This is a genomic window from Schleiferilactobacillus perolens DSM 12744, from assembly GCF_001435585.1.
Taxonomy (GTDB): Bacteria; Bacillota; Bacilli; order Lactobacillales; family Lactobacillaceae; genus Schleiferilactobacillus; species Schleiferilactobacillus perolens.
Window position 1 is genome coordinate 57672 of sequence record NZ_AZEC01000011.1, and the last position, 42976, is coordinate 100647.

Consider the following 42976-nt stretch of genomic DNA (forward strand, 5'->3'; position numbering starts at 1 on the left):
CTCATCTTAGCGTTGCCATCGATACCCGGCAGCCGGCCTTGACCTTTAGGCGGAAACACGCCCTTGGGCTCCACCAGAACATCTTTATGGTAGGTATGGTTGAAAGTCCGCACGATTTCCCGGGTTTGTTCCAGCATCGGTTCCTGGTCGTCACCCACGGGCACCGCATCGGCTTTGAAGGCAGTGATGTCGGCGGCTTGGCTGACCGGATAGATCAAGAAGCCCGCCGGGACACTGTCGCCAAAGTTTTTCTGTTTAATTTCAGTTTTGACTGTCGGATTACGTTCCAAACGACCCAGGTTGACCAAGTCCAGATAATACATGGTTAATTCGGACAGCGCCGGGACTTGGGACTGGACAAAAATCGTGGTTTTTTCGGGGTCCAAACCCACCGCCAAATAATCCAAGGCCACTTGCAACAGTGAGTCGTGGATTTTTTGCGGATCGTTGGCATTATCGGTCAGCGCCTGCATATCCGCAATCATGACGAATGAATCGTAGTCGCCGGAGTTCTGCATAATCACCCGGTTCTTTAATGATCCTAAATAATGGCCAATGTGTAATTTCCCGGTGGGCCGGTCGCCGGTTAATAATGTATGTTTTGCCATAAAAAAGCTCCTTCATTTCCCGCGAATAGGCGAAAATAGTCTCATGGTTTAGTTTGGAGAACGGCCGGAGGGTTGTCAAGCGTATCTTTGCGTTTCTACATATTAGGAATCGGGACGAAGACTAGAAAGAGAATCAATAAGACTTCCAGTGCGAATAGAACGCCAGCGACAATGCGCATCACTGTATTTTGTTGGCGCCAGGCTAGCCAACCGATGATGAGCGTCATGACCATCACGCCAAATAAAAAAGTTGTCATCCATTTCACCCCACTTAAATAATCACGATACCTGACTATCTCAATTCGGCGAACTGCGCCCGTAAAAGTTAACAGATTATTACCCTTTTGTGCATGATGAGCAAGGTGCTTGCAGGCACTGCGCAAACCGGCTACAATGTTTGGCAAGCTAATTTTGATCGTCACCCACAGCCGACTAGAAAAGGTGGGATTTTATTGCAAGAGACAGAACGCCAAGAGGAACAGGCCCGGGTCGACCGGGTCACTCGGATCATCGCCAACCAGCTCACTGCCGCGCAGGCGGAACTGGCCAAGGCCAAGGCCGAAACGCGGCGCTTGGATGAAAACTACGGTGAAAACACCAAGGTCAACACGTTTGAAGTGGATGACCGAATGGAAACCAACGCTGCCGTGCAGCAGCAAAAGAACATGATCGCCGGCCAGATGGAAAGTGAACGAATTTTACAAGACACTGAGCGGCGGTTGCACACTTTGGCCGATTCGCCCTATTTTGGCCGCATCGACATCGATGAAGATGGCGACCAGGAGACGTTGTACATCGGCACCGCCACGTTAATGGACGGCAACGACCATTTCCTCGTCTACGACTGGCGCGCCCCGATCAGTGCCATCTATTATAATGGCACGCTGGGTAACGTGACCTACGACACCCCCGTGGGGCCGCAACAGGTCGCGTTGATTCGCAAGCGCCAATTTCAGATTGAAAACGGCCAGATTGAAAACATGTTTGATACCAACGAAACCGTTGGCGATTCCGTGTTGCAGCATGTGCTGGGTCAGCAAACCGACGAATACATGCGTAACATCGTCTCCACAATTCAACAGGCCCAAAACGACATTATCCGCAATACTGATGCAGATCTGTTGATCGTCCAAGGGGTCGCCGGCTCTGGTAAAACCAGTGCCATTCTCCAGCGGGTGGCGTACTTGCTTTACCATTCCCGCAGTCAATTAGATGCCGACCAAATGATTCTTTTCTCCCCCAACCGCTTATTTTCCGGATATATTTCCAAGGTCTTACCCAGCTTGGGCGAAAAGAACATGCGGCAAGTGACGCTGGCAGAATTTTTGGGTCAGCGCTTTGAAGGACTGCATGTGCAATCCCTCTTTGAACGGTTCGAAAATGATATGGCGAATTTCCCAGAAACTGCCCAAGTGGTCCGCCGCTATAAAGAAAGCCCAGAATTCATGGACCGGATTCATGATTATATCCGGACGACACCACCGCATATGCTGCAATTTACGGCGATTGATTTCGATGGGGAAACTTTCTTTTCCCAAGGAGAAATTCAACGGATATTTGCCCGGTTGCCGGAAAATATGCAACTGGCGGACAAGTTCTTACGGACTAAAAATGTGCTGATTACCCGCCTGAAGAAACGTTTGCGGCGCATGGCGCGGGAAGAATGGGTGGAAGACGAGGTATCGCTGTTACCGGAGGCCACCATTGAAGCGTGGACTCGGGACAAAGCCTTCGACAGTCCCGATCAGGAAATGCACTACTTGGCCCGAAAACTGGTTTTCCGGCGGTATGAACCGGTTTACGATGCGATTTATAACAACTATTTTCTAGACGTGTATCAACAATATGCTCAATTCTTAAGCACGGCGCGGCCAAACGAGATACCGGCCAAAGTTTGGGTCGAAATGATTGCGGAGTTCCGGCAAAACCTAGAGACCCATTATCTCAACTTGAGCGACGCAGCCCCGTTGTTGTATCTCCGAGATTTATTGACCGGGGGCGGACAAAATCACAGCATCCGCTTCTTGTTTATCGACGAGATGCAGGACTACTCGTTAGCCCAAATTGCATACTTGCGCCATGCTTTCCCGAAGGCCCATTTCACTTTACTGGGCGATCGGGCTCAGGATGTGTTCTCCGCCCATTATGAGGAAACAGATCGGTTGGCGGCCGTCCGCCAGATGTTCCGCGGCGGCCGAATCAGTGCCCATACTTTGAATAAGAGTTATCGTTCCACAGAAGAAATCACCAATCTGGCGAAAGAATTACTGCCAGCCGGTGCCGATATCACCGCTTTTGCCCGGTCTGGGGAAAAACCAGCATATCTCATTTGTCCCCACACGGAGGCCATCGCCACGGTTTCCCGGGAAGCGACCACGATGCTGCGGACCAACAAGACGGTGGCTATTTTGACCAAGACGGCTAAGGAAGCGGAGTCGTTGTATGCGCGCCTATCCAGCGAAGTGCCGGTTAAATTGATGACTGAACATGATCGCTCCTTAGCCGCCGGGATTTTGATCCTGCCGATTTACTTGGCAAAGGGATTGGAATTCGATGCGGTCATCGCCTATGATGTGTCCGCCTATAACTTTGGCGACACCCGGTCGGCAGATGTGCTGTATACCATCTGTTCTCGGGCCATGCACAACCTGGTGCTGATCGGGATCGATCGACCATCCCCGTTGTTACGGAAACTGCCGAGTACGCTTTATGATTATCAAGATTTGCGGCCGACCTCAGCAGCCACGATTACTCTCCACTAGCGACTACCATATTTCGTTTAATGACACTCACTTTTTGGTGGGTGTCTTCTTTTTGCCCAGATTTTCCAATGGATGTCCCCATTCTAGACAAAAACCACGCGCTATCGGCAATTAGACCATTTTCCATCAACTTTTTTGTCTTTTTTCAACCAAGGTTGACTTCAATCCCACTACAAGCGATGGGCGCCACTGCTTTTTTCAGCCCCACCACTGTTTTTTTATCGAGACGAATAGCGTGGTACATCGCGGTTTCCTGGTTATACTAACCGTAATAAAATGAAAGGAGATGTTTCGCGATGCGTTTCAATCATGCGGAACAACTTACTGCCGCTCTAGTGGGCGGCGCGGCCTTGTTGGCTGCCGGACCAATTAGTAATACCTACGCTGCTGCCACGGCTGGCGGTGTGGGCCCTGGTGACTCTGGTTATAACTTAAGTGTGAACACCACAGCGACTTCCACCACGGCCTTCTTTGCGGCGACAACGACCACTGGGGCCACAGCCAATACGACTGCTGAATTCACCATCTTGGGCGGCGCGTTGGAACTGGACGCAGTACCTGATTTCAATTTCGGCCAAGTCGCAATGGCGACGATTTATGACGGTGGCGACCAAGGTCTCGTGAACAATACGGTGAGCACTGATGCCATTGTCGCCACCAGTAAGAACAATTCTGCGCGGGATGGCAACACTACCGGTTTGTTGGCAGTCAACGACCTGCGCGGGACCGGATCGGGTTGGACTTTGAAAGCCCAATTGGGACCCGCCTTCACCACGACGGACAAAAATGCGGCGAGTTTATCCGGGATCACTTTAAGTCTGAGCGGATCGGCCACTGCGCAAATTGGTAACGCTGACGTTGTGGACTTGCTCCCTCAGGCACCGATCACAACGACAGCGACCACCATTGCCACGGCCCCCGCTGGTCATGGACTGGGCAAAACGGCTTGGTCCTTGACCACGACAAAATCCGCGACACTCCACTTCTCTGGAGAGACGAACCCCGTGGTACCTAATGCCGTTTATCAATCGGATATTACTTGGACGCTGGGAACCGGTGCCTAAGCACGCACAACGCCGCCACCACGGGGCGTTGTTTACACAGCATTTGTTTTTATGAGGAGGCAGATTGCCATGCGCAAGTATCGTTGGTGGATCATTCTTGTCGGCGGGTTGTGGCTGCTCTACGTCTTGGGGTCTTTGCCCCGGGGATCTGTCCAGGCAGCCACAGCGGGGAATGGTGCAGATTTTTATATCGCCCCGGTGTATCCGCCGAATCAGCTAAATACCAAACTTGGCTACTTTGCGTTAAAAGTGGCTCCCGGCAAACAATATTCATTGAGTGTCCAGGTGCAAAATATCAGCCAAACCAGCACGCGGACGATTCGGCTGACGCCTACCCCGGCGACGACCACTGATAGTGCAGATATCAACTACACACCGGTGAAAACGGCCAAGGATCCAACCGCGCAGTATACGTTAAACCAATTTTTCTCCAAACCCATTGCGATTACTCTGAAACCGGGTGAAGCCAAAGTCGTCACTTTTCAATACGTCATTCCAGCGAGTGGGTTCCGGGGGCAGATCCTCGGCAGCATTTACGCCTTGGACGAAACAAAAAGTGCCACGACCAAGGCTCAATTTGCCTTGCAAAACCGTTTTGCCATGACCCTGGGAATCTTGATGGGGACAAACCCGTTGGCCAGTCAGCCGATCACCCTGATTTTGCGTACCGTTAAACCGGATATGGTGAATCATAGTCCCGTCATTTTAGCCAATATTGAGAATCAAACACCCCAGTATTTCCGTCATTTTACGGTGACCGCACAAATTTCTCGCGTGGGCCGCAGCACAGTTCTTTTCACGAAGAAAATTACCAACGGCGGGATGGCACCCAATTCCAGTTTTAATTTGACCATTCCCACTGACAAGCGGCTGACGGCAGGCAATTACACTCTCACGACCACCGCCAGTGCCCAGGGCCAAGTGTTTCATTTTACCCGCCGCTTCACAGTCTCCACTGCGGCGGCACAACATCTGCAGACCCCGCAAAGTATCCGCGGCAATTCTCGGTTAGCGTGGCTGATTGCCATTGCCGCAGGTTTTGCGGCCATCATTCTGATTTGGATCGGCGTGCTCGTGGCCAAGAGAAAGGGGTTGGTCAATTATGCGCCGAAGCATAGTTAGTCTTTCATTAGGGATGGCGCTGCTCGTCATCGGCGGCCTGCTGCCCAGCCAACGCGTAACGGCCGAACGCAGTACGACCCAGTTCACGGTGGTTGCGGGCAATGGGTCGACCAGTGGCCCAACGCCCCCGGCTGTCACCGGCCGGTTCCCGCAAACCGGTGAACAGGAGAATTATTGGTTGTTGGTGATTGGCAGTGAGTTGATTATTTTGGCCGGCTTGGGTGTGCATACCCTACGGAGGCGGGGTGGGCGTCATGCGTAAACGATTCATTGCGCTGGTTGCTGTTATCCTCTTGCTGATGGTAGCTGCACCGACAAATACTGTCAGTGCAGCGGATGCAACGCCACCGGCCCCTCAGTTCACTCCCAGTCAAAATGGGGTAGCCTATAACCTTTTTCAAAGCAATTATTATTTTATCGGTACCGGCCTTTCCAATCAGCCGGCTAACCAGAACCTAATTCAAGGCAGTCCGCTCAAAATCACAATGGGCGCCGCCGCTTTTAACGGTTGGCCAATCTGGTTATCATGGTTCAATCAGCAAGTTACTAGTGTGGCAGTGGCAGGCTATTTAGGTGGTGGATTGTGGGTCAATTATCCAGGCGCTAAGGTCACGATTACTCAAAAAGATGCCGTCGCCAGTATTGCGGTGGATTTAAGTACCGCAAAGGTAGTAGGAACACAATATTTTCAATTTACAATCACGTATTCTAGTGGCGCTCAGATATACAGTCGCTTAGTAGCCATCACAACGGTGCCTGCGCCAATTGCGGCCATTTCCCTGACGCCGCGGGTGACTAAACCCACCATCTTTTGGGGTCAAGTCGTCGGTCTTAGCGCCGGCATGACCCCTGGCAATAGTACCGCCGCCGTCACCTGGACCCCACCGGCATCCAATAATGGCGCACTGACGACTACGAGTGGAATGGCCACGCAATTCAATTCCGCCTTGGTTGATGCAACTGATTCATTGATCGTCAATAACGTCACTGGTTTTCCAATAGATATCGGCGTGAAGGCCACCAACCCTGACGGTAGCACGATTCAAAGTGCCGCGACGGTGACTGTGGGCGGTTTAACGCCCCAAGCCGTGGTCGCCAGAGAAAATTTCTCATATCGGCCAGAGGCCCTTGACCCAACCACTTTTCCAACTGGCATGACACCTAAATATCAGTGGGTAATCACAGACAGTAGTCATCAGCCAATCACTCCCGCTAACACCGTGACTAACGATGCAACTTTCAGCTGGTCAAAGGTGCCCAACACGCCGGCCACTTACTACTATTTACAACTGAATATCACCTTTTCTGACAAAAACGGCAATTCCGTGGTCTGGCGGTCCAATTACACGCCGCTGCAAGTCGTCGATCCGCCGCCGTATTTACAGGCTGTCCCCAACATGCAGTTTCAGTTATTTCAAAACAATGCCTATCGCCCAGCCACAGCTGGTGATCTGAATTCCCCAACAGGTACCACGCTGCGTTACCAGGCCTATCAAAGCCAGCCGACCACCACGTTTGACGGTAACAACCAGGGCGTCATTCATATTACCGGGGCGCACTGGACACTGTCTTTAGCGGCCAATCCGTTTACCAATACGACCACTGGTGATGTTTTAAATGTCACCCCCATCCTTAATTTAGCCATTGACCAAAAAAATATTCCAGTGCCCGTAAACGGTACCAACACTGTGGTTTTGGCCGCTCAGAAAGACGACCTGGTAACCACTTTGAATGATCAAACAATGCTATTCATTCCGCAAACCGCTCAAGTCCCGGGCGGCACGTATCGATCGCTACTCACTTGGACAGTGAACATTTCCCCATGACTGACCGCAATCAAAAAGACTGAAACCAAAAATTTTGGCTTCAGTCTCTTTTTATGCACTTTTAGAAAATAAAGACTAATAAAAAATTGCTCAACGCCTGGGCCACCACCGCCGCCCAGTAATTCTGCGTGATGCCGCCGAGAAACGCGATGAAACAGCCAATGCCCACGGCGATCCCGGTGGTAATGGCAATTTCTGGTGCGTACAGCAGGCCCTGAATCACCCCGCTGATCAAGATTGCAACCGTCAACATCGCGTAATGGCGATTCGTCCACAGGCCATTGAACCACAGCCGCGTAAAGAGTGTCTGTTCAATTAGCGGCAGCACCAAAGCCGCCACACCAGTCACCGTTAACCGCGCGGCCACAGGTAAATCGTGCGTAGCTTGCTGAATAGGCATTACTGGGAAGCTTGCCGAAAAATGCAGGTAGGCCATCCCAAAACGGGCGGCGGTAATCACCAACATGACACCAATTAACGGCCAGTATACCTTCGCAGCAAAAAATGAGTCGGCCCCCGCCGCTGGAGTGGGATTGGTCCAAACCAGTGCCACAATTGCGAGAATCACTGCGGCGCCGACATAAATGGCTAATGCTGGCATGGGCGGATTTTTAACCAGTACAAAAGTAAATTGATACCACATCAAACCACCATAAAGAATGGCGAGAATCAAGAATTGCGTCCATAAATAACCTTGGGTCCGTGCCTTTATCATGCGTATTCCTCCGGTATTGTGATCAATGCTTTTATTATAACGGAAAATGGCAACTGTACAATATGCTAAAAAAATGAATATCTGTTAGATTCATTTCACCATCATTGCACAATGTTAAAATGCAGTGCATCTTAAGAGTTTTTTTAAGAGGCTGTTTTTATTCTTGGTTGCAATGTTCATGCAATTTTTTGGGAGGAATTATCATGATTAAGATTTGTCCGAATTGTGGGCATCATAATACCGTCGATGCCAAGTTCTGTGTGAAATGTGGGTTCAATCTCACGGATGTCGCGGCCATTGATCCCAATGCGGCTGCTGCACCAGCTTCAGCCGCCAGTACTGCAGCACCGTCAGAAACCAGCGTTGGCGCCACCGGCAACTCTGCTGCACCCTCAAGTGCGACCAGTCAGCCGGTCCAACCGACACCATCAGCTGCCGCTAATCAACCAGTCCAACCAGCGGCACAGCAAGCTTATCAACAACCCCAACCGACACAGACTGCACCGGCTCAGCCAAACCCAACTTTGGATATGGCTAAACAGTACAGCAGCAATTATTTTTCCACCTTACTGCTGTCCTGGCAGCATCCTTCTGATGCCGAACGAATCACTGGCAGTGAACGTAAATATTTTGGTTATGTCACTTTAGCGTTGGTCGTTCTATTGAGTACCCTCAACATCTGGGCAGCCATTCAAAAAACCGGTGATTTAGTCAACAGTTTATTGGCACAATACAGCAGCGACATTACTCCGGTCTTCCGCTACCTGTTTGGTGGTGATCTCAATGCCCAAACCATCAGCAATTACATTGCCACCAAAACGAGTGGGATTTACCTGCAATTCTTTGTGTATGCGTTGATCATGATCGCTATTTTCGCAGTCGTCGGTTTTGTGACTCGCCGTTTTCTAATCGGTGATGCGATTGGTTTCACGGATTACACCAACCGCTTCGCTTTCCGGGCGAGCGCCACCATTCCAACGCTGCTGCTCACCTTAATTATCATCTGGTTTGGCGGCGGCTCTTTCAGTTTGCTCTTAATCACGCTGCTGTTGACGATTTACCAAGTCCAACTGAACGTGGCCTTGTTCGTGACCAGCAATGAAGCTCGGCAAAATGGCAAAATGGATCGGGTGTTCAGCTTGGTCATCATGCAGGTGGTGGCCAACGCCGCGGCTTCCTATTTGATGCTTTCTTGGTTTAGCGGGGTCATCAGCCGCTTTACCACCGATCTGCGCTAATGCGCCGCTTCAATCGTTTCCTTGTCATCCTCTCGCTATTGTTGGTCACTGTTGGCACGCTCGCGGCTTGTCAAAAGCCAGTGTCAAAAAGTGGCCAATCAGTGGCGAGCACGACAAAAACACGTAAAAGGCCAAGCAAAAAATCCAGTACCAGTAAAAAGGAAACTGCCACCAAGCCAGTGGCGCCGACACTGCTCGATCAACTCGAAAAAAAGTCCGGCCAAACCTTGGCGTATTCACCATTTGGTGATTCTGTTTCGGTTGGTCTATTTGCGGATAGCAAACAATCCCGCTTCACGACTCTATTTGCCCACCAATTAGCCCGAGCCACGGGCAAACAGGTCACCGAGCAAGGGGTCGCCGTAGTGGGTAAAACAGCCGCCAATCTCGGTGTGCCCCAGGTCCAAACCATCGTGAATCAGCATCCCGACATTGTCACCATCGAATTCGGTACCAATGATGCTGTCGGTGGGAAAGCGCCCGCCACCCTGGCCGCTTTCAAATCTCAACTCACCCAAATCGTGACCACTCTGCAGCAGCAAACCCAGGCTGAGTTGATTTTGATGACGACCTGGACACCGGCCAGCGGTATGTATGACGTTAATGATGCGGCATACGACGCTGAAATTAAAGCGGTGGGGCAAGAAACAAAGACGCCGGTGCTGGATCTGACACCGATCTGGCAAAACCATCCAGAAGTGGTGGGACCACCAGGTCAAAATATTCCGGATTTTGCCACGTGGGGCGGCCGGGACCAATACCACCCCAATCAGGTCGGCCACGATCGGATTGCGGCGGCTTTGATGAATTTGATTCAACAGGGGGAGAAATAAATCATGGATCTTAAGTTTTGTCCGAATTGTGGGGCACCCATTGCTGCCAATGATGATTTCTGCCAAAACTGCGGCTTTAATCTGAAGCAGTACCGAACAGACCATGCGGCCAGTGCGACGCCGCCCACAGGAAACAATATATCCGAGCAGGCCACTAAGGAACCCGTCCATTCTGCTGAAACACCAGTCAATCGTGACGCGGTACAGGCACCACCATCCGTTAAAAAGCCAGTCGTGCGTAAGAAACGTCACCATCGGCGGTGGCCATGGATCGTGTTGGCCGCAATCGTGGTGCTGGTCGCTGGCGGGTATTTTGCCGGCAGTATGTATTACAGTCGCGGCCGCCAGCTGCCGCAGCTAGCCAAAGATATGACGAGCACTGACCCCAAGACCATGCGCAAGGCGGCCGTGGACACTGACGGAACGCCATTGGCTGCCAGTGATCTAGCCCCGCTCGCCGCATTGTACAAAGCCGACCTCGCTACGCAACGGACAATGAAAACCACCGTGGCGGATGGCCGCACCAATGGCGCAATTAAAGTCACTCAAAGCGGTCGCATCCTGGGCTTATTCCCGCGCTATAAGGTGATATTAAAAACCATTAAAGTCCCGTTAACCACCAATCTAAGCGACACGCAAATCACTTGGAACGGTAACAGCGTGAGCAGCAGCAAACAAGGAAAAACCCAACAGTTCATTGTTTATCCCGGGCAATATAAAGTATTGGTCATTGGTCAGCTAAGCGGTGAGCGCAACCGCTTGAGTAAAACAGTGGCACTCTCCCCTTTCAAAACCGCTGAAACATTGGCTTTCACGGGGAAAGCAGCCAAGACCGACGATACGTTGGGTTCTTTGCTGGCCAAAGCCAACAGTGACAGCGGCAAGCAGGCTAAGAAAGATGCCGATGAAGCCGCTAGTGAAAGCAAGAAAAAGGCCGCTGAGTCCAGCAGTGCAGACAGCGATGACGACGATTCAAGCGACATCGACATGGACGACTTACCCAACGATCCGTCTGCCCGTAACGACAACGCCGATACCAATGGCCTGATTGGTCAATGGAAACAATCAGACGGTTCTGCCTTTACCTTCAACAGTGACGGCACTTATACCGGCACGGCCAATGGGAAAACAGATGGTGGGACGTACAAGGTGGTATATCGCGCAGGCGATTCCTTGAATATCCAGTTCACCAAAAACGGTGACTCCGTGGTTGAGCCCTTTGCTTTCGTGTACGGTCATTTAATCGAAACAAACTTGAAGCTCGATTGGCACCGGGTCAATTAAGCAGTGGAAAAGGAGTGGAATCAAATGGATAACATGACACACTGCCCCAACTGCGGGGCGGCAATTAAACCAGATGACGAGTTTTGTGCCAATTGCGGATTCAATTTAACCCAGTACCGGGCACAAGCGACCCAGCAAAGTCAGCCGGCCACACCCCCGCCCGCATCGGTCACCCCGACCCAACCAGCCTCCACAGCCGCACCACAACCGCCCAAAGCACCGTGGTCCAAGAAAAAGAAGTTCACTGTGTGGGGCATCATCGCCCTCATCGTGGTATTGGTAGGCGGTTACCAATTTGGCAATCATTACTGGAGTCCCCAGAACCAAGCGCAGACTGCCTTGGCAGCACTTAAGCGTGGTAATGCGGTCAGCGCTGCCCGCTATCTGACCAGCACAGATGATAAGGTTAAGGTGAATGCGACGAGTGTGAAGCCTTTCCTAGCCTATATCAAAGATCATCCCATCTACCTCAATCAGTTGAAAAACATGAGCGTAACGCCGGCTACCAATGATCATGGCAGTTCCGTGGCCTTTATCCAAAGCGGCCGCCGGTGGTTGATTTTTCCTGCCTATAAGTTTTCTTTACCGGCAGTTCATTGTGCGATCACCACGAATGCCCCGTCATCCACAGTCACGATTAAGGGCATCTCCGGCAAAGTGCTGACCGGAGAGAAGAAGAATTTCGCCGCGGGGCCTTTTTTACCCGGTAATTACACTGTGACCACAACCGCCACGATTCAAGGTAAAACCGTCAAGAGCACCAGTGAACGGGTCTTGAATCCGTATAATGATCGTGATGCGTGGGATCTGTCCTTCAAGACGGTCACCTTCACCGCCACTGGCTATCCCGGTGCCGCGGTACTGATCAATGGCGACCAGGTAGGCAAGATCGGGGACGACGGATATTTGAGCATCAAGAAATATCCCGTCACCAGCAATAATGCGAAAATGACTCAAGTTTTCAATGCCAACGGTAAGGATGTCACTTCCAATGCCTCGACAGTCTCCGGAGATGATGAATCGGACGTCATCGGGGTCTCCTATCCGGGGGTCATCAACCGTGACGATGCGTCTTCTTTCTTGTCGCAATTATTTGAAACTGGGCTGGATGCTGGACACGCGGATAATACTGACGCACAAGAGCAGTTGGCGACTTATTACACCGATGGTAAGAGTAATAAATACTATTCGGGGATGATTCAGGCGATGTCTGGGGCGTTGAAGAGTGACGGTGTGGATAGTGTACGTTTGGATACAACACTGAAGCATGTTTACCCGCTGGCTAAAAACAAGGCGTATGTGTTGTTTGATGTGAAGTGGACGTTCAGTCATGACGAGGGGGATCACATCCAGGTGTTTGAGTATAAGGGTGAGATCGATCGGATTGGTTATCACAATAACGGCTACAATGGCAACAATGCGCCTTATCGGATGAATAATTTTGATTTGTCGAAGAAGATTAGTGATACACACGAGGATAATTAGTCTGGAAATGGGCTTGGTTGTTTACCAGCCGTGCTAATGCTGCGCAATCTCCGGTGAAATGGGGCTGGAACGTGGTGACGGCGCTTTGAGCCCGCTGAGGAGCGCGGTCTCAAAGTCGCCTAACCGCATATAAACTTGCCCAGGACCGGGGCAAGTTTATTGCGGTTTCCACCACTGAGCCCCATTTCACCTCCGATTGCTCCGCATTGGCACTATATCCATTTTAATTCAGAGCCTTCTCTGAATTATTAAAAAAAGCTTTACGACCAAAGACGGCTATTATACGCCATTGGTCGTAAAGCTTTTTTTCGTTATTTAGTTACGTAGGCATATTTGTAATCAAAGTGATAGCTCGTCGGGAAGTAGACGATACCTTTGACCTGGGGGTTGTTTAAATGCAATACGTAGCGTTGGAACAGAGGGATAACGGGCTTTTCGGCTAATAGATAGGCGTGCGCGTCGCGTAAATCCTTGGTGCGTTTCGAAGCGTTGTCTGCGTCTGCCCCTTCGGCATTGGCCAAGAGGTTGTCGTATTTAGCGTCGTGCCAGTTAGTGTAATTGAAGCTGGAACTAGATTTGAACAGATCCAGGAAGGTCGTGGGGTCTGGGTAATCCGCGCCCCAGTTCTTCAGGTACAGATCGAAGTCACCCCGCTCTGCTGCGGCATCTGCTGCTTTTTGTGGCATGGTTTGGATGGATACCGAAATACCGTTCAAATTGTTTTCAATTTGGCCCTGGACATATTCTGCAATGGCTTTAGAGTCATCGTCATCCGGCGTGAGCAACCGCAAGCTCAGCTTGCCGCCGACTTTGCTCTTGGTGTCAGCCCAATTTGCTTTGGCTTTCTTCACATTGGATGGCGCTAAATTGCCGGCTTCCTGGGCAAAGTCCTTGCCACTCACTGGATCTTTGTACATCCCCTGGGGAATCATGCCCAGCGGTGGGATCGAGCCGTCACCCAGGACGGTTTTAGCGAGACTCTTGCGGTCAATCACTTGAGAAATGATATTGCGCACCGCTGTGTTGTCCAACCCCTTAGTTTTCGTGTTCACCTGCAGATAACGAATAGATGAACCGCGTCGAGGCGTGGCCTTTTCATTTTTTACATTATTCTGAGCATATTCACCCGTCAACGTCACATCGTCCAGCTTGCCGGTTTGGAATAGGTTAAATGCCGTCGCGGTTTCCTTCACGACTTGGAAATTCAGCCGAGTCAGTTTCACTGTTTTGGCGTCCCAGTAGTTCTTGTTTTTCACAAAATGCCAGCTTTGACCGGTACCATTCCAATCCTTCAAGACAAAGGGGCCGTTGGCAATGATGGTCTCTGCGCTAGTCCCAAACTTGCCATTCTGCGCCTTGACAAACTTCTCATTAGCCGGGAAGAAAGTGGGGAAGGCAAATAGGATACGCAGATACGGGACGGCGACAGACATGTTGATCTGCAAGGTGTACTTATCGATGGCTTTGACACCCAGGGTACTGGGCGCGGCCTTGCCGTTGCGGATGGCTGCTGCGTTCTCAATGCCATCCAGTAAGTAGGCATATGACGCCTTAGTGCTGGGTGTCACAACCCGCTGCCAAGCATAAACGAAATCTTCTGCCGTGACGGGATCACCGTTTGCCCATTTAGCATCGTGACGCAGCGGAATGACATATTTCTTGCCTTCATCCGTGGGCGTCACGACTTTGGTCGCAATCCCGGGAATCGGATTACTATTTTTGTCCAGCCGATACAACCCCTCGTTGTTACTGGAAATTGCGATGAGACTATTCCCGTCTGTCGCCTGGGCTGGATCTAATGTTTGAATTTCTGAACTGGTTTGAATTGTCGCCGTTTGAGTGGCGCCGCCGGTACTGCTCTTTGCGGCCGACTGCTTATTTTGCCCGCACGCCGCCAACAATACCGCAACCAGACCGACGCCGATGATGCCAATGATTTTTGTGTGTTTCATATTTTCCTCCGTTGAATTGTTCTTCAATTGCGTTGTGCGATTACCGTTTTTCGCCAACAGGCCCAACAGCGCATAGGCTCAGCTCCCTTTCTCCCAAGATGCAAAAAGGTCCATGACCACCGCAGTCAGCGGCAGTCATGGACCTTCTTAAGACATTGTCGTATTAACAAATCAACACGAAAATGCCCGCCGAGTCCATAGACTGTCGCCAGGAAAGACACATCATACATGTTGTTTGGTGGGTGAATACAGCCATGGGACTCAGCTCCTCTCGTTCGTTAATTGATACACATATGTTACTTGTTGAAAGTAAGGACGTCAAGTTTTAAATCTTCATTCAAATACGCTTTTCTCCCGATCGACTAACAGGCCACAATACGTTTGAATACCAGCAATCACCAATAAGAAAATCATCACAGGTACCCAGCTGTTCCAGATGCCGTGAAGAAGACCTGCCAGCATGGGGCCGCCAGCAGCCACAAGATATCCAATCGCTTGGGCCATTCCTGAGACCGCCGCAGTTTCTTGGGGTGTTCTGGTTTTTAAAGAGAATAATGCCATGGCCATCGTGAACGCAGCATTGGTGGCGAAACCGAGGATCACGCAAACCAGTAATGCCAACACCAGCGGCAATTTGGGCAGCATCAGGCCGCCCAATCCAAGTAAGAAGAAAATACCAATGGACCAGATTAGTGGGGCTTGGCGGGTGCGCCGACCAGCAAGATTGGGGAATATGTAAGCCATGGGGACAGCGGCGAGTTGGAGCAGGCCTAACATCAGACTCGCATTGCTCTGCGAGTAACCGTGACTCATTAGAATGGTAGGCAGCCAAGTGAGTATCGTATAGAACAGGAGGGATTGCAATCCCATGAATCCGGTTAGTGCCCAGGCTAAGGGTTGCCGCCAGACAGGTTGCTGCGGTTTTTTCGCTGTGGTTTGTTTTACCGGCTTTTTCAATGTTTCACTCTGATTCGGTAATAACTGCACGGCTATCGCGACAATTAAAGTCACGATAGGAAAAACGGTGAGGACCTGTAAGGTCAGGGGCCAGCCCAATACATTAGCAATTGGTGCACTGAATCCAGCCGAGGCAGCGGAAAAGATGGTTGACGACAGTAAATAGGCACTGGACATCGCGCCAATTTTATTCGGATAAAGAGCCGCAACCAAGACTGGCGAGAGGACGTTCAAAACGGCAATAGCACAGCCAATTAACAACGTGCCAAACAATAAGAGCGGGAATGAATACACGCGAAATAACGAACTGACCGATAAAATGATTAATGCGGTCGTCACCACCGGCATGATGCCGAATTTGCGCGTCAGTCCGTTAACTAATGGAGAGACCAACGCAAAACAGATTAATGGAATGGTGGTCAAGCTGCCGAGGAACCAGTTCGGCATTTGGAATGAATGTTGAATATTCGTCAGGATTGGCGGGACAGCCGTCAGTACAGTACGTAAATTGGCGCCGATCAAAATAATGAGCAAGAAGAATAATGTACTACCAGTACGTTTTGAAATGGAGCGATTAGTCATGACTGGGCCTCCAATTTACCTTGTTGACTCACTGTACGAAGCAATAACAATGCTTCATCGATCGTCTGGGGTGTTAATTGTAACCGTACCGTCAAGGCAGCCAGATACGTCTCATAAATCCCAGTCGTCAACTGTTCACCAGTGGCGGTAAGCATGAGTTGATACCGACTCAAATTATCGGGATCGGTCTGTTTATTGATGAGACGACGTTCAATAAGACTATCCACTACCGTTGACACGGTACTTTTGTTCAGTTGGAGAATACCTGCCAAATGACTAAGCGAAATGATTGGATAATCAGTGAGCGTATCCATCACGAGCAACTCATTAGGCGTTAGACCATGCTGGCGGGCGTGATCACGTAGCATAGCCCGTTCAAACCGACGTAGTTTACGCGTCAATCGGGTAATTTCCTTAAGTTTTACGATATCAGCCAATGCTAACGACCTTTCGAATCGAGATAGTGTTCGTTTTCGAACAGAATAAGTATAACGATTTTTGGAAAGGTGTTCAACCAGTGCATCAAAAAAGCCGCCAAACTTCGGCGGCAATTCAGGTCTTACTTATCTTTCTTGATCTTGTCCTTAACATCATCCACTGCATCTTTAACCGAGTCCTTGGCATCGCCCAACTTCTCTTTTGCTTTGCCAAGCAAGCCCTCGGCTTTACCTTGCGCTTCACGTGCTTTGTCACCTGTGACCTTACCTTCAACTTCTTTGGCCTTGCCGGCCGCTTGATCCTTCTTGCTGTTGATCTTGTCTTCGAGACTCATTCAAATCCCACCTTTCATAATTCCCATTATCCATTGATAACACGTGTTGTGCAAGCAAATTGTGGACAATTGATGACTTGTTGGATTATTTTTTTATTAAATTCTAGTCACTGTTTCTTTTCTTCCCAGAATCGAATCATAACGCATGTAATTTATTCGTCATCCAGCCTTATAGCCATTTGGCGTGATACAATTAAACAACAAATCAAAAGTGGAGGTTGTCACATGTCAAAAGAAGAAATCGATCTCAATCAAGAGTCAGGCGGCCAGGCCCCCGTCGATACCATCGGCCAAGCTGAACAATTGCTCAAAGAGGCTACTGTGATGCAATTTTCGACGATCGACAAGCGCGGTTTCCCAAATATTGTCGCGTTAACACCCTTGAAACTGGAACGGTCACTGAAACAAGTGCTTTTTTACACAGACCGGGATACGACCACTGTACATAATATCGTTGAGTCTTCCAAGGTAAGCATTTACTGTTTTAATGAACGCCATCATTGTTCTGTCGGCTTGCAAGGTTATGCCGGTTTGGTGAGTCGCAGTGAGATTCAAAAGAGCTATGTGAATGATTTGACAAAATACCAAAAAAGCTTAAATTATAAGCATCCGGTCTTTCTGCGTTTTACCACCATTTTCGTCAAAGTCCGCTATCAGGATAATGTGACTTTTCAAAAGTTATTGAACTAAGCAAACTCTCGTTTTGGAAGGTGCCCATGATGAGTAAAAAATCTGCCGACAAACGACCACGACATATCTCCAGCTCCGCTTTATTGAAATCGATCAAGGTCAAAAAAATTCATGACTTGTCGTAGTTTGTATATCTTGCCGCGTTCATTGGTTTGGCAATTGCGGGATGGCTTTTTCGGATTCACGATATGAGCGATCCGACTGTGGCAAATGGGTCCAGGACTGAGGTGCGGGGGAAAATTAGTCGCTCAAGTTCAGCGAGCGCAAAATCAGAAACCGCTACGTCCTCATCTGCATCGTCTGTAACCGAGACTGTTGAATCATCAACTAGTCATAATGAATCGACAGCTGTCACTTCATCTGTGGAGATTAGCGCCGCTTTTAATAATTATGACCGCATCACACTGAATCCCGAAACAGCAGAAAGACAATCCGGTACCACTTTGGATGCAGCGCAAAGCTTTTTTGGAAAACCAGCCAGCTCGACACAGTCGCACGATGGGGGTGGTGACTATCGTGATCTCACCTGGCGAATTACAACTCCGGGAGGATTTGCAGTTGTTTCGGTTTCGTTTGCCGGACAACATGCGTATCAAAAGAGTATCAGTTTATTCGACTCGGCTGTACTCGCCAACATCTCTAAGATTAACGAACAGTCTGTCTGGAAACTGAAGGACGGCGACGATCGCTCACAAGTTATGACGGCTCTCGGCCTTCCAAATTCAGTTCTGGATACTTTACGTGATGATGCAACTCCTCAAACCTTTTTGAATTATACCGGGGTCAATCTCGAAAATGGACACGATCTCACCGTCACTCTTTTGGACAATCAGATCTCAAAAATGACAACAAAATAGTTTCGATGCTTTTCAGGGGATTGTTGAACCTGGTAAAATGTAATAAATAACACCGGTGACTTAATATTCGTCGGGTTGAATATTCTTGGCTAAATGAACATAATGGTTTTGAAGAAGACGCCGCTTCCTCGTTTTTTCCAAATCGCTTGATGCGTCTTTTCTGCAGAACCCAATTATCTCACCATCGGTTCCCAAACCGATGGTTTTTATTTCCAAACCATCATCACCATAATTGACTGTTTTCAAAAACATCGTTTAATTCCAGACGAGGAGATGAAGGAATGAGTATCAGCAGTAAACGATATAAAATGATTGTGTGCATGAATGGCCATCAACTGTGCGTGAACGAGGAACCTGATAAAAATGTGTGCGGTGTGTGTCCAAAATGCGGGGCCGCATTAATTGATGAATGCCCCGTTTGTCACGAACCAATCCCGGGCATTATTTCAGTTTCAACATGGGCGGTAAATCCCACCATAGCAACGCCCCATTATTGTCCTGCCTGCCAAAACCCATATCCGTGGACAGCAGATACAATCAACCGGGCATTGCAATTGTTGAACCGGTCTAGTAAATTCAGCGACCAAGACCAGGCAGAATTTGCGCAAATCATTCCACATTTGATTATTGAGACAGAATACACAAAATCAGCAAAAAACAAATACCAGTGTCTCATCCGTAAAGCAGGGCCAGCGACGACCAACGGTTTAAAAGAAATTCTCGCTAAAGTGTGCAGTGCTGACGTCAGGAAGTCACTGTGGCAAATTTAACCGCCAGCAATTACATAATAATGGCAGACTACTGCTTCGACAAAGAAGCCACGACATAACAAGTGTCAAATTGAAGATATAACAGGGCCCCCAGAATACTGAAATGTCAGCGTTCTGGGGGCCCTGTTATATCTTCAAATATTTAGGAGAGCCGTTTACCGGATTTGCAAAAGACACTGAAATCCTATACATAAAGGGATAACGGTGCCCTTTGTGTAGTATCTGTGTAGTAAAAATATTTAGTAACAAAAAGATCCGAGGCTCAAAACCCCATGGATGCATTACTACATATATGAAAATCCCCCGACAATTGCCGAGGGACTGATCGTCACATCATGGGGGAAGGATGATCACGTCAGGTAAACCTGACTACCAAAATATATCATTGATTGGCTTTTAAATCCACATCTTTTTCTAAAACGTTTTCTTTTTTCAAAATAACAGATTCTTTATGGCCGCTGACTGTGTCATGCAACACAATTAGTATACCAATATTGCCGCATGGGGTTGAACATTCTAAGAGATAATTCGGATCGGGCTCTTTTCAATTTATAACATCTGTTGTATAATTAGCTTACAATTGTAGAGGGGGATACAGTATGACGGTAACAAAAATGAGTCCGGCCAGTTGGGGAGAATTGAAAATGTCTATTTCAACTATGTCTTTTAAGACAATTGATTTAGGCTCAACGGAAGTTGTGTTTCATCTTTTCCCTCCCGAGGAAGATTTCTTGATCACGCTCACGTACTATCCCTATGGGGGAATGTGTGCTATTCATCTTTGGCATAGCAAACGCCATAGGATCCTTGGTGCCTCAGCAATATGGGACAAAAATAGCATGAGCTGTTATGCCTACACGATCCCTGATGCAATTGAAAGAATTAAGTCCCACTTGAAACTAGCAAAACGTTTAATTCATTCCGGTGAATCCAAGTGAATCATTTTGTTGCACCACCTAATTATGGAACGTCAAATTTTTGCCATAAAAAAAAGCCCGGGGCCGAAGCCTCGGGTTTTCTATTACAGTTCAACTTTGACTTTATTGGCATCGATCCAGCCGCCGATTTTGACGAACCCGCCATCACTGGATACAGTGCTCACTTGCCATCGACTGCCAACTGGTAGGTATTTAATGCCTGCCTGCTTTGGCTTAGGTACTGCCTGTGTGTATGCATCATTGGTGACAACCTGTACATTTTGCCCAGTCCAATCGCCGGCTACGATGCCTTTGTTGATCTTGACAATAGCATCATCTGGATTGATCAGGCCGCCAACTTTCAGCCAGCCTTTGTCGAGACCGGTGACAACCCAACTTGTACCGTAAGACAATTTGCGGCCGGTTGCCTTGTGATTGTAATCGTATAGGACCGCTCCGTTTGGATTAGTGATCCAGGCTAAGCCATAAGCAGTAACTGGGATCAGCCCGGTTAATTTGCTCAAATTCATATCGTTATCTCCTTGATGTGCTTCTTGCGTACTGGCATACCGATATGCATAAAAATAGGGGCACCCATCGGCGGCCCAGTATGCGTCATGATTATTAATACTCACACCGTTGTGTGCGTAGTTGCAGTGGATAATGTTGTCGTGATCAATGAAGATACCCGTGTGGCCACCAGCACCTGCACTATCACCAATCTTGCCCCAGATGAACACGTCGCCACGTTGGGCATTCCAGTTGCTGTTATCTGCTATCCGTTGCCAGCCGTTAGCTAACAGCCAATTATGCATGGACTCGGTGTTGAGCACATAGCCAGCAGACGGCATGCCGCCAGCACGAAGTGCCGCATAAACAGCGCCTGAGCAATCTGCTGTGCCATCAGTACCAGTGCGACTGCCATCCATGCTGTAAGTGACACCATTCTTCTGCAACTGGTACATGTAAGCAATTGCGGCATCAATGCTGAACGACATTAATGTCAGCTCCATTCGCATCTGTACCTGCATCTGGTAAAGTATCCTTGACTGACGTACCTTGCCCATTGGCTGGCAGCGGATCGGCCGGCACCGGGTCAGGCACGGTATCCTTGGCCGGTTTACTGTACGTGAGTGCCTGGGCACTATCAGTAACACCGGCTGTCGTAGGGTCCGTTACTACCCCAAGAACAGCCAGTACAGCAAACACTGCATTGACCACACCCGTCAGTTCCTTGCCCAAACTGGCAAAGTCACAGTTATAGCCGAATACCGCAGCGACTGATTGTCCGACTAATAAAATAGCCGGCACCAAGGCCAGCCAAAACTTTACGGACAAAAAACGAACTTTCCAATTAATCTTCATTGTCACTATCTCCTTTATCTTCTCTGATACCTACGTGGTCCTCTAAACGAGTAATCCGCACTGAATGGCTGCCCAGCTCAATGTCATGGTCCTTAATGCGCCCATTGATTGACGCAAGCGTCTGTTCATGTGCTTTAAGTTGCTGGCCAATCTGCTCAGACAACCGCTGAATATCAGCTCGTAGCGGGTCCAAAGCAATCTTTTTGAACAGCCAGCTGCCAGCACTCACGAGCACACCAATTGCTGTTAGGGACTCGGCCCATTCAGCAATACTTAATCCTAGAATAATGTGCATTGCCTAGCTTCTTTCTTATGCTGCGGGTGCAGTTGCCGGTGCTACATAGTCCTCACCTGTGGCTTGCTTGTATTGGTCACTCGAAATGAAGCCAACCTGAACGAATTCTTGCATGTCTTGCTTGGTGAAAAGACCCAATTTGAAATAATCAATGATGAATGTCATGTGCAATTTCCTTTCTACTTTGCTGCTGTTGTGGTTGTTGTGGTGGTTGATGCTGAATCAGCTGCTAACTGTTTGGTGAGTTGTGCAACGGCTAAGTTTGCTGTTGTTGCGGCTTGATTAGCATTGTTTGCTGCCAGTGTTGCTGATGCTAACTGTTTTACTAACTCTGCATTGACATTTTTAAGGGCAATTATTTCTGACGTGTTGGGGTCAACATTGGAATCTTCCCACTTTTCTAACACACCATTGTATTTTGCTACTTTGCCTTGCAATTCGGTTGGAATCGGTGTTTCAGTCATTGGATAATTAACCACTGCATCTTGTGGGACATAAACAACTGTGTAAAAATTGCCATCTGCTTGCTGGCTTTGATAAGTCATAAAGACCTGTTTGTAAGTGTCATCTTGTGGCGTTGTGCTTGTTGTAGTTGTGCTTGTGTCTGTGCTTGTTGTATCTGCCAAATGAATCAATCCTTTCATTACTGCTTTACTGTCTGAAGTTTTGTAACATATCCCGCGTTATCACCAGCATAAATATTGAATTGGCTATCTACTGCTAATGAAATGATGCTTCCTGGTGCAGTCCAGTTCCACACTTGATTGCCAGTGCTATCAATTTTGATAACATTGTCACTGCTATCGCCAATGTACACATTGAATTGGCTGTCTGTGCAAATTGATTGAATGTAATCTGCAAAAAACGATTGCCATACTTGACTGCCCGTGCTATCAAGTTTTGTAACGCCACCCTCAATATCACCAGCATAAACATTATTCTGACTGTCTGTGCAAATTGAATAAACAGTGCCGGTTGCGGCCCATTGCCAGTTCTGACTTCCTGTGCTATCTAACTGTGTAACATTGCCATTATCATCGCCAGCATAAACATTGAATTGGTTATCAACAGCAACAGAGTGGATCATACTTGTTCCTTTCCACTGCCAGACCTGTTTGCCAGTGCTATCAAGTTTTGTAACATAGTTGCCCTCATCACTGGCGTTGCCCTCATCACCGGCATACACATTGAAATTGCTGTCTACTGCTACAGAAAAAGCATTTCCTGAACTCCACTGCCAAATTTGTTTTCCAGTGCTATCAAGTTTTGTAATGCCACTGGGAGAAGCTAGATAAACATTAAGCTGACTGTCTGTGCAAATTGAATTAGCAGACTGGTTCATTTTATTCTGCCACACTTGACTGCCAGTGCTATCTAACTTAGTGACATAACGACTATAATCACCGGCATACACATTGAAATTGCTGTCAACGGCTACAGAATAAACGTTACTTGGTGCTTTCCATTGCCAGAGTTGAACTGGTGCACTTAAAAATGGTGATGTGACTGATTGATAAACACACTTACCACCATACCAAGCACTGGCAATCTTCTTGCCACCATAATAAAGTGACTGTAATTTTTTGCCATCATAGTAAATTGGCATTAGCTTGCCTCCGGCACAAGATAAAGAACAGTGGTGTTTGTTGAGGAATCACTAGATGCTGTCGTTTCATCAGCAACAGACACAATCTTGGCATCTAAAGCGGCTTGAACTTGGCTTTGATTTAAGTAGGTAGACGCGGCATCTGCTGACTTTAAGTAAGGCGTTAGGTCTGGCGTGGTTCCATCCTTGCCATCTTTACCATCAGCACCTGCTGGACCAGTTGCACCCTTGAGTGATGCTAAAAAGTCGGCTTCTGTGCCTGTGTTGCCAGCATCCAGCCAGACTTGGTAGGCAGATTCACCGGCAGGACCTTGTAACTCACCACCATCGTTCCAGCTGCTATTTTTCCAGATGTATAAATGCCCGTTGACTAGATAGGTATCGCCATCTGTGTTTCCAGTGGCCGGTAGTTTATCGACAGAATCAGCTGAACCTTTCAGCTGAATGCCATCGCCGGTATCACCTTTAGCACCAGCAGGACCAACAGGACCAACAGGACCTGTAGCGCCTGTGTCACCTTTTTCGCCTTGCAAACCTTGTGGACCAGTATCACCTTTAGGACCAGTTGCACCGGTTGCACCAGTTGGACCAGTATCACCTTTAGGACCAGCAGGACCTTGAATACCTTGTGGACCTTTATATTTTGGATCATTAGGAATGTCATCAACCAGTGACTGTGCTGCTTGTGCTGCTTGATTGGCTGTGGTAGCGGCTGTGTTAGCACCTGAAACCGCAGTATCTAGTGTTGATTGGGCGCTATCAACAATGCTTTGCAGTTGGGCTTTGATACTGTCCAAACCACTTACATAATCGCTGTTATCAATGTCTGTACTAATGTCATTGGCAACATTAATCACAATATTCTCAGTGCTGTCTACCAGTGTGCCATCTGTGTTGTACAGCTCAAACCAGCCAATACCATTTGCAGCAAAAACTTGACTGTGAATTGGGTAGGTAACAGTGCCGGTTGTGGCATCAGTTGCAACTGTAACATTTGTGTCAGAAACACTTTTGCCACCGGCTTTAGCATCCTTAAATCTTGCTGATAAGCCAGTTAAATCATAAGGTGTGCCATCACGATCTAGCAGTTGAGCAGTCAAAGTTAAACCTCTCTCTGACCGGCGTAGATACAAATGCTGTTCAATCTGCCCTGTTTTGTTTGTTGTCAGTGTCATCTTTGGCAGCGTCATTAGCATCACCTACTTTCTGCTGAATTTTGTCTTCCGTTGAGTTTCCAACTCTGGCTTGCAATTCTTTATTTTCGTTTTGCAACTGAGATATAACCAACGCTTGTTTTGCTATTTTCACTGCTTGCTGAGAAATAATGGTTGATAGCTCTCCAGCCGTGGCATTCATAGCTTCGTTTACATCAACTTGCATTTTTTACCTTCATTTCTAGTCTGTGACAATGTGATGATCTACACCATTGAAATTTAAGTAGAACCCTTGGCCTTTGTAGCCACCGCTTTCGATATACTTCAATTCGGCAGCATTTGAGTCATCACCAAAATAAATACTGGAGCCAACCGTACGTATGTCGTTCGCAACATATAAATCTGCGTAAATATCGACGCCTTGGTGAAATCTTGACCATGACCAGGCTTCTAAACCGCCTCCAGTGCTGATGCCATGAGCCGCACTGATTTCTGTTTCAATGCCTCCATCACCATCGTTGAGTGAAATGCCGGATGTGCCAGTGATTTGACAGGCATCCATTTTCAGCCCTGTGACGGTGCCAGCAGTAATTGACTCAGCCACAATCCGACCTTGAGAGTCAATAGCTGATCGGACTAGATTGCCATTGCTGTAAAATCCTAGACCATTCGCATCGAACTTCATATATGAATCGTCATCGTTAACAGCTCTTAAATCCTGAGGGGTTTGCCAGTTTGGATAAGCTTGAATTGTGGCCGTTCCACTGGAATTAATCCAGTCTGAAACATCAGTGACTGTTTGGTCCACAATTTCCATTTGGTTCTTGACAGCGGTTATTGAGTCACCCTGAATGCCCAATTCTTTCATGACATTTTCGATGGCTGCATTCTGGTCTGAGCCTTGTTGCTGTAAGGCTGAATGAATTTGGTCAAACAGACCTGTGGCTTGTTTGCTTGCCTGCTGAGTTGACTTTTCAACAGCTTGTTGCTGATATTGCTGCACCAGGTGTGTATAACTGATTGGTGGCTCGCCGATGATGATCGAGTCGTAGCGATGGGCTGGAATATCCCACACTGTTTCACTAACTTCCGCATCTTCGGCAATATCTAATTTGTCAAACTCAACAGACACACGGTCGTATAGACCAATCTGTGTCAGCTGAGAATAATCACCAGTCATTTGTGCATAATTAAGTGTCAGTGTCACAGTGGGATAGCCAATGCGGTAATCCTGCATGTAAGCTTGGGCAACTTCTCTTAATTTGTCAGCATCTTGAATGTTGTAATCCGACAAATCGACGGGCAAAACACGCAGCCGTTCATCGTTTGCAGCCAAATCAGACTTAAGAATCAGTTCGGGTAACTGAACAGTGACATCAGCCACTTCATCGTCGCTGTCGCTGTCACTTGGGCCAGCCGGTGTCACATCGTCAGCAGACGTAAAGCTGAACCACTTGCTATCCACCCATTCATTGGTGGCTACTTCATACCACGTGGTACCATTATTGTCTGCCTGGGCGGTGATTTTCCAGCGGCTGCCTGCTTGGAGATATTGACCAGTGGGTGCCACGTTGTACGTTGGAGATGGATAAATAGGCACCTTGCCTAATGCCTGAGCTTCTTCGGTGTTTTTATCATCTACCGTGGTTGGTGTGACTGTGCCATTAGAGCTAAAGTCGCAAACATCTGAAGTGATCCACTGATTGGTGGCAATGCGATACCAGGTATTACCATCACCACCAGTGGCCTCGCCTGTCACTTGCCACTTTGTACCATTTGCAACATGTCTCTGAACATATCCAGCACCACCCGGAGCCGTATAAACCGGTGCACCACCGGCATCATCTGTTTTGATGATGACAATGCCACGACATGGAACGATCACAAAGTCTGTGTTTTTTTCAACACTAAAATAGGTTGAGTCGATCCAAGAATTAGTGCCGATGTTGTACCAAACATGGCCGGCAGAATCAGTGGCTTTATACCAAATTTTGAAGCGCTCACCATTGCCAACATACTCACCAGTTGCTTTTTTGTCGGCAAATGGGCTTGTCCAGATGGCAATAGATTTAGGGCCGGCATAGCTAACAACTGAGCCAACACCTTGGAAAGGCACGATTAGGCCCGTGCTGTCTGTATTATCGCCAATTGTAATGGTGCCAGAGCCTGAAACGTTGTTGACCACATAGCTGCCAGATTTGTCAAACGTGAAGAATTGACCGTCAACCCAATTGTTCGTGCCAATTTCATACCAGGTATCATCATTAACCGTGTTATCACTAGCTTGCCGGCTCACTTTGTAGTAGGTGTCATTTTGGACTGTGCCCACAACTTTGTGACCAGCATACGGTGTATCGTACATTTGAAGCCCACCAGTGCCGACATACTGAACAATACCAGTTCCACTAAAAGCTGTGCTGGTGTCTGTTGTGGTTGATGTGCTGTCCGGAGTGTATGTTGCAAAAGGCATGATGGCTGTATACGTCTTATCGATCTGCTCATCTTGCTCAATCGTTTGAATATTGCGGCCATATTTGACAATAATGTGTGTGTCATCACCACCATGCTGCAACAATTTTAGATTGTAGTTATCAGCTACCCATTCACCACCAAACAATGAGGCCATAGAGTTGGTCTGGTCACCAGCCTCATCGGCATCAATGAGCATATCCATCGTGTTGTTTATACTCTTAAAATCAAATCCAATGTTTGCTACCTTTGTGATGTCACTTGAAAAATTTAGTGATGGGATTGGATCTGCAAGTGCTGATGAAATTGCTGAAAATGTATCTGATGGGCTGGCATTTGCAATGGAAATGGTGGATGAAATCGTGTCATATGCCAAGTCTCCCCAAATCTGTGACGCTTCAATTGTGACTGCTGCGCCACTCTTAACAACTCTTGTTATTCTAAACTTTTGTCGCAGTGAGTCTGGGCCACAATCGGCTAAAATGATTCGACCTTTTTGCAACTCTTTTGCCAAAGGATCAGCTGGGTTGTAAGTCATGTTGAGCACACCCACTGCATTGCTATCTCTGGTAACAGTGCCGGTTAAAATTCCTGTCAAATACCCTAAGCCTAACGTGTTGGTGTCATCACTAGCTCTTTCATAAAGAATTGGAAAACGTAAATACTCAGTCAAGCCAGACACCTCCAGTTAGGTTGATATTCAAATCCTGTGTAGCTACCAGTCAGTGAAATTGTGTTGTTTCCAGGGGTTAAAACTGGAAAGTCATTGTCTGGAAAAATTGCTAAACCTGCCCGACTGTCAGTCAAAGTTTTATAAACCAATGCCCGTTCACTATCGACATAAATTTCGTCGTCAATACCATTAAGTTGGTAGGCTAAGCCATTAACCGTCAGCGTCAAATTGCCAGTTCCTTTGATGTGCCAGAGTGGCTCTGCTGACCACTGCTCTGTGTTATTTACCTGTGCTGGCACTGATTGCCATTGTTGACCATCAAGCCTTTTCAAAAACGGTTTACAATCGAACTGTACAATCACCTGCGCCCACATATTGTTAGTGATGGTCATTGTTGGAGCAGCGGAAACATGTGCTTCCCACTCGTATCCAGAGATTAGATCTGCTGTTAGCGGAGAATAGTCATCTCCTGCCACCCAGTTTCTTATTTCTCTGCCTATGGATTGAAGAGTGGGCGATTGAAAAGGCCGGTGAAGAACAAAAGTAACTGGTTGAACAAAGTTTTTATAGCGCATATTGCTCTGGATTGTGTCACCATTGACCCCAGGCACTGAAACAGCAGTTATATCGGATTCTGGGTGGACAAACTCAAATGGATAACTGATGGCCAGATGGAACTCGTCGCTGGTATGACCGTTGAAACCTATTCTGCTAATTGCCACTCAAATTCAAACCTCCTTTATTCAAAGATCGTGCCAAATTTTGACGGATGTATTTATCTTCCTGTGTTACTAATGCTTTGCCGTCCACGTTAACGGTGGTGCTTACATCCATGTCGGATGTGGCAAAAGCAGTCAAAATGCTGATTAATGTATCCAGCTTTTTGCTGATTGCGCTGCCTGAATCACTAGTATTAGTTGTTGAGCCTAGGTTTTGATTGATGTTGCTCACAGCTTGACCAAGTAATTGCCAAGCTCTAGATGCTTTAGCTGCACCTAGCGGCAATACTGTTTCAGGACCATCTTCGCCGATAATGGCTGAAAGTGGCTGATTCACTAATCCACCATTTGCCATCCGTGGTGCACCAGTAGGACCATCATTCTTCCAGTCCCATTTGTACATACCTCCCCAACTTGGATAGGTGACGTAGCCAATACTATTTTGCCAGTCGCTATTATTGAAAAAGTGCACAAAATTATCGAGAACACTGCTTCGATTGTTGTGCCCCGGCACATCATAATAGCTCCACGTGCTTGGAATGTATTGCAACAGCCCTACACTTGCCATGCCAGCCCGTGCATTGTCATCGGTTAAATTTGCAGCATTACTATTGCCACCACTTTCACTCATGGCAACATTGGCTAAAGCTTTTATAAAGTCATCACTAGGGTTAACGCCCATGATGCTTGCAGCTTGACGGGCAATTGCTTCCAATTCAGGGTAAGATTTCTTTGCTCCACCACCTAGAGATGAATCATCCATGGATTGCTGAATCTTTGTCAGCTGTTTTTTGAACCAACTAGCAACATTGCCAATCAGCTTATTAATCACACCACCGGCTAAATCACTGAACATTTTGACGCCACCGGAAATGCCACTAACGCTAGATTTAATTAGCTTCCCAACATTTTCAATCGGGTGCGCTAACCAGTCAGCTACTTCTTTAGCTTTATCCCAAGCGCCGCTGAAGAACTTACCAACACTGCCAACGACACCACCAAGATCATAGTGTTCAATTCCGGCTAAGCTCATTATTGCCTTTGTTTCTTTCCCATTGAAAACACGAGTGCCTTCTGGAAGTAGACCAGTGGCATTGCGCTTTTGAGACATACCGACTTGACCATTTGGCAGCTGATACAGCTCTTTCCAGTCAGGGCCAGCACCATCGTTGACCATGACCATGTGCAATTTCTGAGTAACCACGCCACCTTGCTCGAAATGAACAGGTGATAATTTATGAAGAGCAGACTTGCCAGTAAACTTTTCCCAGACCCAGTTGATGCCTGAAATGGCTCCATTTATAACATTGATTATTGCATTCATTCCGTCGCTGGCAGCGTGTTTCATACCACTCCACATGTCACTGAATGCAGATTTCATGCCAGACCATGCAGCATTCCAAGCACCTTTGATTGCACCGAGGGTTGTTGAAATAACATTTTTGATGCCGCCAAAAACGTCTGAAACAATCTTCTTCATGCCAGACCAATAGTCCGACAGCATTTTCTTGATGTCTGACCAGGCTTTTGACCAATTGCCACTCAGTAAATCCATGCCAACCTTGAGCAAGTCAGTGATGACCTTTAATGCTGACGAAATCGTGTCTTTGAGCACTTTCCAAGTGGCAGACAGAACAGATGAAATAACATTCCATGTGCCCTTCCAGATGGCTGGCAGCACTTTTGCATAAACTGTAAACTCTGCCTTGAAAAATCCAAACATAATATCTACAACTGGCTTGATTGCTTTCCAGGCATTTGAAATGATTTTAACGATCAAAGACCACGTTGTCTGGAATAGCTTACCAATCAGGCTTAAAATGGGCTGAATACTCTTCCACATGCTCTGCCTTCCGGAAACAACAGCCTTCAAAGCTGGCTTCAAAGCATTGCCTATCACTTTGACTACGTTATTAACTGCATCATGAAAAGGCTTTATGTGCTTGTAGGCTTCATAAAAAGCGGCTCCGGCTGCCACAACCGCAAGAACAATGCCACCAGGTCCAGTCAGCAGAAGTTTTAATGCACCAAAAATTTTTGTGGCTCCACCCAAACCACCAGCAGATGATAGCTTTGACAATGCTCCAAAGTCTTTAATGCTTTTCAGAGCTGTTAGACCTTTGAAAGCTCCTGTAAGTGCACCTGTAAACTTGACTATTTTTGTCGTTGCCCATAAAGCCACCAGTGTTTTGGCTAGAGTTTGAATGCCACTCTTGTTCTTGGCGATATTTCCTAGCGCTGTGTTAGCATTCTTGAGTGGATCGGCTGATTTTTTGGCTCCAGAACCCATCAAACCTAGGCTCTTGGCTATGCTCGAAACAACGCCAGAGATTGTGCGCCAGACAGCTGAACCAAATGTTTTAGCAATGGATAACACTGATGAACCAATGCCAGTAATGTCACTCCGATGTGCTGCTAGATAGCCTAACAGCTTGGTCGCTTGCTCTGCGATGTTAGCTATACCTTTGCCCAACATTGTAGCTGCACCTTGAACAGCTGAACTGGACATTAGGCTGGCTAGTTCTGACATACCAGTGTTTTTGATGGAGAGCAGCGGTGCAGACATCTTTTTCTTCAGGACATCCCATGATGCACTCATCTGAGCCTGCGCACCTTCAGCAGTTTTGCCAAAGTCTTTATAAATGTCACTTGAGTTTTTGCCAGCCTTAGCCAACAGATTAAGGAAGTCGGTAGACGAAACTTTGCCAGCACTAACCATCTTTGCAAATGCATCTTGAGAAACACCAGCCGCTTTGGCTAATTGAGATCCTAAGTTTGGAGCTGTCTTTTCGAGCCTTGCCAGAGAAGAAGTAGACAACTTTGTTTGTGAAGTGACTCGGGTTAACTGCTTTGCGAAGCCAGATAACTGGTCACCATTCAGCCTGGCGCCTGTACCAATGGCAGTAATGCCGGCTGTAACCGCTTCTGTCATCTTTGTATTGCCGTGCGTAACAGTATCGACAGTTTTCTGCATTCCACCGATTACTGAAATGGCTTGCCCAGACTTGGATGTTAGATCACTGACTTGATTGCCTAATGACTTAACATCTTTGGCTGACTTACCCATCTGCTCCCATGTGGTGGCAGATTTTTCGCCTTCTTCATCCAACTCTAGACCAGATTTAACTGTGTCTTTGATAGCACCTGAAAGATCAGACCAGCCATTGGTGATAGCATTTGAAACCACACTACCCTCAACAATTTTTTTGAATAATGATGGCGTCTTTTCTGCTTGTTTGTTTGTGCCACTGATTGCTGTCTTGATTCTATCCCAAGCAGACGGATTAGCTTTGTCCATTTCAGATTGGAGACTGGTCATTGAAGACTTGGCTTTGGCTAGAGATGTAGCTGTTTCATCAACCCGCGTCTTCTGCGTACGCCATGCGTCTGAATCCTTGCCACTAGCACTGGCAATCTTATCCAGTTCAGCTGACTGCTTGGACAGTTGTTCATTCAGATTGCTAATGGACGACTTATAACCTTCAAGTTTGGCCTTATTGGCCTCTTGCTCTTTACCCTCTGCCTGCAACCGAGTGACATATACTTGATTAGCGCGTGCGGCCGCTGTGTACTCACTCTGTAAAGCGGCTAACCCAGACTTCTGATAGTCCATTGCTGCTTTGGCTCGCTCTTGTTGAGCCTGCATACTGGCCAGCTGCTTGTTAGCACCATCAATTTGTTGCTGATATTTCAGAAACTGTTGAGCTGTTTCGGAAGTATTGCCTTTAAGCTCTGATTGCTTGTTTTTAAGAGCATCAATCTTTGACTGCTGTGCTTCAATAGATTTGCCCAAACCTTCATACCGAGCTTGAGCTGCGCCAACAGCATCACCAGCACTTTTCATCTCAGCTTCTTGTGCTTTCCATGCTGATTGGCTGGATCTAACAACCGCTGTTAGTGACTTGACGGATTCGCTAGCAGATAACAGGTCCAGGGCAATGCTGGTTGACATTGTTGCATTAATTTGCTGTGTCATACTTTATTTAATCACCCTTTCTCTTGTTTCTGCTGATAACTCAAAAACATCCTGCCTGGATCAATTGGACGGTCTTTCTTGTCCTTGGCAGACATCATTTCCAACATCTCGAAATAGTCAGCTTCATCAAAATCCCTTAAGGACCAGTGAAAATAAATGACGGCCTGTTTTTTTGACCATCTGAAATCTTCAATCTGGTTTTTCAACTCATAAACTCGTACAGGAGGGCTAATCCTTGTCGCTTTTGTCCGCGGCCTGCTCTTTCTTGTTAGCCAAGTCGATGTCTTCATCACTCATGCCCATCATTCTCTCAAATGTGTAATTAACTGCCTCGACTGTTTGCTTGAAGTCCATTTCGTCCAGCTTGTCCTGCTCCTGCTTGTTCAGTCCTAAGATAGTGGTCAAAAATTCAAGGGAGTTATGCAGCATGTCTCGCTGCATCTTAATGATCTCAATTGGTTCTTTGTCTTGAATGTCATCTGCCTGAGCCATGAGCAGTTGCAGATCATACATCTTCTCCATGTTTCGATTGGTCGTCTTCACGTCGTGCTCCCGATTGCTAATTGCCGTTACCTTGATTTTCATATGTGTACCATCCTTTGATTTTTTGTATTAAAAATGCCGGCCCAAGGACTTGCACCATTGGTGTGACTGCTACCGGCTGTTTAGCTATTGTTGAAATTTCTATTCTGTCACTTGCTGGTTGATACTTATTCGTTTGCCTGTTTTAGATTGCATCAGAACCGGCTTCTCAGCACTAACCAAATGTAACTATCCTTGTGTTCCTGAACCAGTGGTAGAACCTGAACCACCAGCTGGAGGAGTGGGCAGAACATAGCCGCCAAATACTTCACTGTACATATTTGCCTTGTCAAACTTGCTATCCAAGTCACTGTAAATCTTATAAGGTTGACCATCGAAGGCTGTTGTTGACAGAGCAGTGTATGTCAGTTGATCATCAACTCGTTCCTCGCTGGCTTGATCAGTCTGAATGTTGGCCGCAGTTTCGGTCATGATCCCGTCACCAAATCCGTAGTAAACATAATGCAAGCGGTCAATGGTTTGAGTTGTAATCAACAATGCCACATGAGCTTTCAAATTTTCGTCGGTATAACCGCCCTTGCTATCATCGACAAAGCCCTTGATTTGTTGCTTGATTGAAAAATCCAAGTTGTTGATGTCCAAAGCTACAGATGGCTCGCTTGTGCCAACGGTAACGTCTTGAACGTTATTGTTCCCGTAAATTTTGGCAATGGTGCCTGACAATCCAGTGATATTGGCTGTTTTGGTGCCCAAATCTTTGTGGTCAACGGTGTAAATGCCACCCGTACCAATGCCGGTTGTTGTGTCTGAAATAAGCTTTTGGTATTGGTCAACCAGTGCCAACTGGATTTGATAAAGTCCTACTGTTGCCATTAAAACGTCTCCTTTAATATTTTTGTTCTGCTGAAATAAAATGTGTTGCTCAACTGCTGCGTGTCAGGGCCTAACGTGCGCTGTCTGACTGCTGCAACTTGCCAATTCTGATGAACAAACGCCTTCATCAGGCTGACTTCAATGTCTTCGGGGTCAGTTTCAAGATGCTGTGAGTACCAAATCTGTACTTCAACTTCTTGATTCAATGCCCAAAAGTCATCATTTCCGAAAGATGCTGGATCATTAGCAGCATCAGAAATCAGAACAACTGTTTTATCTTTGCTGTCTACCAACTCCTGCGGCAGGTTGTTGCCTTCGATTGCGTCAATTCCAGAGATATTTGCTTGGCTGAGAATAGATACAGCATCATCTACTGCACTCATTTGTCTCCACCACCGTTCAACTTAGCAATAATCTTGTTGTATTCCGCTTGTTCAGCCGCAAACACAGCGTTTTTAGCATCATTTCTGGCATTATCTACAAAATGGTCACCACGTAGCTTTTTAGTGCCATCGTTTAGAAAACCGGCGATGTATGCCTTGCTGCCAAAACCAGCGGTTGATTTCCCATTGTGATCACCATCAATGTCGCCGGCAGCACTCCGAATATTGGCTGACAGATGGCCATACTTACCGCCATCGCCCTTAGTATCCGGATGTTTTTCTTTGGTGGCTTCTTGCAGCTTAGTGGCAAGAACATCAGCACCAGCTTTTGTTATTTTTTCCTGGTCTGTGATACTCAGCTGTGCAGCTTTAGACACCTGTTTCAGCCACTGATCAAGTGCTACATCCATGTCCATAGCTACGCCCCCTTGGTAATCTTCGTGAGGGTCAGATAATCGTACCGGATGGCATCATTGCTGTCGTCAGGGGACACATCAGCAATGTCATACACAACACCATCGAGACGTGCCTGCTGCTGCACAATGTTTCTGCCATCATGTCGTGTAATGATCGTGATCGAGTTATCCAAGCGTGTGCCTACAAGCGTGTACTGCTGTGTCAGCGTCCGTTTTTGCTGCTTGTAATGCAGTGTGTATGCAGGAACAAAGCTAGAAATGTTCAGGCCAGCACCTGTCTTGTGTGACTGTGGAACGCCAAACTCAACGGTCCGGCTGAAATCGCTTGGCTTAAAATTAGTTGCCATCAGTATCACCACTATCTGAATTAGTTGGCTGATTGGCCTGCAAATGAAGCAACATCATCAAAACGCCTTGCGACAGCCCGTTTTCTAGGGCTCGATCATAGTATTGCTGGGTAGCCATTGTTTTAATGGCGAGCTTGGCAATCGGATCGGTCTCATCAAGTACCCCCACTGAGCTTGTAACCACTCCCGTAGCGCCAGCAACCAAGTTTGTGATTGTTGTTTTCTCGGCCTCATCAAGATTAAGCTCCGTCATCAGGTCATCAACAATTCCAGATTGGAAGCCGCCATCATCAGCCATTTGATCGTCTCCTTTATCAGCCGCCCGCTGAATCAACAACGCACTGTGTATTTCTTAAGCGACCATGCCATATTACTTGCTAGGTGCCGTGCTGGCAGCAAAGTTTGCTTGCTGGTCAGCAATTGCAGAGAAGGACCCAGCAACAAAGGCATCGGCATCAGTTGCTTGCACATCGAAGCGGTCGATGACACGCAGCTTAGTCTGATCATGCTCAAACGCACCAGCGCCAATGTTGGTGACAACCAAGCTCATCTGCTGACGGTCAAACAGGGTCGCGGCCTGAGAGAGATCGCCATAATATAACGGATAAACTGGTGCAGCAGCGGTGCCTGTGCTTGGCAGCCAACGATCAGAGATGACAACCACCTGATGGCCACGAATGCTGTAAGGCATGTCAGGAACAACGTTGGCCTGAATGAGATACTGGCCCATGGCGTCCTTGACCTTTGCCAGCTGTGCAAACCCGCTAACATTGGTCATCAAAATTGATGTGGACTGGATAGCCGGGTCAACAGCTGTGTAGATCATATCCAAAATGTCGTCAAACTTAGCAATGGTCGGCTTCTTAGGAGCGTTGTTCATTGCTGAGATGATGACGCCGTTGCGTGTTACAACATCCTTGCGGGAAATAAATTGTTCAATCCACGCTTGAATATTTTGATCACTGTCATTAAGCAACGTATTCGGCATTGTAGAAATGCCAGCATACCGATGAATGGTGTATTTGATTTGTGCCAGCTTGGGATCATCGTTATCACCAATAAGTGCATTCTCATCATCAAGATTTGCCAGGGGTGTGATTGTTTCAAAAGGCTCATACACACGTGATCCAGTTGGAGTAGAAACATTCTCAACCTTCACATATTGTTCAAGAGACGCATATTGCCGTTTGAGTTGGTTGATGTTGGTCTGAATATCAGGCGGAATTGTCAAGCCAGCATTAGACGTATCACCGTCGGTATTACCGGAAGTGACTAAATCCGTAATTTGCTTTTTGCCCGTAGCCAAATCCACAAAATTGTGGACAAAGTCTTGGGCCTTAGACGTTTTCTGAATAATGTTTACTTTCTTGTCGGTAATGTCAGTTGGCTTTTCTGCCTCCGCTTCAGCTTTCGCGTCATCCAGCGCTGACTTTGCAAAGTCTCGAGCGGTCTTAGCAGCTTTCAAATCATCCGTCACTTTCTTAACGTCATCTTCCGTATAAGAAGACGGATCAGCCGCCAGTGCTACCGCCATTTTTTGCGACTCGTCTTGTAAATCCGTTACCTTTTGCCCCGCTGAAATCCACGCGGTGTTTAAATCGTTTACACTAGCCATTATTTGGCCTCCTTGTTTTTAATGCCCAACAACAAAGCCAGCTTCGGGTCAATGGCTTTCTTCCCATCATCCGTAGGCTGGCTCTCTGTTGGCTTATTCTGTTGGCTGTTTGCTTTGATCATTAATGTTTTCACTCGGTGAATCATGTCAGTTGTTAGTGGCAAAACGCTGTTTGTAACTGCTGGTGCCGTGTCAAACATGGTGTCATCAGCGAATCCTTTTTCAACAGCCTCTTTGGCATTGATAAATGTTTCGTTAACCATCATGTTGTACACATCGCTAGGACTCATACCGGTTTTTGCTACATACACATCAACCAATGATTGGTCAATACTGTCTAACGATTGACTTGCTGAATTTAATGCATCCACATTGCCATTGGCCGACACTGATGCTCTGTGAATCATCAGCTGAGCTGTTGGTGCCATCTCGACTTTATCTCCTGCCAAAGCGACTACCGATGCTGCAGAAGCAGCAAGTCCAACGATGTTAGTGACAATGCTGCCGGAATAGTTCTTAATGGCCGTTGCCATCTCACTGCCAGCAAATACATCACCACCCGAGCTATTTATCTCCAAAACAACGTCCTGCCCGTTTGCCTTTGACAATGCATCAGACAAATCAGTCGGGGTGACTGTCTGATAACCAAAGAATTGGTAGACATCAACGTCATCCTCGCTTGAAATAGCACCCTTAATTGGTACCGTTACTGCCATTAGTATCACCTCCTTTAAGGTTAGACTGATCTGGATTGAACTTAGGCGCATCGTCTGGCAAGAAACCGACACGGCGAAGCAAAAAGTCGGATTGGTTACCAGAAAGCGCGCCGTTTTTGACAGCACCCCCAACGGCTGCTAAATAGCTGCTCCGATCCTGATCAATGGCCGGCTGAATATCAATTTCAATAGCAGCCGAGAATTTCTCATTTAACTCACTAGCGATGGCCTGCGCATATCGGTTGAGACTATTCGCATACATGCCCTCAATCATCGATAAGGAGGACTGCTGGTCGCCTTGTCCATTAAGGTAGCTGTCAGGAATGTTATATACTTTCGCAATCTGTTTGCTTGTCCAGTCTGTGGACGAAAGCAGCTTAGAAACGTCCGAGTTTAGCTCCAACGGAGCATATGTTGTCAGCTCATCAAGCACGACTGGGCCCTTATTCGAAGTTGCTTGAGTCATGAATCCAGCCGACAATGCCTGCTTTTCTTTGAGGCTTAATGCCGACCCCTTCTTTGAAGTCAACGTCCCGTTTGAAGTAATGGCCTTTGACAGCGCCGATATTGTCAATCCATTGGCGCTGTTTTTGATGTTCAGCTCGTTTTGCAGAGCCAATAGCGGTGACCGGCCAACTTCTCCACCATTCCCAATGCCGAGCAGTCGAAGATGAATCATGTCTGACTGTGGCACATTGTTCATAACAGAAATACTTGGCTCGTCAAAAGAAACGTTGTAAGTGAGTCCAGTACCATCGCTCAAAAGAAATACAGATACCTGAGACGGCCGCAAATATTCAAGCCGAACGGGCTGACCGGTAAGCTGGTTGCGCCAAATATAAGCATAGGCATTCCCATCAAGCAGCAGCTGCGCAGCCATTGACTGCCAAAAGGCTTGCCGATTTGTGGTTGCTGACGGATGATCAAGAATCGTTTGCGTTCGTGGCAGCCCTGCTTGCATATAGCAAGTGGCCAAGTCTGCGGACAATTGATAAATTGTGGCATAAAGGTCTGAGTTAAGTAGAGCTTTCCGCGCGGATACATAAGCGGCCGGATCAACCATTAAGCCAGTCATCATGTCGCCATCGGCTGATTCAAGCACGCTCTCATATTGGGGAGCAGCACGATTAGTTGCTTTACTGCTCAAAAATCCAAAAAGCACCATTAATCACCTCCTCTTTTGGCTTTGTTGATCACAAGCGCTGTTGCGACCAGCAATATTCCCAGAATGACTTGCCCAACCAATAGACTGACTGAAAATGCAGCATAGACTAAAACGGCAAAGCCGCATAAAAAAAGAACTGTCTCGACGTTCGCAAGTAGAAACAGTCCTACGACTTTCAGTACTTTATTAAATTGTTCAACCAATGGCATCGCCTCCAAACCCGAACTGGCCATTTTCAATCATCTTTTTAAACTTCTCGGGCGTCATGAGCTCAACTTCTTTGGTGCGGTCGTTGGCAATTCCGAAATCTTCAAAATGATACATGCCTTGGTAAAGCGCATCAATCAATGCATCAACGACATCAATTTTGAGTGTTGCTTTGGCCTTATCGACTTGGATTCCGACCTTATCTTCATAAATTTGGGCATTAAGCAATGCTTTCTCCATGATTTTGTCGTCCGATCTCTTGATTGATCCTTCGATAAAACCCGTTTGCAAAAACTTCGTGGGGTCTTTAAGCTCGCCAGTTCTCTGCCTGATGGGCATAATGTTCCAGCCACTATTAAGCTCCAACTGCTTTACAAAGCGTGTGGCGCCCATGGCGTCGTAGCCAAAGCAAACCACATGCAAATGGTGGTCGCTTACATAATTCCTCAGCCACGAATATACTTGATCATCGTTGATGATGCCTTCCGGGTGACTAGTGATCGTGCAATAATCCTTCTTCGCCAGCTCTCGGTAGCCGATGCCGTCCTGCTTTTCTTTGGCCTCGATGCTGCCAGCTTTTTGCCACGGGATGAAACTATGCTGGGCAATGTACCAATACTTATGCCCGTTGCTTTCATACGGGAATACAAACCCGATAGCCGTGTTATCACTAAACATTGAATAGTCAAACCCGATGTAGACATCACGATGATCAATGCTAAGTTCAGGAATAATAGCACGTTCAACGTCTGCTAGTTTGAGAAAACAATTTTGTGACTCCTGCAGCCACATGTTCAGGTTCTTATTTTGGAAATCATCAACAGTGCCGGCTAACATATCGGAATCCCGTTGGCCTTTAAGCCCCGCCATTAAATCGTCATGCTTGGCTGGTAAATCCAGCAGCGGGTTGCTGTTAACCCATGTATCTGGTTTGTAGGTTTCGTCCAAATTGTCTTGCGCCCAAACCAAGCACAACTGCGTATCGGCTTCCCGTTTGTAATCCTGCTCCATGGCTTGTTGTAGCGCCCGTTCGTCATCATGAAACGGGACGGTTGGGTTAGGATAAGCCGTGGAGATTTCCACGAACTGTTTGTTGGGGATTTGCACTTGGCCGGATACGATCTTGTTGATTTTCGTGCGGCTCTGCAATTCTCCAATTTCGTCAAAGATGGCGGTCGTAAAGTGGAATGAGTCGTACTGCCCGGACTCATGGCTGATCGCCCGCAGCACATTGTTCTGTTTCTTCTGGACAATCTGATCGGATTGGCTAGATAGCCCGTCAGGATTGAGGCCGACCTCTTTGGCCAATGACTTGAACGGTTCAATATCCAGAATCTTACGCAGCATTGTCTTAATGTAGCCAAGAATTTTGCTGGTCTGTTTGAAATTGATAGACGCCACCAGGTAGTCCTGACTAGATAAGCCCAGGGATTCCACTAAAAACGAATAGCAGGCGATGATCGCCATCAAATAGGTCTTGCCGTTTGTCCGGCCAACACTTACGATGGCTCGGCTGAACCGTTTGCCACCATCAATGCCGCGCCAGCCAATCAATTGAGCCAAAATAAAAGCCTGCCAAGGCATTAGCTCGGTAGGCTCATCGGTGTGATCCACGTTCGGGCAAATTGCCGCGAACTTGAGGATGTTTGTGACTTTGTTCAGGTCGTAGTGGTATGGGAAGTCTGCCTCTTTTTCCAGCACCCGCTGCAAATCTCGGATATGGCGGAACGCGGCCAACTGGATCATGTAACCGGCCTGCTGCTTGCCCTCCAGCACGTCAAAAGCGTACTGCGTGCCGACATCTGGATAGGCATTACGCACATCGTCATAGTTGCCTAAGTGATATGCCTTAAACACATCATGCGATTGGGTCAAATCAATTGGCTTAATGGCTGTCACCTCCCAAGAACTTCTTCATCTGCTCGGCGATGTCTGTCTTGCCTTCATCAGGCGGCTTGATTTTAGCCATCTCCGCCCGTCCTTTCGGCGACAGGCCTAATTGTTCACCAACCGCATTAAGCTGCTTGAGCGAGTCATTATAGACCTGTGTCGCCGGGTTGCGTTTGTAGCCAACGAAGTCCTTTCCGACAATTGCGCCGGTACTGTCTTGCAGCGAGTCAAATATCTTGGTCTGGATGCCATCATCAATGATGGACTGGTAGGCTTTCCGGTAAATTTCGTACTGCGTACAGTACAATTCCACCAGACCGGCATCAACTCGGGTGACTGGTGCCTTGGCTTCTAAAAAGGGGACAACTTTACGCCACATGGCACTCGCAATCTTGCCAAATGCTCCGGTGGACGTTCCGGCAAATGCCCGTTGTTCTGCTGATAAAATGGTTTTTGATTGGCGATGGTCGTTGCCTCCTTTCTTGGCTTAGCCCCCCCGCATTAAAAATTTTGAAAGCATGCTTTGGCGCAAGACAACAGCTGTGTGTGGCTCCCCGTTTTAGAAAAATAGGGGGCGGGGGGCAAATTTTCAGCCGCGTCGTTGCGCTGTTTTCGATTGTTGCATGAGCTTAGCTACCCGTTTTACGTCACGTATCTCTGGCAATCCCGTGCGGCTGTTGGTTTGACCGGTGCCATAGTAGGATTGCTCCCACGCTGTTTTTTGCCGGTGGCAATCCGTACAGATGGTCGCTAGGTTCCCAGCGATGGTGGCCAGTCCCTGGTCTATTTCAATTGGCACAACGTGGTCGACGGTGTTTGCCAGCGTTATCTTGCCGTTTGCCCTGCAGTATTGGCAAAGTCCGTAGTCCCGATCAAGCACCAGTTGGCGAAGATGCTTCCACTGTGGTGTTTTGTAAAACTTGTACTGTTCACGTTTGCTTGCCGAACGATTGCGTATGATGTGGTTGTACTTCCAATAGCCGTGTTTCTTTTCGTCCGCTGCAACTTCCAATGACTTGTGCTGTGTGCAGTAGTGTGCCGGCCACTCCACCATATTGTGGCAGCCGTTAGCACGGCAACGGTGCACTCTAGGCATTATTTTTTTATCTCCTTTAATAGGATTTTACAAATCGGTAAGTACAGCTGTATAATTAAGGTTGTGTACAATGAAACTGGTTTTTAAAAATTAAGGAGGAGTATTTATGCATTTTCTTTGGGCATTAATCGTTGGAGCCATCATTGGTGCAATTGCTGGAGCAATTACCAATAAGGGTAATTCAATGGGATGGATCAGTAATATCATTGCTGGTCTCATTGGATCCGTCATCGGCGAAGGAATTCTTGGTCATTGGGGCCCCCAGTTAGCTGGGATGGCATTGATACCGTCCATTATTGGGGCAGTAATTCTTGTCGCAGTTGTGTCTTTCTTCACCTCTAGGCGTCAGAACGGTTAGGAGGAGTCTATATGGAAACTGTTAATTCAGTTGTCAAGATTATGGTCGTAGGAACCCTAATTGTTGGAACTGTATTAATTGCCGGAACTGTTTTTAGTGCAAAATTAATTGACAGGGCTGGAGACAAATTACAGCAGAATATTCACAACTAACACGTTACTTCAAAGCACTGGGAAACCGGTGTTTTTTTATTGCGTGCAGATCAACCTAAAATTTTGTGTTTGTCTATTGTATTTGCTGCTCAACTGGGCGCATAATATGAATTGGGAAACCGGTTATCTTTCTTCCAGCACCTTTCTTTCATGATCTTTCCGGCTTCTCCCCCAAGTGATTTTTCTTCAAACTGGTTCTGCTCCCATCAGGACCATGTTTCTATTTCCCATCGGTATCCCTGCCGATGGGTCTTTTTTTGGCAATTTTTAGAAAGCGTAATATAAAACGGTTGTGATTTAATGTTCAGCATATTGAATATGCCACCATTTAGGGCATAATGTTTTGTGAGGGAAATCGATGGCTATGCTCGACCCCCCAGTCGTTCAGCAGTTGACCGGTTCCCTCCAAAACCGGTACACCTTTCTCACCGACCCAACAGCCGGTGTTTTTTTGCACTAAAAAAGACGCTCCACAACGTTTTACAAAAATAATTTTTTGGCCCACGACCGAGTTCAGGCGGTCT

48 protein-coding genes (1 of these 48 running past the window's edge) are annotated in these 42976 nt (G+C 47.3%); 15 read left to right on the forward strand and 33 right to left on the reverse strand.

What is annotated here, in order from left to right; translation table 11 throughout:
* Window positions 1-608: the 5' portion of a tryptophan--tRNA ligase gene (trpS, locus tag FD09_RS11280; RefSeq protein WP_057821407.1), read on the reverse strand. 415 nt of this gene lie to the left of the window's left edge; the window shows 608 of its 1023 coding nt (coding positions 1-608); its start codon is at window positions 606-608; the stop codon falls past the left edge of the window.
* 95 nt (window positions 609-703) lie between these two features.
* Window positions 704-865 (reverse strand): hypothetical protein, encoded by a 162-nt coding sequence (locus tag FD09_RS16350; protein ID WP_157053783.1) that lies wholly within the window; start codon window positions 863-865, stop codon window positions 704-706.
* 195 nt (window positions 866-1060) lie between these two features.
* On the opposite strand from FD09_RS16350, the gene helD reads away from it, so the two are divergent.
* From helD to FD09_RS11305, 5 genes are all read left to right on the forward strand, one after another.
* Window positions 1061-3370: an RNA polymerase recycling motor HelD gene (gene helD, locus FD09_RS11285; RefSeq protein WP_057821409.1), complete on the forward strand. Its 2310-nt coding sequence runs from the start codon at window positions 1061-1063 to the stop codon at window positions 3368-3370.
* A 296-nt stretch (window positions 3371-3666) separates the two neighbouring features.
* Entirely contained in the window at window positions 3667-4434 is a 768-nt protein-coding gene (locus FD09_RS11290) for a WxL domain-containing protein (protein WP_057821411.1), read from the forward strand.
* Window positions 4435-4503: 69 nt separating this feature from the next.
* A complete protein-coding gene (locus FD09_RS11295; RefSeq protein WP_057821413.1) occupies window positions 4504-5556 on the forward strand; it encodes a WxLIP family cell surface protein in 1053 nt (350 codons plus the stop codon).
* Window positions 5537-5818: an LPXTG cell wall anchor domain-containing protein gene (locus FD09_RS11300; RefSeq protein ID WP_083487847.1), complete on the forward strand. Its 282-nt coding sequence runs from the start codon at window positions 5537-5539 to the stop codon at window positions 5816-5818. The genes FD09_RS11295 and FD09_RS11300 overlap by 20 nt, the downstream gene beginning before the upstream one ends.
* Window positions 5811-7382: a hypothetical protein gene (locus FD09_RS11305; RefSeq protein ID WP_057821417.1), complete on the forward strand. Its 1572-nt coding sequence runs from the start codon at window positions 5811-5813 to the stop codon at window positions 7380-7382. The genes FD09_RS11300 and FD09_RS11305 overlap by 8 nt, the downstream gene beginning before the upstream one ends.
* Window positions 7383-7443: 61 nt before the next feature.
* Here FD09_RS11305 and FD09_RS11310 read toward each other — a convergent pair whose 3' ends face one another.
* Window positions 7444-8097, reverse strand: a complete 654-nt coding sequence (locus FD09_RS11310; protein ID WP_057821419.1) for a CPBP family glutamic-type intramembrane protease — start codon at window positions 8095-8097, stop codon at window positions 7444-7446.
* A 203-nt stretch (window positions 8098-8300) separates the two neighbouring features.
* Here FD09_RS11310 and FD09_RS11315 point away from each other — a divergent pair, with 203 nt between their 5' ends.
* From FD09_RS11315 to FD09_RS11330, 4 genes are read left to right on the forward strand one after another with little or no spacing between them, the layout of a single operon-like run.
* Window positions 8301-9335, forward strand: a complete 1035-nt coding sequence (locus FD09_RS11315; protein ID WP_057821422.1) for a zinc ribbon domain-containing protein — start codon at window positions 8301-8303, stop codon at window positions 9333-9335.
* The gene (locus FD09_RS11320; protein ID WP_057821424.1) at window positions 9335-10168 is read left to right on the forward strand and encodes an SGNH/GDSL hydrolase family protein; all 834 of its coding nucleotides are present in this window, start codon (window positions 9335-9337) and stop codon (window positions 10166-10168) included. The genes FD09_RS11315 and FD09_RS11320 overlap by 1 nt, the downstream gene beginning before the upstream one ends.
* 3 nt (window positions 10169-10171) lie before the next feature.
* The gene (locus FD09_RS11325) at window positions 10172-11452 is read left to right on the forward strand and encodes a zinc-ribbon domain-containing protein (RefSeq protein WP_057821426.1); all 1281 of its coding nucleotides are present in this window, start codon (window positions 10172-10174) and stop codon (window positions 11450-11452) included.
* A 24-nt stretch (window positions 11453-11476) separates the two neighbouring features.
* On the forward strand, window positions 11477-12937 hold the full coding sequence (locus FD09_RS11330; protein ID WP_057821428.1) for a zinc ribbon domain-containing protein: 1461 nt from the start codon (window positions 11477-11479) through the stop codon (window positions 12935-12937).
* A gap of 311 nt (window positions 12938-13248) precedes the next feature.
* On the opposite strand, the gene FD09_RS11335 is transcribed toward FD09_RS11330, so the two are convergent.
* From FD09_RS11335 to FD09_RS11350, 4 genes are all read right to left on the reverse strand, one after another.
* A complete protein-coding gene (locus FD09_RS11335; protein WP_157053784.1) occupies window positions 13249-14889 on the reverse strand; it encodes a peptide ABC transporter substrate-binding protein in 1641 nt (546 codons plus the stop codon).
* Window positions 14890-15222: 333 nt separating this feature from the next.
* Window positions 15223-16428: an MFS transporter gene (locus FD09_RS11340; protein WP_083487824.1), complete on the reverse strand. Its 1206-nt coding sequence runs from the start codon at window positions 16426-16428 to the stop codon at window positions 15223-15225.
* A complete protein-coding gene (locus FD09_RS11345; RefSeq protein WP_235812276.1) occupies window positions 16425-16865 on the reverse strand; it encodes a MarR family winged helix-turn-helix transcriptional regulator in 441 nt (146 codons plus the stop codon). Before FD09_RS11345 ends, FD09_RS11340 begins: the two co-directional genes overlap by 4 nt.
* A 122-nt stretch (window positions 16866-16987) precedes the next feature.
* Complete coding sequence (locus FD09_RS11350; RefSeq protein WP_057821432.1) at window positions 16988-17200, reverse strand: CsbD family protein; 213 nt, start codon at window positions 17198-17200, stop codon at window positions 16988-16990.
* A gap of 225 nt (window positions 17201-17425) precedes the next feature.
* Between FD09_RS11350 and FD09_RS11355 the strand changes: the two genes are divergently transcribed.
* The 4 genes from FD09_RS11355 (at window position 17426) to FD09_RS11375 (ending at window position 20455) form a co-directional block, all read left to right on the forward strand.
* A complete protein-coding gene (locus tag FD09_RS11355) occupies window positions 17426-17890 on the forward strand; it encodes a pyridoxamine 5'-phosphate oxidase family protein (RefSeq protein ID WP_057821434.1) in 465 nt (154 codons plus the stop codon).
* Between the two features lie 188 nt (window positions 17891-18078).
* Window positions 18079-18747, forward strand: a complete 669-nt coding sequence (locus tag FD09_RS11360; RefSeq protein ID WP_083487826.1) for a DUF3862 domain-containing protein — start codon at window positions 18079-18081, stop codon at window positions 18745-18747.
* A 281-nt stretch (window positions 18748-19028) separates the two neighbouring features.
* Window positions 19029-19517: a DUF2321 domain-containing protein gene (locus FD09_RS11370; protein WP_057821440.1), complete on the forward strand. Its 489-nt coding sequence runs from the start codon at window positions 19029-19031 to the stop codon at window positions 19515-19517.
* 599 nt (window positions 19518-20116) lie between these two features.
* The gene (locus tag FD09_RS11375) at window positions 20117-20455 is read left to right on the forward strand and encodes a hypothetical protein (protein ID WP_057821443.1); all 339 of its coding nucleotides are present in this window, start codon (window positions 20117-20119) and stop codon (window positions 20453-20455) included.
* Between the two features lie 83 nt (window positions 20456-20538).
* Here FD09_RS11375 and FD09_RS11380 read toward each other — a convergent pair whose 3' ends face one another.
* The 25 genes from FD09_RS11380 to FD09_RS11495 form a co-directional block, all read right to left on the reverse strand.
* The gene (locus FD09_RS11380; protein WP_057821445.1) at window positions 20539-21432 is read right to left on the reverse strand and encodes a peptidoglycan amidohydrolase family protein; all 894 of its coding nucleotides are present in this window, start codon (window positions 21430-21432) and stop codon (window positions 20539-20541) included.
* Window positions 21416-21799, reverse strand: a complete 384-nt coding sequence (locus tag FD09_RS11385) for a phage holin (protein WP_057821447.1) — start codon at window positions 21797-21799, stop codon at window positions 21416-21418. Before FD09_RS11385 ends, FD09_RS11380 begins: the two co-directional genes overlap by 17 nt.
* The gene (locus tag FD09_RS11390; protein ID WP_057821449.1) at window positions 21789-22094 is read right to left on the reverse strand and encodes a hypothetical protein; all 306 of its coding nucleotides are present in this window, start codon (window positions 22092-22094) and stop codon (window positions 21789-21791) included. Before FD09_RS11390 ends, FD09_RS11385 begins: the two co-directional genes overlap by 11 nt.
* A 15-nt stretch (window positions 22095-22109) precedes the next feature.
* Window positions 22110-22259 carry an XkdX family protein gene (locus tag FD09_RS16015; RefSeq protein WP_083487828.1) on the reverse strand — a complete coding sequence of 50 codons (150 nt, stop codon included), beginning with the start codon at window positions 22257-22259 and terminating at the stop codon, window positions 22110-22112.
* 14 nt (window positions 22260-22273) lie between these two features.
* Window positions 22274-22738 carry a hypothetical protein gene (locus FD09_RS11395; protein WP_057821451.1) on the reverse strand — a complete coding sequence of 155 codons (465 nt, stop codon included), beginning with the start codon at window positions 22736-22738 and terminating at the stop codon, window positions 22274-22276.
* The gene (locus FD09_RS11400; protein ID WP_057821453.1) at window positions 22738-23700 is read right to left on the reverse strand and encodes an outer membrane protein assembly factor BamB family protein; all 963 of its coding nucleotides are present in this window, start codon (window positions 23698-23700) and stop codon (window positions 22738-22740) included. The genes FD09_RS11395 and FD09_RS11400 overlap by 1 nt, the downstream gene beginning before the upstream one ends.
* A complete protein-coding gene (locus FD09_RS16945; RefSeq protein ID WP_268873294.1) occupies window positions 23700-24890 on the reverse strand; it encodes a BppU family phage baseplate upper protein in 1191 nt (396 codons plus the stop codon). The genes FD09_RS11400 and FD09_RS16945 overlap by 1 nt, the downstream gene beginning before the upstream one ends.
* Window positions 24841-25080 (reverse strand): hypothetical protein, encoded by a 240-nt coding sequence (locus FD09_RS11410; RefSeq protein ID WP_057821456.1) that lies wholly within the window; start codon window positions 25078-25080, stop codon window positions 24841-24843. The genes FD09_RS16945 and FD09_RS11410 overlap by 50 nt, the downstream gene beginning before the upstream one ends.
* A 15-nt stretch (window positions 25081-25095) precedes the next feature.
* Window positions 25096-27861 (reverse strand): phage tail spike protein, encoded by a 2766-nt coding sequence (locus FD09_RS11415; protein ID WP_235812281.1) that lies wholly within the window; start codon window positions 27859-27861, stop codon window positions 25096-25098.
* Between the two features lie 131 nt (window positions 27862-27992).
* Window positions 27993-28718, reverse strand: a complete 726-nt coding sequence (locus FD09_RS11420) for a phage tail family protein (protein WP_057821460.1) — start codon at window positions 28716-28718, stop codon at window positions 27993-27995.
* Window positions 28708-32691: a tape measure protein gene (locus tag FD09_RS11425; protein WP_057821462.1), complete on the reverse strand. Its 3984-nt coding sequence runs from the start codon at window positions 32689-32691 to the stop codon at window positions 28708-28710. The genes FD09_RS11420 and FD09_RS11425 overlap by 11 nt, the downstream gene beginning before the upstream one ends.
* An 11-nt stretch (window positions 32692-32702) precedes the next feature.
* Window positions 32703-32897: a hypothetical protein gene (locus tag FD09_RS11430; RefSeq protein WP_235812277.1), complete on the reverse strand. Its 195-nt coding sequence runs from the start codon at window positions 32895-32897 to the stop codon at window positions 32703-32705.
* A gap of 22 nt (window positions 32898-32919) precedes the next feature.
* Complete coding sequence (locus FD09_RS11435) at window positions 32920-33276, reverse strand: phage tail tube assembly chaperone (protein WP_057821466.1); 357 nt, start codon at window positions 33274-33276, stop codon at window positions 32920-32922.
* A 186-nt stretch (window positions 33277-33462) separates the two neighbouring features.
* The gene (locus FD09_RS11440; RefSeq protein WP_057821468.1) at window positions 33463-34107 is read right to left on the reverse strand and encodes a phage tail protein; all 645 of its coding nucleotides are present in this window, start codon (window positions 34105-34107) and stop codon (window positions 33463-33465) included.
* Complete coding sequence (locus FD09_RS11445) at window positions 34107-34490, reverse strand: DUF806 family protein (RefSeq protein WP_057821470.1); 384 nt, start codon at window positions 34488-34490, stop codon at window positions 34107-34109. The genes FD09_RS11440 and FD09_RS11445 overlap by 1 nt, the downstream gene beginning before the upstream one ends.
* Window positions 34487-34906: an HK97-gp10 family putative phage morphogenesis protein gene (locus FD09_RS11450; protein ID WP_057821472.1), complete on the reverse strand. Its 420-nt coding sequence runs from the start codon at window positions 34904-34906 to the stop codon at window positions 34487-34489. Before FD09_RS11450 ends, FD09_RS11445 begins: the two co-directional genes overlap by 4 nt.
* Window positions 34907-34908: 2 nt before the next feature.
* Window positions 34909-35253 carry a phage head closure protein gene (locus FD09_RS11455; protein WP_057821474.1) on the reverse strand — a complete coding sequence of 115 codons (345 nt, stop codon included), beginning with the start codon at window positions 35251-35253 and terminating at the stop codon, window positions 34909-34911.
* The gene (locus FD09_RS11460; RefSeq protein ID WP_057821501.1) at window positions 35243-35551 is read right to left on the reverse strand and encodes a hypothetical protein; all 309 of its coding nucleotides are present in this window, start codon (window positions 35549-35551) and stop codon (window positions 35243-35245) included. Before FD09_RS11460 ends, FD09_RS11455 begins: the two co-directional genes overlap by 11 nt.
* Window positions 35552-35623: 72 nt before the next feature.
* The gene (locus FD09_RS11465; protein WP_057821476.1) at window positions 35624-36868 is read right to left on the reverse strand and encodes a phage major capsid protein; all 1245 of its coding nucleotides are present in this window, start codon (window positions 36866-36868) and stop codon (window positions 35624-35626) included.
* Window positions 36868-37584, reverse strand: coding sequence for a head maturation protease, ClpP-related (locus tag FD09_RS11470; protein WP_057821478.1), 717 nt, complete (start codon window positions 37582-37584; stop codon window positions 36868-36870). Before FD09_RS11470 ends, FD09_RS11465 begins: the two co-directional genes overlap by 1 nt.
* A complete protein-coding gene (locus FD09_RS11475) occupies window positions 37562-38749 on the reverse strand; it encodes a phage portal protein (RefSeq protein WP_057821480.1) in 1188 nt (395 codons plus the stop codon). Before FD09_RS11475 ends, FD09_RS11470 begins: the two co-directional genes overlap by 23 nt.
* A complete protein-coding gene (locus tag FD09_RS11480) occupies window positions 38749-38958 on the reverse strand; it encodes a hypothetical protein (RefSeq protein ID WP_235812282.1) in 210 nt (69 codons plus the stop codon). The genes FD09_RS11475 and FD09_RS11480 overlap by 1 nt, the downstream gene beginning before the upstream one ends.
* Window positions 38945-40846, reverse strand: a complete 1902-nt coding sequence (locus FD09_RS11485) for a terminase large subunit (protein ID WP_157053791.1) — start codon at window positions 40844-40846, stop codon at window positions 38945-38947. Before FD09_RS11485 ends, FD09_RS11480 begins: the two co-directional genes overlap by 14 nt.
* Entirely contained in the window at window positions 40842-41225 is a 384-nt protein-coding gene (locus tag FD09_RS11490) for a phage terminase small subunit P27 family (RefSeq protein WP_157053788.1), read from the reverse strand. The genes FD09_RS11485 and FD09_RS11490 overlap by 5 nt, the downstream gene beginning before the upstream one ends.
* 210 nt (window positions 41226-41435) lie before the next feature.
* Window positions 41436-41858 (reverse strand): HNH endonuclease, encoded by a 423-nt coding sequence (locus tag FD09_RS11495; RefSeq protein ID WP_235812278.1) that lies wholly within the window; start codon window positions 41856-41858, stop codon window positions 41436-41438.
* A 190-nt stretch (window positions 41859-42048) separates the two neighbouring features.
* Between FD09_RS11495 and FD09_RS11500 the strand changes: the two genes are divergently transcribed.
* Window positions 42049-42300 (forward strand): GlsB/YeaQ/YmgE family stress response membrane protein, encoded by a 252-nt coding sequence (locus FD09_RS11500; protein WP_057821486.1) that lies wholly within the window; start codon window positions 42049-42051, stop codon window positions 42298-42300.
* 11 nt (window positions 42301-42311) lie between these two features.
* Complete coding sequence (locus FD09_RS16570) at window positions 42312-42452, forward strand: hypothetical protein (protein WP_164480544.1); 141 nt, start codon at window positions 42312-42314, stop codon at window positions 42450-42452.
* A gap of 328 nt (window positions 42453-42780) precedes the next feature.
* Here FD09_RS16570 and FD09_RS16785 read toward each other — a convergent pair.
* Window positions 42781-42976: hypothetical protein (locus tag FD09_RS16785; protein ID WP_235812279.1), on the reverse strand; the 196-nt coding region annotated here is incomplete at its 5' end.

What these genes read in the sequence shown, in the direction of transcription:
- FD09_RS11490 (WP_157053788.1), bottom strand. Translation starts at nt 41,225, where the DNA reads ATGTGGCGTAAAGTTGTCCCCTTTTTAGAAGCCAAGGCACCAGTCACC.
- FD09_RS16570 (WP_164480544.1), top strand. Translation starts at nt 42,312, where the DNA reads ATGGAAACTGTTAATTCAGTTGTCAAGATTATGGTCGTAGGAACCCTA.
- FD09_RS11295 (WP_057821413.1), top strand. Translation starts at nt 4,504, where the DNA reads ATGCGCAAGTATCGTTGGTGGATCATTCTTGTCGGCGGGTTGTGGCTG.
- FD09_RS16350 (WP_157053783.1), bottom strand. Translation starts at nt 865, where the DNA reads ATGACAACTTTTTTATTTGGCGTGATGGTCATGACGCTCATCATCGGT.
- FD09_RS11450 (WP_057821472.1), bottom strand. Translation starts at nt 34,906, where the DNA reads ATGGACATGGATGTAGCACTTGATCAGTGGCTGAAACAGGTGTCTAAA.
- FD09_RS11480 (WP_235812282.1), bottom strand. Translation starts at nt 38,958, where the DNA reads ATGCCATTGGTTGAACAATTTAATAAAGTACTGAAAGTCGTAGGACTG.
- FD09_RS11305 (WP_057821417.1), top strand. Translation starts at nt 5,811, where the DNA reads ATGCGTAAACGATTCATTGCGCTGGTTGCTGTTATCCTCTTGCTGATG.
- FD09_RS11380 (WP_057821445.1), bottom strand. Translation starts at nt 21,432, where the DNA reads ATGTCGTTCAGCATTGATGCCGCAATTGCTTACATGTACCAGTTGCAG.
- FD09_RS11385 (WP_057821447.1), bottom strand. Translation starts at nt 21,799, where the DNA reads ATGAAGATTAATTGGAAAGTTCGTTTTTTGTCCGTAAAGTTTTGGCTG.
- FD09_RS11445 (WP_057821470.1), bottom strand. Translation starts at nt 34,490, where the DNA reads ATGAGTGCAGTAGATGATGCTGTATCTATTCTCAGCCAAGCAAATATC.
- FD09_RS11390 (WP_057821449.1), bottom strand. Translation starts at nt 22,094, where the DNA reads ATGCACATTATTCTAGGATTAAGTATTGCTGAATGGGCCGAGTCCCTA.
- FD09_RS11360 (WP_083487826.1), top strand. Translation starts at nt 18,079, where the DNA reads ATGAGCGATCCGACTGTGGCAAATGGGTCCAGGACTGAGGTGCGGGGG.
- FD09_RS11440 (WP_057821468.1), bottom strand. Translation starts at nt 34,107, where the DNA reads ATGGCAACAGTAGGACTTTATCAAATCCAGTTGGCACTGGTTGACCAA.
- FD09_RS11350 (WP_057821432.1), bottom strand. Translation starts at nt 17,200, where the DNA reads ATGAGTCTCGAAGACAAGATCAACAGCAAGAAGGATCAAGCGGCCGGC.
- FD09_RS11325 (WP_057821426.1), top strand. Translation starts at nt 10,172, where the DNA reads ATGGATCTTAAGTTTTGTCCGAATTGTGGGGCACCCATTGCTGCCAAT.
- FD09_RS11340 (WP_083487824.1), bottom strand. Translation starts at nt 16,428, where the DNA reads ATGACTAATCGCTCCATTTCAAAACGTACTGGTAGTACATTATTCTTC.
- FD09_RS11335 (WP_157053784.1), bottom strand. Translation starts at nt 14,889, where the DNA reads ATGAAACACACAAAAATCATTGGCATCATCGGCGTCGGTCTGGTTGCG.
- FD09_RS11470 (WP_057821478.1), bottom strand. Translation starts at nt 37,584, where the DNA reads ATGGCAGTAACGGTACCAATTAAGGGTGCTATTTCAAGCGAGGATGAC.
- FD09_RS11410 (WP_057821456.1), bottom strand. Translation starts at nt 25,080, where the DNA reads ATGCAAGTTGATGTAAACGAAGCTATGAATGCCACGGCTGGAGAGCTA.
- FD09_RS11310 (WP_057821419.1), bottom strand. Translation starts at nt 8,097, where the DNA reads ATGATAAAGGCACGGACCCAAGGTTATTTATGGACGCAATTCTTGATT.
- FD09_RS11400 (WP_057821453.1), bottom strand. Translation starts at nt 23,700, where the DNA reads ATGCCAATTTACTATGATGGCAAAAAATTACAGTCACTTTATTATGGT.
- FD09_RS11435 (WP_057821466.1), bottom strand. Translation starts at nt 33,276, where the DNA reads ATGAAAATCAAGGTAACGGCAATTAGCAATCGGGAGCACGACGTGAAG.
- FD09_RS11475 (WP_057821480.1), bottom strand. Translation starts at nt 38,749, where the DNA reads ATGGTGCTTTTTGGATTTTTGAGCAGTAAAGCAACTAATCGTGCTGCT.
- FD09_RS11320 (WP_057821424.1), top strand. Translation starts at nt 9,335, where the DNA reads ATGCGCCGCTTCAATCGTTTCCTTGTCATCCTCTCGCTATTGTTGGTC.
- FD09_RS11425 (WP_057821462.1), bottom strand. Translation starts at nt 32,691, where the DNA reads ATGACACAGCAAATTAATGCAACAATGTCAACCAGCATTGCCCTGGAC.
- FD09_RS11330 (WP_057821428.1), top strand. Translation starts at nt 11,477, where the DNA reads ATGGATAACATGACACACTGCCCCAACTGCGGGGCGGCAATTAAACCA.
- FD09_RS11290 (WP_057821411.1), top strand. Translation starts at nt 3,667, where the DNA reads ATGCGTTTCAATCATGCGGAACAACTTACTGCCGCTCTAGTGGGCGGC.
- FD09_RS11500 (WP_057821486.1), top strand. Translation starts at nt 42,049, where the DNA reads ATGCATTTTCTTTGGGCATTAATCGTTGGAGCCATCATTGGTGCAATT.
- FD09_RS16945 (WP_268873294.1), bottom strand. Translation starts at nt 24,890, where the DNA reads ATGACGCTGCCAAAGATGACACTGACAACAAACAAAACAGGGCAGATT.
- FD09_RS11355 (WP_057821434.1), top strand. Translation starts at nt 17,426, where the DNA reads ATGTCAAAAGAAGAAATCGATCTCAATCAAGAGTCAGGCGGCCAGGCC.
- FD09_RS11460 (WP_057821501.1), bottom strand. Translation starts at nt 35,551, where the DNA reads ATGGCTGATGATGGCGGCTTCCAATCTGGAATTGTTGATGACCTGATG.
- FD09_RS11375 (WP_057821443.1), top strand. Translation starts at nt 20,117, where the DNA reads ATGACGGTAACAAAAATGAGTCCGGCCAGTTGGGGAGAATTGAAAATG.
- FD09_RS11395 (WP_057821451.1), bottom strand. Translation starts at nt 22,738, where the DNA reads ATGAAAGGATTGATTCATTTGGCAGATACAACAAGCACAGACACAAGC.
- FD09_RS11370 (WP_057821440.1), top strand. Translation starts at nt 19,029, where the DNA reads ATGAGTATCAGCAGTAAACGATATAAAATGATTGTGTGCATGAATGGC.
- FD09_RS16015 (WP_083487828.1), bottom strand. Translation starts at nt 22,259, where the DNA reads ATGACATTCATCATTGATTATTTCAAATTGGGTCTTTTCACCAAGCAA.
- FD09_RS11455 (WP_057821474.1), bottom strand. Translation starts at nt 35,253, where the DNA reads ATGGCAACTAATTTTAAGCCAAGCGATTTCAGCCGGACCGTTGAGTTT.
- FD09_RS11315 (WP_057821422.1), top strand. Translation starts at nt 8,301, where the DNA reads ATGATTAAGATTTGTCCGAATTGTGGGCATCATAATACCGTCGATGCC.
- FD09_RS11415 (WP_235812281.1), bottom strand. Translation starts at nt 27,861, where the DNA reads ATGACTTACAACCCAGCTGATCCTTTGGCAAAAGAGTTGCAAAAAGGT.
- FD09_RS11465 (WP_057821476.1), bottom strand. Translation starts at nt 36,868, where the DNA reads ATGGCTAGTGTAAACGATTTAAACACCGCGTGGATTTCAGCGGGGCAA.
- FD09_RS11300 (WP_083487847.1), top strand. Translation starts at nt 5,537, where the DNA reads ATGCGCCGAAGCATAGTTAGTCTTTCATTAGGGATGGCGCTGCTCGTC.